The sequence below is a fragment of the Paenibacillus sp. S-12 genome (assembly GCF_030363895.1).
Lineage (GTDB): Bacteria > Bacillota > Bacilli > Paenibacillales > Paenibacillaceae > Paenibacillus_B > Paenibacillus_B alvei.
Map to the genome: position 1 here is coordinate 1 of NZ_JASIUF010000021.1, position 57,671 is coordinate 57,671.

A 57,671-nucleotide genomic window follows, 5' to 3' on the forward strand; every position below is an offset into this window, starting at 1 on the left:
TAAGTTTGAACTGCTCATATCTTTTGACGAGGTATTGCTACCTCATTCACAAACGTTGCTCGTTGTTCAGTTTTCAAGGAACTTGTGTTTCTATTAAAGCAGCTAATGTCTTGTGTCATCAGCGCTTAATTATTATATCTAATCGACATTTTCTTGTCAACAACTTTTTTTTCAAGTTGTTTGTTGTTTCTTTTAACAACTTTCGTGTCGAACCGACAAGAAATAATTTATCATATATTGAACCATTCTTGCAACAAGAAAAATATTACATTTAGTAGAACGATACAGGACGCTAGTAAACCGTTACCTGTATCGCCCCCTACCACAAGGAAACTTTAGCAATGTGATGCTGTTAGTGTCTTCATTACTTGTTGGTTTTCAGCTTCATTTGTAGGCTCGGCATTCTCCGTAAATAATGAGCCGTCTTTAATTGTTACGATTCGATCACACAAGTCGAGTACACGTTCATCATGGGTAACCATTACGGCTGCCTTCTGTCTGGACTTCACTTCAGCTGCCATCATTTCTACCACGGCTCTGCCACGTTTGGAATCGAGACTTGCTGTTGGCTCATCTGCAAGGATTAAATCAGCATCATTCATCAACGCGCGCGCGATTGCAACACGCTGCCGTTCCCCACCAGATAGTTTATCCGGATAATGATGCATACGGTGCACCATTTCAACTTCTTTTAACAACTGTACGGCTCTATCATTCGCTATCTGGTCATTGCAGTGTGCGAGCTTTGCAACAAGACGCAATTGATCAATTACAGTTAAATACGGAACTAAGTTCGAAGATTGAAATACAAAGCCAACATGCTCTAGCCGCACACGATTCAGCTTCCCTGGTGATATAGCAGTAACATCAGTACCTCCAATAACAACACTGCCGCTTGTCGGTGTCAGCAGCGCGCCTGCTATGGATAGGAATGTGCTTTTGCCGGAGCCAGATGGCCCTATAACCGCGACAAACTCCCCTTTTCCTACTCGAAGAGACACTTGATTCAATGCAGTTACTGCCGTTTCACCTTCTCCGTATTTTTTGCTTACTTGGTCTAACACGAGTATGTCTCTCATTTATTCCACCCTCCCAATTGCTTCAATCGCATCTACCTTCGCAATCCGACGCAGGGACAACAATGCACCGATAATCGAAACCCCTATCAATAATACCGAATACGGTGCCAGCACACCCGCTCCTAATTCGAACGGCATCGTTTCTGGGAACAGAGAAGTTAATCCAAAGGTTAATCCAATGCTGAGTACAACAGAAACAACAGCAAGCAGCATCACTTGACCGATTAGGTTTTTAGCTAAATACGCTGTGCTTGCGCCAATCGCCTTAAGAACACCAAACTGGTTCGTTTTTTGCAAGGTAATGACATAAAAGAATACAGCTTGAACAAATGCAGCTATGACCACCAAGAAGGACAGCATCATAGATAGCGAGCTTTGTTCTTCTTTGTACCCAGGAATCCCCTTCAGTGCCTCTTGCTTCGTTGCGAGTTGAATTCCCGCTACTTGGTTGCTAAGCGACTGCTGCAGTGTCTCATCCCCAGTAATCGCCACCGCATTCAGACGGGGCATACGCTGGTCAAGAGATGTCATCAACGACTTTAAGCCTTCCATGTCAATGAAGACTACAGGCATGTGGCTGATCGATTGATGCTCTGCAAAGCCTACCACTTTAAGTGAGGCGGTCGTATCCTTGATATGAAGTGAGTCGCCCAATTTGACTCCCTTCATCTTAAGTGATGCATCCACGACAACCTCATGCTCTCCACTGCCTGACAACGATTTCCCTTCGGTGACCTTCGGCATGAGAATGCTGTTATGCTCAATGGCAAAGAGAGTCACGTCTGCTTTTTTCTCCGATTGTTCAGGAGACACTGTTACAAGGCTTTGAATAAGCGGGGCTGCATCCTTCACTCCCACCTGTGCCTTGATTTCATCAAGCTTCTTCCAATCCAGGGTTGAGCGGTTTAGCTTATTGTCACTATCTGATTGAAATACTAGATAGTCTGCATTCATTTCTTTAATTGCCGATGTTGTTGCAGCCGACAATCCGTTGGCAAGTCCAGATACGATAAAGGTTAAGCAGGCGACGAGCACCATAATGAACCCGATCAACATAAATCTCGATTTGGCATGCTTCAATTCTCGTATCGCCAAAAACATTATTCAATCACTCCTATCTACTTTACACAAAATACAATTTCTAAAAAGGGACGACCACGTCAGCAACGATATTCTGCTTATACTTTGTCACTTTTCCAACTGGACGTTCCTTTAAACACTTTCTATAGTAGATAGACTTCATGAACCGAATATGAACGACTCATTACAGATTAACTTCAAAGGGGAATCTGCTTTGCAACTTCTATTGTTACAGGCGGTTGGGCGGCAAAAAAAAAAGGAGCGAGAAACTATCCGGCTTGCGGATAAATCCTCACTCCTATGACTTTATAATTACAGTGTTACATTTACATCGATACGAGCTGCACTCTCAGGCAGCTTCACGCAAAGCTCCTGGCGTACTGCATCATAGCTCCAGCCAGACGCTTTCTTTTCCAATTGCTCCGCAGAAACAGGCTCGCCGAGATCGCCAACGCTCTTCGGAGCAGTGGCAAGGCCGATCAGGCGGAAGCAGATGCTCTCACGTTCAGACTCATAGCCGCGTGTTGTATATTCCGCTGTCAGTTGAATCGAATGTTCAGACTCTGTAACTTGGATCAGCATTTTGTTCCATTTGCCGTTCTCGTATTCGAACGTCAGGCCGTCATCTTCATACCATTCCAATTGAGAAGTATGGCCTGCGCCTTGCAAGTAAGCGACCGCTGCCACATACTCTTTTGCAGCCTTCTCGCCTGCATGCTGACGTACCGGCCCTTGCAACAGAATTGCGCCTGAGCGAACGAATATCGGAAGCTTCTCAAGCGGTGCGTGCACATGAATATGCTGCTTGCCCGCAAAACGCTCCCCGCTCCAGTAGTCCACCCACTCGCCCTCTGGCAAATAAACGGAACGATACTGCGTATTTGGGCGGTAAATCGGTGCAATAATAACCGAATCACCCACCATGAACTGATCGCACAAGTTGTATACTTCAGGATCTGTCGGGTATTCCAGTACAAGTGGGCGCATGAACGGAAGACCTGTTGTAGATGCTTCATAGAACCAGTGATACAGGTAAGGCATCCATTCATAACGCATCGAAATGTACTGTTGGCAGATCTTCTCGATTTCTTCGCCGAACGACCATGGCTCCTGACGAAGCATGTCGATCGCACTGTGGTTCCGGACATATGGGAAGAACACACCCATTTGCGTCCAGCGTGCAAGCAGTTCACCGCTAGCATGGTGAGCAAATCCACCGATATCCGGGCCTGCAAATGGTACACCGGATACGCCAAGGTTTAACACCATCGGCATTGCCATTGACATGTGCTCCCAGAAGCTGCGATTATCGCCTGTCCATACGGCTGCATAGCGCTGCACGCCGCTGTATCCTGCACGCGTCAATACGAATGGTCGCTTGCCTTCAAGCAACGCCTTCAAGCCTTCGTAGCTTGCTTGAGACATGAACATGCCGTACAGATTGTGAATTTCCCCATGTGTTTTGCGGTCGCCTTCATTTTTATGAATGACGTTCACGTCCATCGTCTTCGTTTCGTTGAAGATCGCTGGCTCGTTCATATCGTTCCAGATGCCATCGATACCTAGATCGGTATAGAAGCGTTGGTTCTCCTTCCACCAGTCACGCACGCGCGATTCAGTGAAGTCAGGGAATGCGCTCTCCCCTGGCCATACTGGTCCTGTATAGATTTCACCTTCCGCAGTTTTACAATAGTAGTCGTTGTCGACACCTTCCATATATACCGCGTACAATGGATCCTTCTTCACACCTGGATCGACGATCGGTACGATGTGGAAACCAAGCTCCTTGAGCTCATCCATCATCTCCTTCGGATTCGGGAAACGATTCTCATCGAATGTGAAGACACGATATCCATTCATATAGTGAATGTCGAGATGAATAACGTCACATGGGATTTCCTTCTCACGGAACGTATGAGCCAGGTTCAATACTTCCTGCTCATCCATGTAGCTGTAACGGGATTGGTGATATCCAAGTGCCCATTTCGGCGGCAGCGGCATGCGGCCAGTCAAGTCGCCGTAACGGACAATGACATCCTTCATCGATGGCCCTTCGATCCAGTACAAATCGAATTCGCCTGTCCACGTTTGCATCATCGCCATATCAGCAAATGTACGCATATCGAATACGGTCTTGCCCGGGTTATCCAAGAACAAGCCGTAGCTGCTGCCTTGATTCAGTACGGTCAAGAAAGGAATAGATTGATACAAAGCTTCCATTTCCGGTACATGCGGTGCATATACGTCAGAGTTCCACATCGTATAGCGCTCGCCTCGCTTGTCGAGGAAGCCTGTTTTCTCGCCAAGTCCGTAAATATGGTCGTCCTTATCCAAGGCAACAAACGCAGTGTAATCGCCAACGGATTCACGGTTGCGCTGCAGGCTGACCAATTCCACATTCGGCTGGTTCTCGTTGCAAATACGAAACGCGCCGGATTGGCGATTCACTTCGAGAATCGTATGACCGATTGTAATAGAAACAAGTTCATCCGTAGTAGACCACTTCATTGCTTGTGGAATACGGCTGTCCTTGTTCACAATTGCCGGGGACGTCTTCCAGTCCGGCTGATGTCCTCTATATGTCTTGATGCGGATTACTCCGGCACCAACTGAAGTGATTGCGAGATTGAAGTATTTACCGACTAGCCATAACGAACCATCTTGCTCAGCAATGCGAGAGATCGCTCCTAGCTGTACACCTGTCTGTATATGTGTCTGTTCACTTGCGTTGTCCGGATGTATAGCTGCACTAGTATCTTGCATGATAATCCCTCCGCTGTTCTACCCTAGAATTGTGTATCGTCCGCTTTTGATCACGAGATCATTCAGGATGCAACCGAACATCGAATCTTTGCAATCACTGTTGGGTTCATGCAACCTTCTCCGTGATGAAAAAGCGGACTTTCTGCCTAATATCATACTTTCATTTGCCTGCACAAACCGTCAGGCTCATCAACCCTTGCTTGCACCTGCTGTCAAACCTTCTACGAGGAAGCGCTGTAGGAACAAGTACAGAAGCGCAATCGGAACTGCGATCAATACCGCACCAGCCGCAAACATCGTAAAGTTGGTTGATGCATTGTTGACCATGTCCCAAAGTCCAATCGCAAGCGTATATTTCTCTTTAGAGCGAAGGACGAGACGGGCAAAGATAAAGTCGCCCCATGCACCGGCAAATGTCATTAGTCCCACGTACGTAATCATCGGCTTCGACAACGGCAGCATGATTTTGCGGAATACGATCCAGTGTGTCGCACCATCGATGCGTGCGGATTCTTCCAAGCTCTTCGGAATCGTATCGAAAAATCCTTTGACCACGAATGCCCCCAGCGGTGCACCCGCAGAATATACGAGAATTAACGCGAAATGCGTATCAAGCAAGTTCAATTGCATCAGCAAAATGTAAATCGCAATCATACTCATGAAGCCTGGGAACATCCCTAGTACGAGCATCCCGGACATAAGGTTTTTACGGCCATAGAACCGGAACCGCGATAATGCGTATGCCGTCATGACGACAAGAATGACACCAAAGATCATATTACAGGTAGCAATCTTCAACGTGTTCAAATACCACTGTCCGTATTGATATTCCTGTGAAGTAAACAAGCTTACATAATGTTCGAAAGTCGGATTTTTTGGAATGAGTGATTCACTGAAAATCGATGTACCCGGACGAATAGATGACATGACAATCCAAATTGTCGGATACAGTACGCATACTGCAATTGCAATAAGCAGCAAATAGCTGAAGGACAGACGAATAAGCGATTTTTTCTTAGCTCCTGTACTCATTGGATCATGTCCTCCTCTTTAAATGATTTCGTCCGGCGATAACTCCAGATCGATAGAGATGCAACAATGATAAAGATGATAATACCAATGGCTGCCGCGATATTGTATTTATTGTTATCGAGTGTCAGCTTATACAACCAAGTAACAAGCAAGTCGGTGCTTCCTGCGTATTGGTATTCACCGTTCGGCGGGTTACCGTTCGTCAGCAAGAAGATAACGTTAAAGTTGTTGATGTTACCTGCGAACTGACCAATCAGAATTGGTGCTGTTGAATAAAGAATCATCGGCATCGTAATAGCCTTGAACTTATGCCATGCAGTTGCGCCATCAACTTCAGCCGCTTCATACATATCTTTAGGAATGGTTGTCAAGATTCCAATTACAAGTACCATCGTAACCGGAATACCTACCCACATGTTGACAATCAATACCGTTACTTTCGCCCAGAAAGGATCAGAGAGCCATGGAAGCTTACCTAAGCCGAAGTAGCTTAAGTATTGGTTGATAGGCCCAAATTCTCCGTTAAACATGTTCTTCATAATCAAGAACGACAACATTTGAGGAATTGCATACGGGATGATGAAGATTGTGCGCCACATTGTCTTCATTTTTACACCCGGTTGTTGAATCAAGAGTGCGACCAAAATACCGCCGAAGTAGCAGGTAACGGTAGCAAGTATTGCCCAAATGATGGTCCATGTCAGTACACCGTAGAACGTACCGCTCCATGTACCAAGCTGCAGAAGATCGACAAAGTTCTGGAATCCAACCCAGCTAACCAGATTTTTCGGTGGAACGTGATCCGGCGCTGAATAGTTCGTAAAGGCAAGCAGAATCATAAAGATGATCGGCATGATCGTAAAGAACAATACTGCTGTTGCTGGCAGTGCCAGGAACAAGTAAGCAAACTTCGTTTCTTTTACATAAGCCAAGCTTTCCAGGAAGTTGTTCGGTTTCTTGCCTTCTTCCCGCAGCTGCCCAACTGCTTTCGCGTCTTTGACGACGAGTACATATATCCAAATGAAAATAAACAAAACGAGAAGTGTGATTAATCCGGTTATAAGCAAGTGAATGGAATGGTCACCATGGACTGGTTTATATACTCTTCCGACCTTAACCATTTGTGATGTTTGTGTACCAAGTGTGTAGATTCCCCATATCGCTCGCGGCAAATAGTTAATCAGGTAAAACAATCCGACTGCTTCAAGCAGCATCAGCAAAATACCTTTCAGGTACTGGCGATTAAAGATCTGTCCCAATCCCCAGAACAGAGCAGACAACACAGCTGCCTTCTTGCCTGTGCCAGGCGAGGCTTTCATTGGCGACGGCTCTTGAGAAGTGCTATTCGTATGGTTTGCGGTTGTCGACACCGATTGTGTAGTGCTCATATCGCCTTTCTCCTTTCCTACTCTCCAGTAGCTATCCAATAAGTATGCATGGTAGGCATGTATCTAGGAGGTCTATCTAACAAACAACCCGGGCAAGCATTATTCACTCCCCGGGCCACTTGTGTTACTCCTTACTTGATCGCATCTTTTATTTGTTTAACGGCGTTATCAAGCGCTGCCTTAGGATCTTTGCCTTTATTCAAAATGTCTGCCAAGCCTGCAGCCATTGGGCTCCATACGTTACCCATTTCTGGGATAACCGGCATTGGGTAGGAGTTCTTGAATTGCTCAAGTACAGCTACTGTGAATGGATCACTTGTTACTTTTGGATCTGCCGCAGCTTCTTTATTAGAAGGAACGAGACCATTCAATTCATAGCTTTTCAATTGAGCTTCCTTCGTGGAAGCGAATTCCGCAAACAGTTTTGCTGCATTTGGATATTTCGTGTAAGAGTTCACATACCAAGCTTTTACACCAGAGAATGTCTTGGACGGTTGGCCATCAATGCTAGGAATTGGAGCTGCGCCCAGATTAATGCCTGTTTTCTTCAAGTCTTGGATTGCCCAAGGGCCGTCGATGTTCAGTGCCAATTGACCGTTAGCAAACAAGCCTTTCTTAACATCGCCTGTTACGTCAGATGTTGTGAGTGGAAGCACTTGCTTCGCAAAGTCTTGCATAAACTGCGCACCCTTAAGTGCGCCATCGTTGTTCAAGCCAACGTCTGTTTTGTCTGTGCCTTCTTTACCGAATACATATCCTCCCGTTGTAGCGAGGAACAGGTAGTCATAATAGAAGTTTCCGATTTCCCACATGTACGTATATTTTTTATTTTTCAAGTCATTCATTTTCTTCGAAAGCTCAATAACTTCTTCCATTGACTTAGGTGGTTCTGGAACGAGATCCTTGTTATAGAACATGATGAGTGTTTCTACGGAACGCGGATAGCCGTACAGCATTCCGTCGTAGCTTGTTGCGTTGACAGCCAATTCAGAGTTTTGTGCACGCGTTTGCTCTTCAAAGTAATCGTTCGGCAAAATCAGACCGGCTGTTACTGCCTTACCCAAGTTGTCGTGCGGGAATACGACTACGTCTGCACCGATGCCAGCTGGTCCGTCGTTCATCAGCTTGTTCACTTGGTCAGGCGCTGCTACTTCTTCGTATTTCACGTCAACATTGTACTTTTCTTTGAATTGCTTAGCGATTTCTTCCATAAACGCGCGTGATTCTTTACTTTCCCATACGAGAAGGGATGCGCCTTCTTCCGGCTTCAGCTCTTCGTCGCCTGCGCCTTGATTCGTTGTATCCTCATTCGTCGTTTGGTTGTTCGCAGAGGAGGAATCTTTGCCGCCTGTGGAACATGCTGTGATTGTAAAGACCATCATGACTGACAACAACATTGCTACCCATTTCTTCATGTTAGAAATAGCCCCTTTCAATTCTGGTTCAGGATCTGCATGGACAATGCGCAAAGGCGAAGGCCTGATGCTATATTTCAAAGCTTTTGCGCTGTTTTATGCAAACCTTTGCACAATGGAGTAAAAAAAATGATTCCTTGCTAAATGTAATGTTGTAAACGGTTACCTACAAATCGAATTATACACACTGCGCCTAGGTATGTAAAGCGTTTGCATAAAACTTTTTTTTGCATTATACTTTGGGACATCAACGGAATATTTTCCATTATTAAGCGAGGTTTCGAATATGGCGGTAACCATTATAGATGTGGCTGAAAAAGCTGGCGTGTCTCCTTCTACGGTATCGCGGGTTATTTCCAATGACTCCCGAATCAGTCAGAAGACAAGCCGTAAAGTTCGCAAAATCATGGATGAGTTAGGCTATCATCCAAACGTGATGGCGAAAAGTTTAGTTACGAAAACTACGAATAATATTGGCATTATCCTCCCCCGGCCTGCGGATGAATTATTTCAGAACCAATTCTTCTCTGAAATCATTCGTGGAATAGTGAGCAAAGCAGCGGCGTGCCATTACGATGTGTTAATGACTTCAGCAACCAATGAAGAGGAGGAAATCAAAGCGGTAGAACGGCTCGTCCATGGCCGCAAGGTAGATGGGATCATCCTGTTGACCGCACATAAGGAGGATCCAAGCATCACCTTTTTGCGTGAAAAGAAGTTCCCATTTGTGCTCGTTGGTCGCAGTGAGCATTATGTCGATGTTACTTCTGTCGATAACGATAACATTGCAGCGTCGCAAGCTATTACCAAGCATTTAATTGAACTCGGGCATAAACGCATTGCCTTTGTCAGCGGACCATTCGAACTTACGGTGTCCAAAGACCGCATGGACGGCTACAGCAAAGCACTGCTTGAAGCTGGCATTCCCTTCAATTGCGATTATGTATATGAAGGCGCATTCACTCCAGAATCAGCTGGCCAGGTTACGGAAAAGCTCCTGCAGCTAGATCAGCGTCCGACTGCAATTATTGCCATCGACGATGTGGTTGCATTCGGTATTATCCGAACACTCTGGAATAATGGATTTAATGTCCCTGAGGACTGCAGTGTGGTTGGCTTCAATAATACGCTATTGGCTGAAATGTGCTTGCCTCAAATATCTAGTGTAGATATCGGTACGCATCAGATGGGACAATCTACGGTTCAAGCGCTTGTACAGCGCATTAAGGGCGACGGCTTCGATCAGGCTCGGATTATTATTCCGCATCAAATTATTTGGAGAGACTCTGTGCAAGCACCCACATCTGAGTAGTTTGTGGAGCAATTGTGAGGGGTTCAGTGATGAGTGAATTGGATCGGCTCTATGATTTGACATACATCAATAAGACTTGCACCAAGGAGAATGATCTCATGGCCATATCTAGCAAGTGGATGAATGGTTTACGAACAGCATTACTCGTATCTGCAATTTCACTCGTAGTTGCCGGCTGTCAGTCTCCCTCAGTTGCTCCTTCTACGGCTAAGACAGTTCAGGAAAATAAATCGACCGAAGCAGTTTCGGGAACGGTCACAAGCAAGTTGAAGCTAGCAGATGCATTAACACCGATGGGGGCAAGCAGTGGAGTCTACTATGAAATTTTTGTCCGCTCTTTCTATGACACGAACGGAGATGGCATCGGCGATCTAAATGGAGTTACGGCGAAGCTGGATTATCTGCAGGAGCTTGGAGTTAAGCACCTCTGGTTAATGCCTATCAATCCCTCCCCTTCTTATCACGGCTATGATGTAACGGACTACTACGGAATCAATCCAGATTACGGAACGTTGGACGACTTTAAGCGTCTGCTTGAAGAGGCCCATAAGCGAGACATCAAGATTGTGATGGATTTCGTAGTCAATCATACGAGCAGCGAGCATCCGTGGTTCAAGGAATCGGTGAAAGGCAAAGACAATCCAAAGCGTGATTGGTATATGTGGGCCGAAGATTTGAAGCTTGATCCAGCAACAAGAGGCGCTTGGGGTCAGCAGGCTTGGCATGAGAAAGACGGAAAGCATTATCTCGGTGTCTTCTGGGATGGCATGCCCGATTTGCATATGGACAATGCTGAGGTACGAGCTGAGATCAAGAAAGCTGCGCAGTTCTGGCTGAAGCACGGTATAGACGGCTTCCGCTTGGACGCAGCCAAGCATGTATATGAGGACTTTTACAATACGAGTCAGAATCCAGAAGTCGTACAGAACAATCAAAAATGGTGGCAGGAATTCCGCCAAGCTGTTCAAGAGGTAAATCCTGAAGCATATCTCGTTGGCGAGGTATGGGATTCACCAGCGGTTATTGGGCCGTTCCTGAAGGACGGACTGCACTCCGCATTCAACTTCGATATGGCAAAGCGGATGATTTCGATGGTGCAGGATGAGAAGGATTCCGATATCGGTTCGATGATGAGCCGTATATACAACTTTTATAGCAAGCAATCAGATGGCAAGTTCATCGATGCTCCATTCCTAACGAATCATGATCAGAATCGGGTCATGAGCGAGCTTCAGGGCAATGTGAATCATGCGAAGATGGCTGCTTCTGTGCTGCTGACGCTGCCAGGCAATCCGTTTATTTACTATGGCGAAGAAATTGGTATGCTTGGCTTGAAACCTGACGAACGACTGCGTGAGCCAATGAAATGGACGGCAGTTGAAAATGGCGCTGGAATGACAAGTTGGGAGCCAGCTTCTTCAAATAAGACGGTGGCTCCTGTAGAGCAGCAGATGAAGGATACGAGCTCACTGTGGAGCCACTATAAAAAGCTGATTGTGTATCGCAATTCAGACAAGGTGCTGCAGCAGGGCGGCATTCAATCGTATAAGACGAACGTCTCTGAAGTAGCCGGCTATTACCGTGCTACGAAGGAAGATGCACGGCTTGTGCTGCATAATTTGTCTGGCAAAGAGCAACAGATACAGTTGTCCGAGGACGTGGCTGCTGAACTAAAGACATTGGCATTTTCTAGTGTGGATGGTGCTGCCCTGAAGGATGGGGCTTGTACACTTCCGCCGTACAGTACGATCGTGCTAGCGCCATAGACTTGTGGAAGTTTACTGGTATTTGGTGAAATTGAGGCAGTTGACTACGAATGTCTTTCTGTTTCAGCTAGGTTAGTCTGCAAAACTATTCATTTATTTTATTCATATTGTTACTTGTTAAAAATGCTCTAATCTCTATGACCAAGTTAAGGGAGGACTTCAGATGTTACTCGAAGCTATTTATCACCGTCCGAAGCAAAACTGGGCTTATGCGTATGACCGTAAGACAATCCATGTGCGTATCCGTACGAAAAAGAATGATGTTGAGCGTGCTGCCGTTTATTTTGTGGACAAGTTCGATTGCGAAGGCGGTATTGGTAGAGCGGATATCGTTCCGATGACATGCTTGTATCAGGATGAGCTGTTCGATTATTGGCAAGCAGAGGTTGTTCCTCCATTCCGCCGCTTGGCCTACGCCATTAAGCTGGAATCCGGTACAGAGCACGTATGGATGACAGAGCGCGGATTCCAAGAGGAGGATCCAGTTCCTGCGCATCGATGGTTCGAGTATCCATTTTTGAATCCGGCAGATATCTTCACTCCCCCAGCATGGGTGAAGGATGCGGTATTCTATCAAATCTTCCCTGAGCGTTTTGCAAACGGAGATACGAGCAATGATCCCGAAGGTGTGCTGCTATGGGGCGGAGAACCAAAGCCGGATAATTACTTCGGCGGGGACTTGCAAGGGGTTATTGATCACTTAGATCATTTGGAGAAGCTGGGAATTACTGCGATTTACTTTACGCCGATCTTTGAGGCGACTACGAATCACAAGTATGATACGAAAAATTACATGCAGGTCGATCCTCATTTTGGCTCAAACGAAAAGCTGAAAGAGTTGGTTGAAGCCTGCCATGGTCGCGGCATTCGCGTGCTGCTTGATGCGGTGTTCAATCATAGCGGTTATGCGTTCGAACCTTATCGGGATGTGCTGGAAAAAGGGGAACAGTCCGCTTACAAAGACTGGTTCCATGTTCGCCAGTTCCCGTTAGAGGTCGTTGACGGCATACCAACATTCGATACGTTTGCCTTTACGCCAATGATGCCGAAGCTGAACACGGAAAATCCGGAAGTGAAGAAGTATTTGCTAGAAGTTGCACGCTACTGGATCGAAGAAGTGGGCATCGATGGCTGGAGATTGGACGTAGCTAATGAAGTAGATCACCAGTTCTGGCGTGAATTCCGCCAAACGGTGAAAGCTGTGAATCCAGACGCCTATATTTTAGGCGAGATGTTCCATGAAGGCATGATGTGGCTGCAGGGCGACCAATTTGACGCCGTCATGAACTATCCGTTCACATATGCGATGCATGATTTCTTTGCTGAAGAAAAGGTAGACGGCTTGCAGTTCTCACAAGCGATTCAGCATCAGTTGGCAAGCTATCCGCAGCAAGCGAACGAAGTGATGTTCAACCTGCTCGACAGCCATGATACGACTCGCCTGCTTACGCTGTGCGGCGGCGACAAGCGCAAAATGAAGCTTGCTGCCTTGTTCCAGCTTACGTTCCTCGGTACACCGTGCATCTATTACGGTGATGAAGTAGGTTTGGACGGCGGTCATGATCCAGGCTGTCGCAAATGCATGGAATGGGATGTATCGAAGCAGGAACAAGATCTGCTGAGCTTCTATCAGGGCGCAATTGCGCTTCGCCATGCCAATGCTGCGCTTCGTACGGGAAGCTTCCGCTTTGTCCATGCAGTAGACAGTGATCGTGTAATCGCGTATGAACGTACTGATGAAAGCGGATGTTGGCTCTTCGTGTTGAATGCATCTGAAGAGAAGCGTACGGTGCATGTAGCAGCATTCGATGGTTGCGAAGGAAATTGGATGGACGTTGCGCTGATCAGTGATGAAGCTAGCCGTGATGGGGTTCAAGGTTCTAGCACAGGGTTGCAGGTTGAGGTTGAAGGCATGAGCTGGAGGATTTTGAAGCTGGAGAATTAATTTATAATTTGAAGTTGCAATTTGCTAGTTTAACCCGCAAGAAATCTAGTTGCTTGGAATAAATTATGATATATTCATAACAACACAATAATGGCTTATGGGCGGTTGGCTAGTCTCCTTCAAAGGAGGTGATGCCAGTGAGCGTATTTGAAGCATTGAGTCTAATGTTCCTTTTCGGGATGTTCATTCTTGCTTTGCTCACCTACTTAAAGAAAAAGTAGACCGCCCTCTCGCAAAGGTATGCGGTCTACTCCAGTAGATTGCTCACTTCGTTAAAGCCAACCACTCATTGAGCGGTTATTGTGGGAAGAAGGTCGCAGTTACCGCTGCGATCTTCTTTTTATTATACGCAAATTGTAGCATACATATTCTTACTGTTCAATAATGCGATGGCGAATCCGGTTCTTGATGAAGCAATGTCCGAATGTAAGACGTATAGTGGCGCATTACTGATGTAGTTTCTGTTATGCTGCTCATCAGTTTCTAATCCAGTTGCTTCTCCAATTATCTCGATTACTCTTCGGAACTTCCTGCACCAAGCGCCTCGTTCAGCAACCGGATCAGCTCATTTTCATCCGTAATGACAGGTATTCCAAGCTGCTCGGCTTTGGCAAGTTTGCTGCCTGCCTTCTCTCCTGCGATAACCAGATCGGTTTTCTTCGACACGCTGCCCGTTACTTTCGCGCCGCATGCTTCCAGCTTGGCAGTTGCCTCGTCGCGTGTCAGTAGCTGCAAGGAGCCTGTTAATACGACCGTTTTCCCGTAGAATATCGAGTCTGTATTTACCTCAGCCGGTTGCTCTACGGTTTGCGGCTTCACACCCAGTTCCAACATGCGGTCGATGCTCGCTCGGTTAATTGGGTCAGCAAAATACGTTACGATACTGTCCGCCACAATCGCACCGACATCCTGAATTGCCACAAGCTCCTCTTCAGAAGCCTGCATGATGTTTTCCAACGTGCCGAAATGCTCGGCCAATGCCTTCGTCGTCGTTTTGCCCGTATTCGGAATTCCGAGCGCGAACAAAAAGGCCGGCAAATCACGTGTTTTGCTCTTCTCGAGCGCTGCCAACAGGTTGCTAGCCTTTTTCTCACCGAAGCGATTCAAGCCCATCAACTGCTCAAGCGTGAGCGCATAAAGGTCGGATGGCTCATGTACATTTAGCTCATCATGCAGCTGTTCGGCAGTCATGACGCTGAATGTTTCGATGTCCATTGCATCTCGCGAAGCAAAGTGCGCCAAACGGGCCACGATTTGCGGTTTACAGTTCAGCTTGTTGTTGCAAAACAGGTGTGCGCCCCGCATCTCAAGTGTGTAGCCACAGGACGGGCATTCCGTCGGATAAACGATTTCTTCGCCGCCTTCCTCATCAGGAACACGACCGAGAATTTCAGGAATAACATCGTTCGATCGACGAATAAATACGCGTGCACCAAGCGCATGCTTCAAGTTTTTCCGTTCGATATCACCGATATTGTTCAGCGTACAGTTTTGTACCGTTACACCAGCCAGCTCAACGGCTTCAACCCTGGCTACTGGCGTAATCTTGCCGGTACGTCCAACCTCCCAGCTTACCGATTCGAGCACGGTTGTCGTTTCTTCCGCCTCAAACTTGAAAGCCACCGCCCAACGCGGGAATTTATCCGTGTATCCAAGCACCTCTCGCGTCCGCATATCAGTCAGCTTGACGACAGCTCCATCGATCAAGTAATCAAGAGATTGGCGCTGTTCCTGAATCTGATGGAGCTCCTCCCGCACCTGCTCAATGGTATCAAAGTACGTGACATATGGATTCACCTTGAAATGATTATCCTTCAAAAACTGCATCATTTCCTGATGGTTGTTGAAAGCAACTCCATCGGCATAGCCCACGTTATAGAAAAAAGCACTCAGCTTCCGCTGTGCTGTTACCTGCGGATTCAAGTTGCGAAGCGCTCCAGCCGCTGCGTTGCGAGCATTTTTGAGCGGCTCTGCTGCCGTTTCATTATAAGCCTCAAGCACAGACAGGTTCATAATGCCTTCGCCTTGAACTTCGATCGTCCCTTCCTGGAAAGGAATAGACAAAGGCACAGAGCGGATCGTCTTCACCTGTGGCAAAATCCCCTCACCAATGACACCATTTCCACGTGTGGAGGCCTGAACCAGCAGTCCATCCGTATAGGTCAAATTAAGCGTCAAGCCATCAAACTTCAGCTCCACGACATAAGATGGATCCGGCAGCGGCTCCTCGTCCGGATGCTTGGCATTATAATCCTGGATCAGCTTCATCACGCGTTGATTCCAAGCGAACAAATCCTCTTCGTCCTGCGCTTTGTCCAAGCTCCATAGACGGGAGAGATGACGATGCGGCTCAAATCCCTTGAGTAGTCCGCCCCCTACCCGCTGGGTTGGAGAATTGGGCAATACGATGCCCGTCTCCTTCTCAAGCGCTACCAGCTCATCATAAAGCTTATCGTATTCTTTATCCGAAACGACAGGATTATCCAGTGTATAGTAATGGTGATTATATCGTTGTAATTCCGCCACGAGTTGTTCCATGCGGGTTTGCGCATTCGCATTTGTCACAGAGGTGGCTCCTTCCTCATATCAAATCATTCTATTGGGTAATATACATTATACTTTGTTAACCGGAGCAAAAGCAGCCAACAGTCGCTTTACACCCACCGGCGCTGGGAAGGCAATTTGCAATTCTGTATCTGTTCCCTCTCCCTTTACCGATACGATCACACCTACGCCCCATTTCGCATGGGACACTTTGTCCCCTGGCTGATAGTCTCCAGCTTGGGCACCCGCTTGCTTCACCTTTTCTGCTGCTGATGTTACAGTCACACTTGAGCCGCTGCTTGCGGTTGTTTTTCCTGCTCCCGCTCCGCCGGCTGCACGCCATCCAGTCTGAGCGGTACTGCCTATGCCTTTCGTGCCAGGCGCTTGTGTGCCACCGCCACCAGAATAACCGAGTCCTCGCCCTCCATATGTTGCAGAAGTAGCATTACGGCCATAACGATCGAAGCGGCCATAACGTGTGCCCTCCGGCGTAGCATCTTCTTTCACTTCATCTGGAATCTCCTCAAGAAAGCGAGAAGGAGGGTTGGCATTTGTTCGTCCAAACAAGGTACGTGTACGTGCACAGGTAAGGAATAATTGCTTCTCTGCACGAGTTATACCTACGTACGCCAATCGGCGTTCTTCCTCCAGCTCCTCATTGTCGCTGAAAGCACGGCTGTGCGGGAACACGCCCTCTTCCATACCTATGATGAAGACGACTGGGAATTCCAATCCCTTCGCACTGTGCATCGTCATCAGGATAACGGCATCTTCCTGCTCGTTACCTTCCTCGTCGTTCATGGAGTCGATATCTGCGATCAGTGCAAGATCGGTCAGGAACGAAATCAAGGACTTGTCCTCATTGCGCTGCTCGAATTCCTGCGTAACCGACAAGAACTCGTCGATATTCTCAAGGCGCGCCTTCGATTCCAGCGTATTCTCGCGCTGCAGCTCCAGCTTGTACTCGGATAGTTCGAGCATTTTCTCCGTTAATTCCGTAACGGATAAATACTCCACCATGTGATTTAAATTATCGATAATCGCACGGAACTCGCGCAGTGCGCCCTTGGTTTTCGGCGAAATATCCAAATCGTCCATATCGGCGATTACTTTCATCATCGATGTGCCGCGAGTTGCCGCTGCTTCAGCCAGCTTATTCATCGTTGTGGCCCCAATGCCCCGCTTCGGCACATTCACAACACGCTCTAAGCTGATATCATCGTCCATGTTCGAAATGAGACGCAAATACGCAAGCAAGTCCTTAATCTCTTTGCGATCATAGAACTTAACGCCGCCTACGATCTGGTACGGAATATCCGACTTAATCAGAATTTCCTCGATGACACGGGATTGCGCATTCGTCCGATACAATATCGCATGGTCGGCGTAATGCTTGTTCGCCATATGGTTCTTTTTAATCTCAGAAGTTACGAAGTAACCCTCATCATGCTCTGTATCCGCCTGATAGAGCTTAATCTTCTCTCCCTCACCAGCTTCTGTCCACAGCTTCTTCGGCTTGCGGCCAGCGTTCAGCTTAATGACGCCATTCGCGGCATTCAGGATATTGGAGGTTGAGCGATAGTTCTGCTCCAGCATAATCGTCGTAGCCTTCGGGTAGTCACTCTCGAAGTTCAAAATGTTCGTAATGTCGGCGCCGCGCCAGCGATAAATCGACTGGTCACTGTCCCCGACGACGCAAATGTTCTGATGCTGATCAGCCAGCATCCGGCACAGCATATATTGCGCACGGTTCGTATCCTGATACTCATCGACGTGAATGTATTTGAATTTTTTCTGATAGAAATCCAATACTTCCGGCACGTCCTTGAACAATTGAATCGTCGACATGATCAGATCGTCGAAATCGAGCGAGTTGTTGCTCTTCAAACGCTTCTGGTACATCGCATATACCTTGGCTACAATTCCATCAAAATGGTCGCCAATCTTCTGCTCGAAGCGACTTGGCGTCAGCAATTCGTTCTTCGCTGTACTAATTGCAGCTTGTACCGCACGTGGATCGAATTTTTTCGTATCCAGATTCAATTCCTTCATGCATCCGCGAATAACGGACAGCTGATCCCCCGAGTCAAGAATCGTAAAGTTCGAGGTGAAGCCGATGCGATCAATATCCTTGCGCAGGATACGCACACACATCGAGTGGAACGTGGATACCCAAATGTCTCTTCCATCCGGGCCAACCAGCTTGGATACACGCTCCTGCATTTCTCGTGCCGCTTTGTTCGTAAACGTAATGGCCAGAATACTCCATGGCGGCGCCTTCCTCGTAGCGATTAGGTACGCGATGCGGTGCGTTAGTACGCGTGTTTTGCCAGAGCCCGCTCCTGCCATAATGAGCAATGGCCCCTCAGTGGTTTCTACAGCTCGCCGCTGTTCAGGATTCAAGCGCTTGATAGCGTCTTGAATGTCGATGGACGCCCCAAAGTTTCCATAAGTGTTCGAATACGAATTCGAGTTTGAGTTGGTGCTACCATTAGGATCCGGTCGTAAAAAATCAAACATAATGTGTGCAGTCTCCTTTCTGCAGTTATCTGAAATAAGTCGTATATGGTCTATTTTTAGATGTCAGCAAACTTTAACTTAATGGTCAACAAACTATAACCTTAAATTTGTTTCTTTTACCGCTTGAACAGTTGCGAGGGCTGCTTCCAAGTCGTCATAAACGACATTGCCCACAACTACTGTGTTAGCTGCGGCAGCAGCCGCTTGAGCTTGTTCTATCGTACGAATGCCGCCGCCATAGAACAGTTGCGCATGGCTTAGTGAGCTTTTTACCTTCTTCACAAGCTCCATATCGCCAAACATGCCGCTGTACTCTGCATAGATGACGGGAAGACGCATCAGCCTGTCCCCTGCTTGTGCGTATGCTGCTGCTGCTTCAGGAGACAACTGCGTATCTGCTTCCGTTATCTTTGCCGCTGTTGCATCAGGATTCAAAATGATATACCCTTCTGGGATTAACAGATCCCACGGGATCATATAACCATATTGCTGTATAGCTTCCCGATGTTGACCAACGAGCCAATTCGCATTATTCGTGTTCAATACCATCGGAATCATATAGGCATCAAAACCAGGCACAACCGCATCCAATTCGGACACTTCGAGGACGGCAGGCAGCTCGTACCGCCGAATACGGGACATAAGGTCTACCGTGTTCTCGAAAGTGACCCCGCTTGATCCCCCGACCATTATCGCATCTGTTCCTGATAAACATACACGATCCAGCGCCTCATCGCCAATTTCTTTGTCCGGGTCAAGCTTGAATACGTGCCGCCAGTCATCTATTGGTTGTAAAGGCGTCTTCACGTTGCGTTTCCTCCAGGTCTGCCGCTCATGCATGTGAGTGGTACGTTGAGCGACCTTAATTTTAAAGTTCTATATTGTAGTGTACCAGAAATATGCCTAGGGGTGGAGGGAAATGGGTGCCATATATGAGGCTGAGAAATAAGAACAAATAGAATGTATGTTCTTATTGTAATGGAAAATACGTTGAAAGTGAACATGTCCTTTTTAGAGAAAAGTACTTTAAATTGTGTTCCTACAAGGAACATACTTCTAGCTGATATGTTATAATCACTACAGTTAGATAACATGTCGAGGAGTGTCAATTTATGAGTTTGCCTGTTCAATTGAACAAGAAGCTCAGCCAAAGTACGAATCTTCTCATTGCAGAGGACATTGCAGCTTATAATCGAAAAACAGAACGAATCAAATTATCCATTAATATAGGATTAATATTTATAGAATACATTCTGTATATAATCGGCTTCCTTACACTGTTCTATTATAAAGTTGTATCTGATTATGGTTCGTTGACTTGGAGTGAGCTTCACACCAGCATTGCTAAAATACCAGTACTTGCTGACTACGCGTTACTGATTGGCATCATTTTTACGATTTATACAGCAATGCTGTATCAGAAAGGCATGTTTAAACGGAATCGCGATATCCGGATGATTGATGATACGATATCAGCAGTCAAAGCTGTTTCAACTTCATTTCTAATTGCATTAGGAATTGCATTCTTTTTAAAAACAAGTATCGTATACTCTCGTGTGCTCATACTAATGCTTGCGATTCTTATGGTGTTCATTTTCCTCTTATCTAGAATTATGAGGCATTATGCTCAAGTTCTTTTGCATCGTTCGAGAAGATACAATAAAAACGTATTAATAATCGGAGCAGGCAAAATCGGAATGCAGATCCGAAATCACGTTATGGCAAACACAAGCTGCCATTTTGTTGGATTTTTAGATGATTATAAAAATAGCGATCAAGTATTAGGCACTATTCAGAACATCGAGCAGCTCATTGCTCATCATAAGGTACAGGAAATTTATATTACCATTCCATCAGAAAAGAACATAATAAATGAACTTATAACCTCCATTCGGAAGTATGACGTTCAAATTAAGATTATTCCCGAGCTATTCGAATTGGTAACCTCGAGTATCTCGTTCGATCAAGCTTATGATTATCCTTGCATTGAAATTGTGAAGACTCCCCTCAGAGGACTGAATTTATTTTTGAAACGAGCGGCTGACATTATATTATCGATACTTGGCATTATTATTATTTCTCCGATCCTATTGATCGTAGCTCTACTTATTAAGCTTGACTCTAAAGGGCCTGTGTTCATACATCAGAAACGAGTCGGAAAAAATGGAGCGCCGTTCCATATGCACAAGTTCCGATCAATGGTGAACAATGCAGAAGAGTTAAAAGAGCAGCTCGAAAAATATAACGAAGCCGATGGGCCTGCATTCAAAATGAAAAATGACCCTCGAATCACTCGGGTTGGGCGGTTTATTCGTAAATTTTCAATTGATGAGCTACCACAGTTATTTAATGTGCTAAAAGGTGAAATGAGTCTTATCGGACCTCGACCACCACTGCCAAATGAAGTAGAGCAATATACTGATTTTCAATGGAGGCGGTTGGATATCCGACCTGGAATAACAGGATTGTGGCAAGTTAGCGGTCGCAGTGACATCACTTTTGATGAGTGGGTTAAGTTAGACTTATACTATATTGAAAAGTGGAGCATCTCATTGGAGTTAAAGATCCTACTCAAAACAATCCCCGTTGTCCTAAAAGGTGAAGGCGCTTATTAATGTACATATGGGACTCACTGTATTTGATAATATACAAAAACAACAAATGCACTCTCTTCTATAAGCAAACCATGAAGAGGGTGCATTTTACTATGAGGACGGGATTAGCTTTTTAATTAGCTTTGATACAGCATTTAACGTAATCGAAATCGTAAACTTAGCACCGATCCCTACATACATAAATCCGGTAACCCATATCGGGTATTTCGACCGATAGTGTTTATTATAAAACATTGCCATAGCCCTATGAAATTCATATGTGATTCGCATAGGCTTATTCCGACTACTGGCGCGTTTATAATGTAATATCGTAGTCTTCGGATAGTAGTAATTCGTCCAGCCTGCTTCCTGTAAACGATAGCACCAGTCCGTATCCTCAAAATACATAAAGAATGTTTCATCCAACAACCCTACATTTTCAATTGCCTCTCGTCGTACCATCATAAAAGCCCCTACCAAACAATCGATTGGATATGATTCATTCGGATCAAGATCTTCACGATGGTAAGCGTTGATTTTCGGGTTTTTTGGGAACAATTTCGATAACTTGGATACGTAAAATAATGTAGCCAAAGGAGTTGGGAAGCCCCGTCGACACGCTTTATCTAGTGAACCATCAGGCAGCAGTACTTTACATCCGGACGCCCCAACTGTCGGATTGTCATCCATGAATCGAATCATGATATCGAGTGTGTCAGATTCAATAACAGTATCCGAATTAAGGAGTAGAACATATCTGCCTTCAGCAATGCGCATGCCTTGATTGTTCGCCTTCGCAAAGCCAAGATTAACGGTATTCGCAATTAATCTTACTTGCAGATACGTATTTCTAACAACATCAACTATATCGTCCCGTGAAGCGTTATCTACGAGAATAACCTCATATTGATAGTCCGTAATTGACTGATAGATAGACTTCAAGCAATTGAGGGTTAATTGCTTCGTATTGTAGTTGACAATAATGATAGATAAGTCAGTCATCGCAAAATATCCCCTCTAATCAGCATAAGTCGCATGACGAGGTTATCCAACTTTGACTGCCGATACAGCCGTGTCGTCAATGCATACTTCGTCCTAGCAATAATCCCCCTACCCGGGATAAGAAATTGATGCAACTCTCTTGCCATCTCAAGAGAGAGATGTTCTCCCCAGCAACGTTCGAACTCCTTAGCTTGATTCCACAATATTTTTTGAGATCGATGCTTTTTGTAGCTACTCCATTTTTTTACCCACTTATCAATAAAACTGTACTGTCCACCTACCACATTATTTTGATGCTGACGATAGTAGATACTCGGCTTCTCCTCATAAATCACTTTTCCTAATGAAGACACTACTAAATAGACCCACCAGTCATGCATTACAATATTTAGATGACTCGGAATATTACCTCTAATCTGTTCAACTGCTGCCCTATTCATCATCAATACAGCACCTACAGCAATATTCTCTACCAGCGCGTTATAAAATGACAACCCCCTCTGGGGAACAGGGGGCCAATTGTGTAGCGGCTGAAGCATTTCATTCACCATTAGAGTAGGCGTCACATACATCATAGGTCGGTCAGTAGCATATTCTCCTAGAGAACGCACCCCCCTCTCTAACTTATCATCCAGCCATACATCATCTTGATCACAGAAACAGACATAATCCGTATCCTCATGAATATAGTTCGAGAGAAGTTTGAAAAAGCTCGAGATAACCCCAACATTTTGCTCATAGAAAGCCTCTACCCGATTAGGGTATTTGCCCACATATTCTTGAATGATGGCTGTTGTTCGATCCGACGAACCATCATCTCTTATTGTAATAAAAAAATGAGAATGAGTCTGCCTCAGTAGACTATCAAGCTGCTCCCGAAGATATTTCTCCCCATTATAGGTTGAAAGAAGAATCTGAACTTTATCTCGTTGTTCCCTCACTCTCATTCACTTCCCATTCTGTTATTCATTCAAATATTCTCGCAGTGCTTCTCGCCAATGGCGAATTGGCAAAAATCCATTCATGCGTATCGCCATCGATTCCATCACAGAATAACGGGGCCTAGGTGCTGGACGTGGAAATTGTTCAGTTGTGCACGGTTCAACTGTTACGGGTATGTTTACTTCTTCAAAAATAGCCTGTGCAAACTCAAACCACGTACAAATGCCAGCATTAGATGCGTGATAAATACCATATTTCTCCGTCACAACAAGCTCCCCTAAAAATAAAGCCAAGTCACTTGTGTACGTTGGGCATCCCCATTGATCATTAACTACTTGTATTGAATCTCGCTCCTGACCTATTTTCAACATCGTTTTAACAAAGTTTCTTCCTGAAGCTCCGTACACCCACGATGTTCTCACAATAAACCAGCGAGAACATAACGACTGTACTAACTGTTCTCCAGCCCGTTTAGACTTACCATACACAGTCTGTGGATTGGTAATATCATACTCATAATAAGGACTAGAGGCCGTACCGTCAAATACATAGTCAGTACTAATATAGCACAACTTGGACTTTATCCGTTCCGCGGCAACAGATAGATTTCCCGTCCCAATCGCATTAACCAAGTACGCTTGATCCTGATTCGTCTCTGCATTATCAACGGCCGTATAGGCAGCACAGTGTATAATAACATCAGGTTTTTCTTCATCAATGACAGTGTTACACATTTCCCCATCAGTGATGTCTAATTGAATTCTTCCGAGTCCTACAACATGATGTCCCTTTTTAGACAAAAGGCGGACTACGTCCGCCCCCAATTGCCCATTAGCACCTGTAACGAGTATGTTCATACATTACTCCCCTAGCCGTGTTCCATATATTGTTATTTATAAAATGCCTGATACGCACCAGACTGTATTCTCTCCCACCAAATCCGGTTTTTCAAATACCAGTTAATCGTCTCATTAATTCCTGTTTCAAAAGTATGTTTAGGCTTCCAACCCAGTTCATTCGTAATCTTAGTTGCATCGATTCCATAACGACGATCATGTCCAAGACGATCTTCTACAAACTTTATTAATGACTCTGGTTTACCGAGCTGTTCTAGTATCTTTTTCACAATATGGATGTTTGTTCTTTCATTATTACCGCCTATATTGTACACTTCACCATTTCTGCCTTTATGAATGACCAAATCAATCGCACTGCAGTGATCTTCGACATATAACCAGTCACGAATGTTAAGTCCATCTCCATAAATCGGGAGCTGTTTGTCATTTAAAGCGTTGGAAATCATTAATGGGATCAACTTCTCAGGAAACTGATACGGTCCATAGTTATTCGAACAGCGTGTAATATTGACAGGAAGCCTAAAAGTCTCATGATATGCTCTTACGAGTAGATCCCCCCCTGCTTTGCTTGCAGAGTATGGACTATTCGGTGTTAGAGGTGTAGTCTCACTAAACAAACCCGTTTCCCCAAGAGATCCATAAACTTCATCTGTTGATACTTGCACGAATTTGGTGACTCCATATTTTTTAGCTGCATCAAGTAAGACTTGCGTTCCGAGCACATTTGTTTTCACAAAGATTTCAGGCTCTAAAATACTTCGATCTACATGTGATTCCGCAGCAAAATTGACTACGACATCTACACCCTCGTTAAATATTCTTTCCATTGATATCGCATCTGCAATATCTGCCTTCACAAACCGATAGTTCAGATTATTTTGTACATCTGTCAAGTTCTCCAGATTTCCAGCATAAGTCAAAGAATCTACGTTAATAATTTTATATTCAGGATATTTGTTCAATATATATATGACAAAGTTGCTGCCAATAAATCCAGCACCGCCTGTTACGAGTAGTTTCATGCAGCTAACTCCTATTCAATCAAAATTTATTTCCGCTTCTTTCAGAGTAGGATGTAATTTATCCTTGTCAGACAATATTGGATTAGTTGTTGGCCAATCAATGCCTAAGGCCGGGTCATTCCATAGAACACCACGTTCATACCCCGGTGCATAATATTCATCTACTTTATATAATACTTGCGTATTAGGTACTAGTGTACAAAAACCATGTGCGAAGCCCTTAGGTACCAAAAGCTGCCGATGATTGTGCTCACTTAGAATGACACCTACCCATTGCCCAAATGTCAGAGAGTTTCTGCGAATATCAACAATTACATCGTATATAGCTCCTGAAATTACTCTAACCAACTTCGTTTGTGCCTTAGGATGAAGTTGATAGTGGAGTCCTCTAATTACACCTACCTCGGCAGACAGAGACTGATTGTCTTGAATAAAGTTGAACGTTATTCCGTATTCCTTTAACTTCTGTTCATTATAGCTCTCCATAAAAAAACCTCGCTGATCACCATGGATTACTGGTTCTATTACATATACGCCTTGAATAGATAGCTGTGTTACCTTCATCATCCAGCACCCCTTAAAACTTAAATTCCCCGAACTCTTCTCCGAACGTAATATCTCTGGCAAGTTCATTCGCTCGAGCAAGTGATGCATGTGTCCCTGCATCTGTCCACCAGCCTTGAAGCATGTCGAACGTAAGTTCATTCCGCATTATATATGCATTATTGACATCCGTAATTTCAAGCTCACCACGACCAGATGGCTTAAGTGTTTTAATAATGTCAAACACAGTGTGGTCAAACATATAGATTCCTGTTACCGCATAATTGCTTTTGGGCTGCCGCGGTTTTTCTTCGATTGAAACAATATGCTCCCCTTGCAACTCTGCTACACCATATCGCTGTGGATCATGAACCTCTTGAAGTAGTATTTTGGCGCCACTCTTCTGTTTCTGAAATTTATCTACGTAGCAAGTAATATTATCTTCAAATACATTATCCCCAAGGATGACTACCATTTGATCATCGCCTACAAATTGTTCAGCTAAATCAAGAGCTTGAGCAATCCCTCCTGCATCGTCTTGAACTTTATAGGTGAAGCTTACTCCCATATCGGAGCCACTCCCTAATAGATTAACAACATCACCCATATGTTCCTTCCCAGTGACAACAAGAATATCAGTAATATTAGATTGTTTTAGTTTGCTAATTGAATGAAAAATCATGGGATATTTCCCAACGGGCAATAAGTGCTTATTCGTTACTTTGGTTAAAGGAAACAGGCGAGAACCAGTCCCGCCTGCAAGAATGATACCTTTCATTATTAATCTCTCCTTCTTCAATAACGTTTAATCTAAAGAATAGACCCAAGAGAAATCACACAATTTCTTCTATTACCTTATAAATCCGCTCCATTCTAGCATCCCATGTTTGTTCTTTCAAGAACTCTATACGTTGTTTATCACCAGGTAAAACAATATTATTAGCTACATTTGTATGTCTTTCTAGCAATCGACATAATTCTACTTTATCGTTATATAACGATACATAAGGCTTAAATTTCTCTATCTCATCATACTTAATAGCAAATATTGGTTTATTAAACAAAATATACTCATAAAGTTTAACAGGGTTTACTGCTTCTATAAGCTCATTTTTTATAAATGGCATTATGAATGCATCTCCTGAATGCAATAAATGCGGTAATTCCACATGTGAAACTGGCCCCAAAAATTCCAATCTAGGATGTACGTGCTCTTTAACTTTTATTTCTATTGGCCCAATAAATTTAAACCTTACTTTCAAATTTTGTTGTAATACGTAATGTAAACTTTCAAAATCAATCCAATCCCCAATTGTACCTACATATACAACTGTGTAAAACTCTTCTTCCACATACCTCGATACATTGTTTATTTTTTTATTATGATCTTTTAGCCAATCCCCATTCAGAGCATTGTTAACAACCTGAACTTTCTCAGCTGCTATATATACTCCATATCGCTCTAAAATACGTTTTTTCAAAAGATTTGAAGTAGTTATTACAGCAGATGACATTGAAACCAATTTTTTTTCGTAGGCTAAATGCAACTCGATTCGCTTGCGATTAACAGAAAAAGCCAAATAATCATCCATGCAGTCATATATAATTTTCCGATTTTGAATTGTTTCTATTGGTATGAAATGCAACATAACTGGAGAGGTAATCCAAACTAAATCATAATCAGTACAAAGTAACTTTTGTATAACCTTTTTGTTAGAAAGTTTCTCTATTCTTTTAGAGAAATCACATCTTCCAGAAAAGGGCATCTTTTTTACAGTGTATGATTCTCTTGAGCCATTTGCAATCGGGTTTACAGCGAGCTTACTAGTGCGGAACATATTCCTTATAGAATATAAATCCACTTTATATTTTTCAGATAATTGCTCATACACAAAATGAGGTCTCTGCTTGGCCCAATTCCAATCAACATGCATGAGGTAAGCTATTTTTATAGTTCTTACCACTTAAACACCACCGATCAAGGCATTCCAATCTTTCACAAATTGTTGACTCGAAAACTTTTTTGTCATAGTTCTTATAATTGATGTATATTCAATATAGTTTTCTAATATTTCTGCTAGCTTTAAAGCTGCTTCCTTAATATTTCCTAACTCATACACGAATTTATCGTTAGCATCTACAAGTTCAAGATGTGCTTCAATGTTAGATAGTAGAACGGGTAAACCATTTATCATCGCTTCAGCAGCAGATAAACCGAATGTTTCCTTTTTCGAAGATGAAAGGAATATGCCACTATGCGTATTCACCATTTCATAAAGTTTATTCACATTTTCGAAATCTATCGGTGGCAAATAAACTACTCTGTCATTAACATTGTACTTTTCTAATAAAGCATGGATATCTATTTCATGATGAATAATTGGCCCAGCAAGAAGAAGAATAAAATCATCACTGATATTATCTTTGTAATAGGCCAGTATTCTTATAGCCTCTTCTACATTCTTTAAATTATCGAGTCTCCCGACATATACCAAAGGAACTTTTGACCAAAAACAATTCTTATCATTTATGGGCTCTTCACTGGAAAACACAAAATTTGTAAGCGTATAAATTTTATCCATTAACCAATTCGGGACTTCATCCCGAATTGTATTTTTAAAAAAATCGGATGGTACAATTATACCCCCTATGTCAGAAGGTAGCCTTTTAATATAAGTACGATTATCTTTATATCCCGTATGGCATTCCATATACACTTTGTTATTATTACGTGTTTTGTCTAGTATCTCAGGTGTGTCTACAGATAGGATAAGATCGTAGTCGTCTTCTTTAAAATCATCAACGACTCGAATATTACTGTCTAGTTCATACTTTTTGATATACTTTTTGAATCTTTCTCTACCACCACTATCGTGCAGGAAATACACATCATAAACAATTGATATACCATATTCTTTAAAAGCGTGCGCTCTATTTAGGAAGACTCTTTCTACTCCCCCCATTGTAGCCCATTTGTATACATTAAGTACCCTTAGCTGTTCATTCATTATTATATATCTCCGAGAAAAATATATTTTGTCTTTCTAGCATTTCTTGAAACCTTTTTTCCCAGGTAGTAGCTTTCAAGAAGACATCAATTTCACTTTCTGTTTCATCCGATACTTCTATCGATGATATCTCTTTAATAAACTCTGATACTGAAACATTCGTATTTTCTTTATCAAACGTGTATACATTAGGGTAATTTTCCAAATGGGGAATACCAGTTGAAATGACTTTTAACCCAAAATAGATATACTCATAAACCTTTATTGGATCCACAGCCGTTGAAAGCTTAGATAGAATGAAAGGGATCATTCCGATGTCCCATGATTTAACGTATTCACTTAATCTACTTGGTTCTACTTTACCAAGATATTTGAAATTAGAATAATGGCTCATCTTTTTTATCGTTTCTTCACTAGCGCCATATCCTATTATTTCAATAAAGATACAAGGATCAAGCAACATTTTCTCGACTAGATCCCAATCGAACCACGATTCAGTCAGATGACCAAAATATCCAACCTTAATATGCGAGCCATTTTGAAGAGTACCACAAGCAATATTCCTGTTTTTTTCACCTAATAACTCACTATAATAACCATTGCCTATGCAAGAAATATCTCCTCTTAAATGGCTGAATTTTTCAACCAGAGGCATTGAGACTGCAGCAACATTTTCAACATTCAGGATCACTGATTCTTCGATAATTTTATCGTACCAAGGTGCTTGCCCAACTAAATTAAACTCTTCCCAATCATCCATAATATCATAAGTCGTCCGGAAGCCGTATTTCTTCAATGGTAATAGCAGTTGACTCCATTCCTTCGAAGGAATATTGAGTATAGCATTCTTATTTGTGATGTTGCCGAACAACTCTAATAACTCCACATTTTCGGTAAAATCAAAAAAAGGAACATGATATATATTGGGGTAAACCTCTTTATGTGAATTTGGAACTATTTCGTCCTTACTCCATTGCCATACAACAAATAACACTACTATTTTTTTCTTCGCCAAATACTTTGCTAAATTTATCGTCCGCTGATTATATAACTCTTTAAATTCGAATGCTGATGGAATAACAGTAACTCCTGTTAATTCGCCACTTTCTATATCACTCATTATCCGCTCATATACGGATTTCGTAATGGAATTATATTGATTAGTTTGTCCTCTATTTGTTAGCTTTAGCTTTAATTGTTGGATAAGTGTCTTAAAGCCATACCTTTTCCATATACCTAGTGCTCTATATAACTTTCGGGTAAAGGGAATCCTGTCTCGAATAAAATAATACTTTGTAGCTACTTTCCAAAACCGTGAAGACTTAATATTTTGCAATTCTATATCTAATTTATATTTCTCATTTAAAAGCCATTCAATTTGATTCTCGTTATCTTTCATTTCTTTATCCAGCAATAATGATGAATCATGCGCCTCTTTAATCTCTTGTACAAGTTTCTCTATATACTCATTTTTTATCTTTATTCCCTCTTGGAGTTCGAGAGTTTCTTTATTTTTTTCATATCGTACTTGTTCAAGCTTTTCTAAACTTCTCTTATTTTCTTCATATATATTTTGTATAGTATCTTGCTGGTTAGCTATTGTTGTTTGCTGCTGCGTTATTTGGGTCGATAACTCGTTAATTGTTAATTTTGAGGTCTCAAGTTCAGCAGTCAATCGAGTATAATGATCTGAAAGTGAGTGTATATAATCCCCCAGATTTAAATCCTCATGTTGTTCGAACACACTACTATGAGCATAAATAATCAATAGTTGCTTGCCCGCCCAATAAATATTAGGCTTCCTAGAACAATCAAATTCCTGAGCAAAAACTACAGAAAATCCATCCTTATTTATTTTGAAGTCTTTATAATCAAATGTATAGAAATGTTCTTCAAATCTATCATACTCTTGAAAAGGAAGTAGAAGAATCGTGTATTGGTTTGATATTTTAAACAAATAAGATAATTTTTCGAAAGGATTCACAAAATGCTCCAGCGTGTTAGAAGAAAAAACAACATCAAATTTCTTCTCTACTGCAGCAATGTCAGCTTGCATAAAATCCTGATCGGGATAGTGCAATTTCGCTTTGTTGATTGCAACTTCTGAAAAGTCAATCCCAGTAAACCTGCTATTCGGAAACTTATCTGCAAAAAAATTAGTTCCATCACCTTCTGCACAGCCTACATCAGCAAAACTAACCCCCTTCGTTAGCTTTGCCTTCAACCACTCAGGAAATAAATCATATGCTATATTACAAAAATACAAAGTCTGTTTTCTCCCTGAGTATGGTTCCCAGTTTTCTTCGAACCTTTTATCCCAGTAATCTTTACTATTTATTGCAGCGGTTTTTATCATAAAATATCACTCTTCCTTCTCATATAAACATGACACGGAGGGTGCACAATTCCAAAAAACTGATCGGTTGTTGTTGATTTGAAATAGGCTGCACCCTCAATAAAATCATAATATTGTGGTTGAATGGAAGATCGATCCTCAAGAGCAGCTACTAGAACATATTCCCCATCAGTCAAAAAGTTTGTAAACTCAAAAACCACTTCTATTTTGTCAGCTTTTACATCACAGAAAAAGCCTTCATTATCGTCTTTAGTTGTGAACACAATTAAGTCTAAACCCATCGTATTTTTTATGGCGATAGCTGTACTAAAATGTCTCAAATCAGCTCCCTCAGGGACAGTAAATTGAACACTTATTCTTACTTTTTCCCCATATTCCAACACACTCGACTGTTTTGATTTGGAATTTAGTACAATCACATTCGAGATAGAGCCAGTACGACTCCCCCAACGATTAATTGGTTCAAATTTCTCGCAATCCTCGTTATTATCTTCTTTATTAATATCTATTTCATTATGTTCCTGTATAGTGGACTGCTCAGAATTCATATATTCCATATATTCAGCAGTAACGCTTAATGTATCACCAAAAGCTATTAACTTGCCTTGATGTAGCCATAGGGCTTTTTCACAAAATTTGCGGATACTTGAAACATCATGTCCCACAAATAATATTGTTGTCCCTTTCTCTTTTAATTCTTCAAATTTACGAAAACACCTTGCCTGGAATTTCATGTCACCTACCGCTAGTGCCTCGTCAACAATCAATATATCTGGATCAACATTAATCGCTACAGCAAACGCTAATCTAGCAAACATTCCGCTTGAATAAGTTTTAACTGGTTGATGAATAAATTCACCTATGTCAGCAAATTCAAGTATGTCATTCAGCCGAGCATCTACTTGCTCTTTTGTTTTCCCTAATATAGTTCCATTCAGGTAAATATTCTCCATTCCACTATATTCCACATTGAACCCTGCACCGAGCTCTAATATTGCTGAGACAGTTCCTTTTATTTCAACATTTCCACTTGTAGGGGAAAGGACACCTGCTAAAATTTTTAATAATGTCGACTTTCCAGATCCGTTTTTCCCTATTATTCCGATTGTTTCTCCTCTATTTACGTCAAAGGTAACATCCTCTAAAGCATGAAAAGTTGAATAATAAACTTTATGAGATATATTCAAAGACTCCTTAAGGCGATCAATTGGTTTATTGTACATTTTATATATCTTAGACAAGTGAGAAACTTTTATCATTGAATTATCCATTTCCTACCGCAACCCCTTTTTAAAGAACATCCGAAAAATGAGGACTCAGTTTCTTGAATAGTTTTGCGCCGACAAATAACAAAAACAATGTCACCACCCAAAACAAAGCTGTCAAATTATAATGATGCCAGAACCATACTTTATTAATTAACGAATCACGATATCCTGCAACCACGTAATACATTGGATTAAACTTAAATACCCACTGCCACTTCTCAGGCAGAAGATCGAACGACCAAAAAATGGGGGTTAACCAGAAGCCAAATTGTAGTACTACTGATACAATTTGACCAATATCCTTTATAAAAACATTGAGTGAAGAAACCACCCATGATAGCCCTGTTAAGAACAAAATAAGAGCACCCGAATAATAGAAAATCTGCAATTGATGTAAGTCAAATGGTTCACCATAGCTATAGAAAACAATAAGCATAAGTAAAATAAATACAAAGTGAACTTTTAAAGCAGAAATTATTTTTACAATCGGTAAAAAATGAACATTAAAAACTACCTTTTTAACTAAAAAGCTATTTTGTTCTATAGATGTTGTTGCCGAAGCAAGACTATCTGAAAAGAAAAACCAAGGAACTATACCGGCCAACAACCATAAAATAAACGGAATGTCTTCAATGGGATTCGATCGGAAACCAACCTGAAAAACGAACCAATAAACCAGTACTAAAAACATCGGTTGAAAGAACGCCCAAAACATGCCTAAATAAGAACCTAAATATCTTGATTTAAAATCCTTCCTTGATAATTCCATTATTATGTTTCTTTGTTTAAATATGTCTCTTAAGTATTGAAATAACGTCATTGTAATCTCCTTTTTGTCATTTCTTCAAACCTATTTCATCCGTAGACAGACTAGCTTGGAATTACAGCCATTGCACTCTCCTAAAAGTTTCAGAATGTTATTCATGTCATATCCTCGTACTGTAATAACATTCATCCCCTTCAAATCCATCGTTTGTAGTAGCATGTCGTAGCCTGTAATGCGTCATGTCGATTTCTAAAGGTCGATTCACCACGCAAGGGATTGCCTAGTCCATCTACAATTTATATCGTCTTCTCATATGAAAAGTTTATCATCTACTTAATAGAATTTATAGTTTTATAGTCTGAAGACAAGATCCAGTTTCGACTATTTTGATCATTTTGAACATTCTGCACTCCCTCTCTTTATAACTTTCACAGTCTAATATCCAGAATCAAGAGCAACTACCTCTACTTCAAAAAACATGTATCTTAAAACTCTTTGTGACAAGTAATTTCTCCTCTCTGTACGCATTCCATTTCGACGAAAAAACCTAATAGTGCCTACAAACCTATATACAGCCAACACTAGATCGTTTTACAGCATATATCGAGCCTTGGAACTTCATATTTCATCCGACCAACAATTTGTTCAGGTGACCAGGAGTCTCAAGTTAGGCTAACTCATGTGCAACACTTCAATCTCCTGGCACAGAGCTATAACCCTTGTAGACTAATCCTGATCGTGTATCTCTCATTCTTTTGCTAAAACTAAGAAATGACATGAACTGTTGTGGGTGTGCACCAAGCTTCACAAATCAAACATGAGTTTAATTTATTGTAAACCGTCGCACTTCATGTTAAATATGTTATAATCCGTCGAAAAATGAGATTAGCTCGTTAATAGTATTTTGTGCTAGAATTAAAATGAATATTTAAAGTAAAGGAGCATAAAAAATTGACGACTTATGGATATACCGGCTCCAAATTAAAAAACAGCAAGGGCTCCAAGGCGCCTTGGCTGCTGCTTGGAGTCATCATCTTATTTTTACTTTGGTCTACCTTTAAAGTTGCATTATTTAACGGACAAATGGCAGATTTCGATCAACCAATATATGTAGCTGCATTATTTTCCTCTATTATAGCTATGATAGCCATCGCTGTTGGTTGGAAGCAATTTAATTGGTCTAGCCGTAAAGACAAATTGTCTCTCTTCGTATTCTTATTGCCTGCCAGCTTCGCGTTATCTATGATAACAGCAGCATCATATTATTTGGCAGTCAACATGATAATTATCATGCTGATGTACGGCATATTTTTTGTCGCTTCTTCCATTATAGCGCAAGATAGTGTCGTAAATCGAACATTAAATCTAGCTATCATGATCATTTCTTATATCGTCGTCTTTTTTGGATTGTTTCATTGGTTAGGAAATGGACCCGGTGTAACGGCAATTATAAAGTGGCTGAGGGTTTCGACAACGTCATCGGGAGCATACTTGAATGCAGTTATGAGTGACTCTAATGGCGAGCGGCTTACATCTGTCTTCCAATATGCAAATACATACGCTGGATTTCTTATGGCATTTCTGTTGGGAGCATTATTCTTCATTAGTAAGTCTCAAAAGTGGTGGGGGAAATCCGTTCATGCATTTATGATCGTACCTATTATGTTATCCATCTTTTTAACTTTATCTCGTGGTGGATTACTTCTCCTCCCCGTTGCGTTTATAGTTGTTCTAGTTTTTTTAAAGCCATATCGTCAATTGATGTGGTTTATACATTTAGTTATCAGCGGAGTAATTACGGTTCTTATTTTGAATCCAGTTACTGAGATTGGTCTACGGGTTCAGAAAGAATTTTCCGTATCTGATTCTTTGAGAGGCTGGGCCTATATCATAGTCGGCTCTTTACTTTCTTCAGCAATCTCTTATGTACTTGAACGATGGGTTTCGCCGTGGTTAGAACAAAAAACAACTGCAGTTTCTAATAAACGATGGGGAAGTTTCCTAATACCTGTCGGCGGAGCAGTTTTGGCAGGTCTTCTGTTGTTTATTCTTATTGGAACGAATGTTAAAAATATGCTTCCTGAGAACATTGCAACACGGTTGGAAACTATGAATTTTCAACAACATAGTGTGCTTGAACGGATTACTTTTTATAAGGACTCACTGAAACTCGTAGCGGATTACCCGTTAATTGGTGCCGGCGGAGGCGCTTGGGCCGCGCTTTATTCGAAATATGAAAACAATCCCTATGATATTCAACAAGCACATAGTTTTTATATGCAATACTTAGTTGAAACCGGGATCATCGGTATGCTTATTCTTCTGGTTTTCCTTATCTACATTTACTGGAACTATATTCGATCATATATAAACGCCAATGATCAAGAACGCGATAGTTATTTTTTGTACTTCATTCTTTCAACGAGTATTCTTATTCACAGTGCAATGGACTTTAACATGAGTTATGTGTACATTGGTATACTTGTTTTCATATCTCTTGGGGGGATGACTGCATCCATTCAGTCAAAACCAATCGAGAAACGTACGCAAAAAACATTCCAAATTGCATTGACAAGTATTCTAGGAATAATTGGTATCGGTCTTTTCATTACTTCCATTCTCTTTGTTCAGGCATCAAGCTCGTTTGCAAGCGCGAAAGAAACTGTCCTTACAACTCAAGACTTTACCAAAACGATGGTTCAGTTAAGAAAGGCTAAGAGCATACGCTCCACTCATCCAGAATACGCAGCTTTCGAGGCGAATCTATACATGTCAGTATATCAACAACAAAAGGATGAGCAGTTCTACGCGGAAGCAGAAAAAGTATTGAAAAATGCACTGGGGGATAACCCTCATAATAAGTCACTGCTATTGCAGCTAATCAAGCTCTATAACATAAAAGGGCTGGACGAACAAGTCTATACCGTATATTCTCAAAACGCATCCAACTTCCCTTGGGACATGAAATGGTACGGTGAATATATGGATAAGGCTTCACTTGAGGGGTATAAAGCTATATCAACAGCACCAGACAAAAAAGATGGGTATTTGAACGAGGTCATCGCCGCGTTTGAGCATGTTAAGGCAAGCGTGGAGCACTTGAAGACATTGCCGAAAGGACAGCTTCAAGGTAATCCATTTTACGTTACTTCTAGTATGGCTATGAATGCTGGGCGCGCATATTTAATGAAGGGTGATCCTGCTAAGGCAGCTGAAGCGATGAAGCCATACTTACAAGAGGACTTAACTAACTCGAACGACCCTGAGAACAGCCCTGAGAACAACCGTGAGCTCGCACGATGGTACGTAGCTGCAACGATCCAACAGGGGCAAGTAGATCAAAATTGGTATGACAAACTTGTTGCATTAGGGTCAGACCAAAAAGAGCAGATTGACCAAATCGCAGGAATGAGATTTAAAGCTGAGTAATTAAATTAATTCTATATAATAAAGAGACCCATTGAAATAGGTTCAACGGGTCTCTTTATTGTTAAGGATGATGAATTATTTTATAAGAAGACACATCCCCCAATCCATTGTTTTCTGCGGAGCAATAGCATCCAGCAATGTCATTGCTATCCCCGTAACACCATCGAGAATCCCAAGGTAATCTAAATATTTTGTAGTCTTCGAATCCCTATACACATCCTGAAATCCGAACGCAGAGCTTGGATCAAACTTTTCAAGGATATCCTCAAGCAAATTTCGATAACATGTAAACAATTCTGTATTTCCTGTATCCAAATACATTTGATGTGTAAGTTTTAATAATCCCGCATACCCGTGACAAATGGAAGGCGAATAAATACTCCAATTTTCAATTGGTTTTTTGAATATTGCAATAAACGCATCCGTTGCCAGTGTTTGTAGAGAAATATCCCCAAGAGCTTTTCCTGCTAACCAAAGGCTCCTAGCCACTCCTGGAGAACCGTAACACCATGCCTCTCGATTCTTTTGATTGTCATCTTCGTGCAAATTTGCTTCTCCATAACTGACAACTAAGGGCCACCGTACTCCGAAATCACTTTCTATCTTCCAGTTCAGTATCCACTTACTGTATCGCTCAATTGCTTCTTTTTGTCCGGAAACTCTAATATTTTGATTGTATGCGATGGCAAGGAGAGCAAGAGGCCCTGGAATGCCATGTGCCAGCCCCAGATTAAAATATCCCTTCGCGTATATTTCTTGCTGATGGGATGGCAAATGCTCTGCAGGTATGTACCACCCTGGTATTGAACATCCTTTTTCCATTTTGTCATTGCTTAGTAGTATAAGGTATTCTAGTACATCATTAAGTAATCCCCTCACATCAGGTATATCAGAAAATAGAAGTAGATATCTTCCAATTCCACTCCAGCCTGAAATCACATCATAATCTTGAAAATATACGCCGGTTCTTATGTTCTCCTTGGCTTTTTGCAAATGGATATGACCATAGCGTACAAGTATTTCATTAATTTGATTGATGAGTTTCCTGTATTTCTTGCCATCATTAGATAATAAATACGCAGCAAATCCTATACCCGATAAACCACTCCACAGAGACAGCGATACTCCTTCCGTATTCCTCATAGCCTCCTGGGTTTTTAGAAAAAAATGATGCGCAACGCGATTAAATTGATTTTCATCGTGGGGAAAAATAGTGCTTAATCGTCCGAATAGGATGCTCGCTGAAGGGTAACCACTCGCAAGGCTTATTTCATCCCAAATAAAATCATTTTGATGTTCTATGCGATTTTTCTCCGAAGTACAAATCGATTTTACTAAATCCGGATCGGCCAGCTTCTCACTGATTAATCGCATCATGTGCAAAATTCTGTCATACTGAGTGGTTGCATTATCAGTTGTTATCATAAGACAATATCCCCTCAAAAGTTTGCTGTGTGTGTTTTCTCTTATTATTTAAGTGATAAAGTGAGTGGCTGATAAGAGACATAATCTTTCGTTCTTGATTCCGGTTCGTGCCCAATAACCGATTGAGATTCATATGAACAAGACTGTCGAGAATGGAGGATTGTGAAGCAGTTAACATCATTCTTTTATTGTTTTGATCCAAAGCATATTTGTATGAAAGTATCTTCTCTTTGCGTAAATGAATATAGTTTTTTACCATGGAGTTTTGTTCTAAATATGGAGTTTCATTTGAGGCATCACATAGAGCCATATAATCTCTCCGTCTTTTTTGGAACTCGATTGAATAATGCATATGCCAGTCTTTTTCTTGACACCATTTCACTTGTTCTTCAAGTGAGGGGAGAAAGTGATTTAGAATATCCATCACACTTATCATGGCTAGTTCCACCAAGTTTTCGGAAATTCTTTTGTCACACCAAATAGATATAAGTTCCGCCACTAATTTGGAATCAGCTGAAAAAATCTCCTCTGCCAAACTAATAACTTCTCCCCCTCCATACCTATTAACTTCCGGTTCATAGGTGTCAAACGTAATTCGATTCAATAATCCCTCAATTTCTAATTGCTCAGCCCAAGTATGGATAGCAGGGATTAATTTCTGAATTAACTCAGATGGATTACTATTAAATCTTATCCTGATATGAGGTTCAGGATCCGTGTACCGAATGAAAAAATAACGTTTTATAAGATGCTGTCTTTCTGCATGTTCGCAAAAAGCCTTAAGATGTTTCCCTATAAACTCCTCTTCTCTTTCAGACATTCCATATAGTTTTACATACAGCCATTCTCTACCTGGAAAATATCGTTTTGTTACTCCTAATGACGATGAGAATGGACAAACTATTTTACGTTGGTTAAACGCTCTTTTGTTCGTTTTTTTACTAACTAAGGGAACTACATATTCTGCAATATAATGTCCATTATCGCCTCTTCCCCATACTTCTTTCATCTCAAAACCGCACTCGGTCAACCATAGCGACTCTGAACCGTTTAAATTTTTGTATTTATCATATAATTCGAATACAAAATAGTTATTATCAAGATCAAACAACAATCGATTATCAGCAACTGTAATATACACATATCTAGGAATATTCCATTGAGCCCTCCACTCGCAAAAACACTTGACCCAGTCGTCACTATTTTTGCACTGTTGAAAAACCTCAACGTTTTTATTTAATGACCACTTAGCTAAGGAAAGAATTATATTCTGATATCTTATTCGTGGAAGCATCGGAAATTCGGATAAGTGACCCCAGTAAAACGGAATTATATTTCTTTGCCTTTCATTCGCCACTTCCCTTAAAAAGCGGTACACATTAGGAGAATGCTGATAATTAAGCATATTAGTCATCATAGGGATTACTTCTCTGTTTAAGTTACGTGATATGAGATAAAAGTACTGATTGGTGCAACCGACATATAAATCAGATAGAGGAATCGTTTTTGTATAGTTTGACTCAGATATATTCGTACCGAGCACAATTTGATAGGCACACATCTGATTTGTAATCGCAACATTAGCATGTCTACTATTTACTGGAAGGTAGACAATCTCCGCCATTATGGGTTCATCGTCACTTATGTTCCGGTTAGCGTACATTTTTGAGAATTCTAAAGCTTCATCCGTATTTAAAAAAGTGCTGAATCTGCCAAATGTTCTGCCTGCGCCTGGACTTCCAGAGTTGGGATTAATAATTATTTTAGATCTTTGTTTATTGTCAGTAGCTATCGTGATAAACATTTCCAAAGATGCGGGAGGTTGTAAATGCGATTCAGGTGTCTCCATTTTCATTAATCTTTCTTCTGTCAACTCAATTTCGTTATGACCCCGCTTTATCGCATCGGCTACCCAGATCCCTAACACTTTATTTCGTTCTATGTTTACAGTAATTTGTTCCGTACGATACTTGCTTTCAGGGTATTTATAGTCAGGCGGAGCTCCCAACCCTGCGTCTTCATCCAATAACTCCAATAACGGAACCTGTTGATGAAATCCATACTTTTCAATAAAATTGTTGCGATAACTAGCGAGATGTGGATTCGAGGGTTCTGGCGATAATCTCCACATGATCTCTGCTGCCTTGGCTATCTGCTTTGCAACATCTTGATTTAGAGACACTTTCTTAATCTCAACTTCCATATCAACCTGTAGAGGATTCTTTGTAGACAGAATTCTATTTAAGTTTTCGTGGAGGCGGTGATATAACACCTCTCCTTCGCCGATTATGGATTTATTATATTGATGGATTTGCTCATTAACAGTATTTAATCTTTGTTTCATATCATCCAAGCCGTTTAGAGGCTCTATTTGTTTCCTTATGTAATCAAAAGGTAGCTCCGCTTTATGAATTGATATGGGTGGTCTTAAATTACTTATTATAAATTCTTGATGTAACAAGGTCGTTATAAATTGAACGATTCGATTATATGATGTTTCAGGATGCTTCTCTTGTATCTCTATTGCCAATTGGGCGAAAGTTATTGGTTTTTGTGCACGTTCTAGTACATATTTCACTAGTGTTGTCGCTTTTATTGAGCTATTTTTAATTTCATTATTTTCCGAGTTCGAATAGTTCAAATAGGGAAGCTTCGCTCGAGAACCCACAATATATAGTAATGGATTTGTTACAACTGTAAGCTGTGCAACAACTACCGGTTCTTTTTCTAAATATTGAACTACACTCATAATCCATTCCATGTCAGGGCGAGCTATTTTTCGATGGCGCTCTATATTCCCTATTATTAATGAACTACTATCTTCAAACTTACCGAGTGAAACACCAGCAAAAATTCCATAAGGAGTAGCTCTCGTGGACAGTCTGATCAGGTAATGAATTAAACTTCTCAATACCTTATTCGACTTTCTGTGATCTGGGCGATTCAAAACATAATCGACAGACCCCATAAATTGAGGATTAGCCACAGTAATAGCTTCTCGAATTATTGGATTTTTTAATAAGTAAGTCACTTTGTCTCTCAGTTGCTCGCAGGAACTGTTCCTGTCTAGCAGATCTTCATAAAAATGAATGGGGAGCAAGGGGATCCTTGCTTGGAAAAAATCCATAGTTTCAAATAGCGGTAGCGCTGATTCAGAATTGCCCATTACTAGCCTCCTGAACTAAAATACTGGTTCTTTCGCTTTTTCAAATTTTTAATTTCCATACAAAAATACCCCAGATACAATGAGTGATATCTGGGGTATTTTGATTAACAACAGTCACAGGATTTATAAGTATTAAGACAAGCAGAAACATTGCAAGTAACATTATTTGTACATCCCATTTGCGATTCAGAGTCTGACAGCACATTAACTTGCAAATCCAAGTCAAATGCATCTTCATAACTAGCAGCAATAAGGTTCGCTGAATCCACTTCGGCACCTCCTTTTTAATTTGTTTAATGCTGGGGTTAATGTAAATTTGACCCTATATCTATTAAACGATTCATTTCAGAAAAAGTTTCTGTTTACTATAACAAATATGTACACATTAAATTGAATGGTGGAATATCGCCATCTCCTGGAAGTTTGAGGGATAGTAAAAAGCTGATCCATTAGTAGTAAAAAACTACGATGAATCAGCTTCAACCGTTAAAACAGTATATTTATTGTAAGATCAAATCTCGTTAACAACGATCTTCCCTTACATTTCATGGGTCTCAAGCATTTTCCTCATATACTTTAGCAAATCTTCACGCAACTCTTGCCGCTGTAACGCATAATGCAATATTGTTTCAATGAATCCGAGCTTCTCTCCGACATCATGCCTTTGCCCATCAAAATGATAAGCTAGAACAGCTTCTTCCTTACTTAATTGCGCAATCGCGTCGGTCAATTGAATTTCCCCGTTAACCCCTGCTTCTTGTTCTTCTAACAGTTCAAAGATACGTGGAGTAAGCACGTATCTCCCCATAATCGCCCAGTTAGAAGGAGCATGCTCTCTGTCTGGCTTCTCGACAAGTTGTTCCGCACGTATGATTCGTTCCTCAAGCGACGTACCAGCTACGAGTCCATAACGGGATACATCTTCCCATGGAATTGGCTGCACGCCGACAATGGAAGCCTCGTAACGCTCATATACGTCGATCATTTGTTTCAAGCAAGGCACCTCGGCTTGTACGATATCGTCACCGAGTAGGACAGCAAACGGTTCATTTCCGATAAACTTGCGAGCACACCATATCGCGTGTCCTAATCCACGGGGCTCTCTTTGCCGAATGTAATGGATATTGGCCATCTCTGAAGATTTCCGTACTTCTTCTAACAGCGCTAATTTGTCCTTTTCCAACAGATTATGTTCGAGTTCATAATAATTATCAAAATGATCTTCGATGGCCCGTTTTCCCTTACCTGTAACAATGATAATATCCTCAATGCCGGAGTCTACAGCCTCTTCCACAATGTACTGAATCGTTGGCTTATCTACAATTGGCAACATCTCTTTGGGCATTGCTTTTGTTGCAGGCAAAAAGCGCGTTCCGAGCCCTGCGGCTGGAATAATTGCCTTTCTAATCTTCATCCCATTCCTCTCCAATCTGAATCTGAATCGTTCATCAATCTTCATCCGTTCATACCTGTTGCTATCTTTAGTATACATGAAAAGCTATCAAGAAATATACTTCCCAAGATATACACGCTTAGATGTTTCTCTAACAAAGAAAAGAACCCGACTCCAGATTTCCATGCAGCCCTTCTACACATGTCATCTGGGTCGAGTCCATTATGGTAATCACTGTTTACGTGTCAAAAAAACAACTTCATTACTTCACCAACTGCCCACGTGTTACGCCGAGTTGGTTCGTTGCCTTCAGCTTGCGCCATACTTCTGTGCCGCTGATTTCGCCACGAAGCGCACGGCCGTACAGGTCGATAACCTCCTGCACTTGCTCTGGCGTTTCCTCCAAGAACTCGACACGGTATGTGCCAACGCCTAGCTCCAGGAAGTTGACCAAATACTCCGCGCCCGACTGCTCAATCGCGTTGTATACGGTATTGCGGCAGCCTTCGTCTACACGGACTGGGTGAGACATGCCGATACGGTCACGCAGCGATACACGATGTTCTTCGCACGGACGACCGCAGTTCGTGTAGTCCGTTCCTTCGCTCAGGAACGTGCAGTACACGCAGTGCTCAGTATGGAACATCGGCAAATGCTGATGAATGACGATTTCCAACATCGACGTATCTGCATGACGCAGCATATCGACCATTTGCTGAATGTTCAAGTCATACGATGGCGTAATGCGATCCAATCCCGCTTCCTTGAACAGTTGTACTGTCTTATGGTTCGCTACGTTCAAGGAGAAATCGCCGATTAGCTGCGGGAATGGTTCTTCCTGCGGTTTACCTGGGCAGATAGCCAGCTTCGGATCATTCTCCGCCTGCTCTATGATCTCCTCGCTTGGATGCGCAGAGGCCGCCATCTTACTTGCCCACTCCGCCTTCTCCAATTGATAGTAATTCAATGCTCCCGTATTGCGGACAAGAACAGCATCCGGCTTCAGGTTCAATATGTTGCGATGGTACCCGTTCTCGTTCGGCATATGGATGCGCGGCGTGACCAGCGCAATCGGTTTGCCTGCAGCGCGGCATGCCTCAATGGCAGCCGGGAATTGCTTAATGAATTCGAAGTCAGCATAGATCAATGCCACATCCGTCTTCACGGCAGCCTGCACCTGCTCCAAGTTGCGGCACAGCGCTGTCAACTGCGCACCGCCGAATGGCACTGGTGCTTGCTCTTTAACGGCATCCCCCATAGCCTCGATATCGTGCTTCACGTATACCGGTGGCTTTGGACGCTCGCCAGCAAGCTCTTCCACAGCACGACGGCGAATCGCATTTAATTCGCGCATCGGAACAATGACGTCGCCTTCCAGCACCGCTTCCAATGCCTCAAGCTGATACACCGTGCCGCCAAGACGACCGAGCTGCTCGCGAAGAAGCGCTTCGTCCATTGGACGTTTTTGTGCAACATCAAGCGGCAATTCCGAATCTACTTGGACAACCGTTCCTTTTTGTACATCCGTCCACCAAGTACGTAATGGTTCGCCAGCACGGCCTTCTACGCGCACATGCACAGGGAAGACACGGTATGGCTTGTCCGTCTCAAACGTAGCACGCATGCGCTTATCGAGCGCCTGGTCGCTCGTCTTCCAGATGCGATCCCCAACATGAACACGGCGCAGATCCACGTCATTGCGTCCTGGCACGATGTCTACGATCCAGCCTTCCTCCGCTTCGCCTTCCAGCTTTACGCCTTGACGGCGCAAATCATAAATGCGTCCGCCCTCTTCCTTCTTCGTCGGATCGCCGGCATCGAAGCCAATGCCGTCGCCTCGCTTCAATGGTGCTTCCAGCTTACATACGACACCGTCGCGCAGCACTTGCTGCACCGTACCTACGTATACACCGCGGCTCTTCGGGAACGTTCCGTCCACAAGCTGCTTGTTGTTCGTTCCCTTCAAGAAGCCGTGCGTGAAGCCGCGAGAAAAGCTTTGCTGAAGCTCACGGACTTCTTCCTTCGACGGGCCAGCCCAATTGCCATCGAAGTAGTTATCAATCGCTTTGCGGTACTTGCTCACCACATTCGCCACATATTCCGGCTGCTTCATGCGGCCTTCGATTTTAAAGGACGTGACACCCGCTTCAATCAACTCTGGCACAATATCAATGGCCGCCAAATCCTTCGGCGACAGCAAATACGTCACATCGCCCATCGGCTGATGCTCGCCGTCAACCATCATGTCATACGGCAAACGACAAGCCTGTGCGCATTCACCGCGGTTCGCCGAGCGGCCGCCCCACATTTCAGACGTCAAGCATTGTCCAGAGTAGGAGACACACAGTGCGCCATGCACGAATACTTCCATCGGTACGTTGGCCTTCTCGCCAATCTTCTGAATTTGCTTCAGGTTGTTTTCACGGCCAAGCACGACCCGCTCCATCCCATACGGCTTCGTAAACTCAGCCGCTTCTGGCGACGTAATCGTCATTTGTGTAGATCCGTGGATCGGGAAGTCCGGCGAAATTTCACGAATCATTTTCACCAAGCCCAAGTCCTGTACGATAACTGCGTCCACACCTGCATCGATACATGTCTCGATGAGCTCCTTCGCATCCTCAAGCTCATTTTCGAACACCAATATATTAAATGTCAAAAATCCTTTAACCCCATAACTATGCAAAAACGCCATAATGTCCGGCAAATCATCCATACGAAAATTGTTCGCACGTGCACGCGCATTGAATTTCTCTACTCCGAAAAAGATCGCGTCCGCGCCATTTGCCACTGCAGCACGCATGCAATCCCAATCGCCAGCCGGCGCCAGCAGCTCGATATCTCCACGCTGTATCCCTTGCTTCATTGTTGACATGCTCATCCTCCAAGCTAATTTATCCATTGCCGCATGATGCGGTCATCTCTATCTACTTATTTAAATATGCTTCAATTAGTATAGCGATCTTTACGCCGAAACTCCAGTATAGGCTAGAACTTCCTTTATCACTCTTTATTACTCTTTATCACTGTACAGATCTCTGCATGAGCTTGCTCGTTGCAGGTTGTGCACGGACATTTCCACATGCAAAAAAAAGAAAAGAACAGCATCCCGCCAGAACGGCTAGGATGCTGCCTGTATCACAATTTCTTATTCGTCACTTGATCCGTAAATTGAAAAGATTTCATCGTACGCTTCAAAGAGTCAAGCAGTTCCGGTGTTGAAGAGGAATTATCAACGGAATACAAGAGCGAGAATACCTTGCCATCACGGGCAATCAACAGCATGTTCTGCGTAAAGCTCGTTTGACTTGGTTCATTCATCCCTTTCATTTCTACCACCAAAGCCTTATGTCCCTGAACGGTTGTCTTCTCTTGCTTTACAATTTCAAACTTTGCAGTTCCCTCTTCTTTGTAATAATCTTCCCATATGGCAAACGCCTCTTCTACCGTCCGCACAGGATCCACATGAATCGAGAAACCGCTGTTCGGCAGCGTGTATAAGGCAATCACACCTGAATCCTGTTCACTGTCATAATACTCGTCTGCCCAACCATAGAATCCGGTTGTCCACCAATCCGGCACTTGCAGCGTAAACCCGTAATTCTCAGCTTTGCGAGGCGAGGAAGCAGCCCAATCCTTGTACCAATCGTCGCCTTTCGGAAAGTCTTCTGGTTCGTTGAGATCTTTCTTCACGCTTCCGTCCACCTTCATTGAAGAAAGAATACGTTTGCCAAGTGCGATACCTTCCTGGTTATCCGGGCAATGATAAATCATCAAATACTGCACACCTTCATCGATAACGAGCTGCTGTATCGTCACCTTCCAGTTCTTCTCGTCAATCCGACTCTTGACCAAGATCGATTTTGCCGCTTTGCCATCCGCCAGCTTCACGTCCTGTGCAGGCTCAATTTGCAAATGCTCAGGCTTGGTTGTCTTTTTGAGCAAGGTGACATGATTGTTGACCATTTGATCGAGTGTAGTGCCTTGTGCGGCGAAAGCGATATTATAATTGATATATTTCTCCCAATCTTTCGCCCCATACGATTGAGTAAACGTATCAGATGCTTCCCATTCTACTGGGATCTCCATGGTCAGTCCCTTGCCCCATAACTTCGTATTGCGGTAGCCATCCTTCACCGAGCTGATATTGGACGTACCTGCAACTGCCGAATAGTCTGGACGGAACGTATTCAATAGCGGCACATATTGCTGCATTTGCTTCGTCTGCTGAGCAGTATCATCCCAAATACGCACCACATAACGCTTACCGTTCGTACTGAGCACGCGGGCAATATACATTTCATCTTCATTAGCCATGACAGCCTGTGCATATGCAATACCATCAACCTTGCCTGTACGTGATTCTGATATTTCAGACTCAGCACCGGACATACCATACGTCTCTTCCGTTTGGAGGTATTCCATTAATTGCTGTTCTGTTGGTTTTCCCTTAAATATATCTGCCCAATGCTCCAGTGCTTTCGAGTTCCAATCCAGTACATCGATCGTCATATAGACTTGCCGCGTCGGATTGGCAAAAATGATGTTGGATTCATCAGGAATCAAACTCTCATATCTCCAACCTTTAGGCAATACCATATTCCATTGATAGTAAGAATCGCCGACACGCTCAGCCTTCGCACTTACATCTATAGCCGCACCTGCGAGAGTACCTGCTTCCTTCCAGCGTAGAACAATCGTGTTATCCTTATCCACCGAATATGAGGCTCCAAAAGCCTGTGCAAGCGGCTTGAGCGGAACCATCGCTGTACCGCCAGTCATTTCAGGAGCCACCGCCAGTGTGACCAGCTTGTCATTGAGCATTGCTTGCTTCTTACCGATTCGCATACGAATAGATGCAGCATCGCTGTCCAAAATCACAACGTCGTTTTTCTCCCATTTCATATCCGCATCGAATACTTTCGTAAAAATGCTGAGCGGAACCATCGTTACTCCTTGGCGAACATATGGCTTAATAATTGTCAGCTTCTCGCCATTCCACATTGCAGTTGTACTGCCCGCTTTCAATCGAAGCAATTCTTCTTGATGAACCGTGGCGCTTGCTGCCGCGATCGAGGTAGGGGATGCACTCCAGCCTATTGTCCCCGCTACTACTGCAGCCATCGTCATAATCGCGATATTCTTCCGCCAAAAATGGCTAGAGAATGGAAATCGAGTCGTCTCTCCCATATGAGGCACTCTCCCTTTGCATCTTCAACTCTATACATTTGAATTAGGAACAATCATTCATTACTCCATGTTCTTATCAACTTCAGATTCCTTTTTAACTGCCGGCTTCGTTGCCTCACTCAAGGCAACAACCTTTGTGACAAGATTGCCTTTTGCTTGCATTGTCAGCTTGACCTGTTGTCCGGGCAAATACACCTTCAAAACCTCATTCACATCAACCAAAGTCTTCACAGGTTTGCCGTTAATGGCATACAGCACATCGCCCTCTGCAATGCCTGCCTTTTTCGCTTGTGGGCTCACGACATTCGTCACCCTGATCGGATCATCGGTGGGCAAGCCTACATACGCAGCCCAGCTCTCTTCCAGCTCAACGCCGATCGATGCCCGCTTCATCTTGCTATATTTGAAAAAGTGCTGCACTACCATCGTTACTGTATCTGCCGGAATTGTGAATCCCATGTTCTCAATCCCTACAGCTGCGAACTTCATCGAATTGATTCCTATTACTTCGCCACGCATATTCACGAGCGGCCCCCCACTATTGCCTGGGTTAATCGCCGCATCCGTCTGAATGAGCTTGTAACTGGAATCGACAGCTCGGTCGATACCGCTAATAATGCCTGAAGTCGCTGAATTGCGCAACATAAAGGACACCGGTGTTCCAAGCGCTACAACCGCTTCCCCCACCTTGAGCGTCGAGTTCGGACGCACAAAAACGGCCGGCTTCATGTTCTGAGCAGCAATTTTGATCAAGGCGATATCGCTCTCCTCATCTGCGAACCACTTGGACACGGCATAGGATTTCCCTTCCGGCGTTACAACTACCGGCTTCTTCAGCGCCAAAATCACATGAGCATTGGTAACGATCCATCCATCCTTGCGAATCACGACACCTGTGCCATGAGACAACCAATTGTCTGAATTATCTTCTGCATCCACTTGCCTGCCAATGATAGAAACGACAGATGGACTTACTTTTTCTACAATTGCAGGTATATCATTCGACTTAAATCGATATGTATTGGACTTGTTATCATAAGTACCTTTGCCGCCCGCAACCTGCTCTAGCGCCTCTGCCTCCACATATACCTTGTCCTTCACCTTTACGGCCCGAAAAGACGCCTCTGCCCCTGCTGAAGCTGGTACAACGGACGCTCCAAACAGCACGAATGCCGCAAAAAGGAGGAGCCTTCTTTTCATTGTGTTTCGAATAAACTCCATAAATGCTGTACTTCGTGTGTGACTTCTCTTTCCTCGCTCAACCATTCGGTTGTTCCTCCTCTTGTCCCCACATCCACCGGGACATCCCAATCTACCTTCTCATTCTCTACCAACCACAGAACTTATGCAAGAAAAAAAGACTCCTTGATGATATCCACCAAGGAGTCCGCTTGTACAAGACATGTATGTATCGCCTTATGTGTTATGTGAAGATCAATTGTAAGAAAGCTGGATGGCGATTACCAACCCTGCACCATTATCCAATCCGCATATAAAAATACAAGCAAACTCACAACGGCGAAGCCGAGCGCAAATAGGTTGCGAGGACGCTGCTTGATTTGGCGAAGAACTGCCCAGATCAAGATTAAAGTAAACGCAATCATAAATAGATCAAAATGCTGATAGGTACTTTCGCTCTGTTGTGCTGCTTCGGCCAAAAACATGGTGTGACCTCCCTCTACACGTGCATTATACTCATATGCATCTATGTTATATTTACCCAACAAAAGATGCAAGGCAAATTTTTCATATTTAACAAGATTGTCACCAATATTTCATGTTTTATCCCTCGTCTCCGAAATTGAGCATGATAGATGTCATTGAGTAAGAGAATGATGGACATGCCCTCATCCAATTTTGATTTGCGATCATAACCTACAATCATGATCGATATTCAACTTCATATTCGTTGGAATATCTCACCATGTTCACCGGGTGTCATTCATAAGAGATTTTGAATGCATTTATTAGAAATTGTAATAGCTCTTTGTCTTATACACGCATTGTCGCCTTACTGGAAATATGTTACGATATCCTCACCAATAATTCTTACTATTTATATCGGAATAAACAAGTTAAGGAAGTGAGGAAACTGCCATGGCTTATGATCCGATTTGGATGAAAGAAACCGCCAAGCTGAATAAGTTTGAATTTGTGAAAATGGAGAAGGACGGTCTTGATGTCATCCGCGATATTATCGAAACATACGCGCACCAAGGCTATGAGTCTATCCCAGAGGATGACAAGGGCCGATTTAAATGGGCTGGCGTCTACGAGCAAAAGCCAAAGGACGGACATTTTATGATGCGCATCCGCATCAATTCCGGGATTATGTCCGCCGTTCAAGCTCGTGCGCTCGCAGAGATTGCAGAGCTGTACGGTCGGGGATTAATGGACGTAACAACACGCCAAGCAATTCAATACCACTGGCTGCGAGTTGAGAACCTCCCTGATATATTTAATCGTCTGGAACAAGTTGGACTCTATTCTTATGAGGCTTGCGGCGACTGCCCGCGCACAATTGTCGGTAATCCGCTTGCCGGTATCGACCCTGATGAATTAATCGACACGACCGAGCTTGTTAATGAAGTAAATGATTTCTTCCTCTTAAACCGTGACTTTTCTAACTTGCCGCGCAAATACAAAATGTCGATATCCGCTAACATCTATAACAACGCGCATGCTGAAATTAATGACTTAGCCTTCACCCCTGCCGTCAAAATCATAGATGGCGAAGAAGTACTTGGCTTCCATGCCTATGTTGGAGGCGGCCTATCTGCCAAACCGCATTTAGCTCAGAAGCTGAATATGTTCATCCGCCCTGAAGAGGTACTCAAGGTAGCCATCGGTGTTACTACCTTGTTCCGAGATCATGGTTTCCGTGAAAAGCGCCATCATGCACGGTTGAAATTCCTGATAGCTGCATGGGGAGTTGATGCCTTTCAAACTCGATTGGAAGAGCTCATCGGCAAATTTCCTGCTCGTGGAGAAGACAAGACCGTTGGCTGGCAAGCGGCATATTTTGACGGTGTACATCCGCAGAAGCAGGATGGTCTATTCTATATTGGTTTAAATGTGCCGATCGGTCGGCTAAATGCCCAAGAGTTCCGCCAGCTTGCGGACGCAGCCGAAACATATGGAGACGGATTGTTGCGGACAACGATGTCCCAGAACATCATTCTGACAGGAATACCTGAGCATCTAGTCGATGAGGTTCTCGCTCTTCCCGTGCTGCAGCGCATCACTCCACATCCAAAGCCATTCATGAGCCGGACGGTATCATGTACAGGCAACGAATTTTGCAATCTGGCTATTGTAGAAACGAAAGAACGTGCTCGTCGGGTAGCTGATTACTTGGATGAGCATGTTACCGATCTGGATGAACGTATCCGTATTCATTTCATTGGATGCCCAAATGCATGCGGACAAAAGCATGTGGCTGATATTGGACTGCAAGGAGCTCTTGTGAAAACTGAGCAGGGCATGGTTGACGCCTTCGATATCGCGGTTGGCGGCATACTTGGACCGAATGCCCGTTTCAACACCACATTGAAAGGACGTGTAAAGGGAGACGATGTCCCTTACGTTCTTGAGCAGCTTCTTCGTTTTTACAAGCAGGAACGCAAGTCTAAAGAGACGTTCCACAGCTTCTTCCTTCGCGTAGGAGCGGATGCGTTCCAGCAGCGCCTAACTGAAATATTGGCCGCTCCTATCTGCTAGTCTCGATAGTGAATGAATACGTCCTCGTAAGCTTTCCCTCCACCTGCGCAATGAACGAGAGACCAGCCTCAGCATCATGCTTTGGTTGGTCTCTTCGCTTCGTCACTATGCTGATTCTCATGAATTGCTGCATCAGCCAAGCTATATCATCTCAATTTCCTCATACGATCGAATCATTACATCTGCGGACTCAGGTGCAGTGTCGAACTGGTTCGCCTCATCGATGAATACCTGTAGACTTGACCCGGCTGCACGCCCCATCTCCATATCGCCGACCGAATCCCCGATAACGATGATTTCATGCGGTTCCAAACCGATCTCATGGCATGCCAATTCCACCATGTCCGGATAAGGCTTCCCTTGGGATACGCAATCATCACCTACTACAGCATCAAAGTAGTGGCGTATCCCCATCTTCTGCAGATGCTGCTCTGATGGTCCTTTATCATCAGCCGTAACTACCGCCATGCGAAGTCCATGCTGACGGCAGCGCTCTAGGAACGGAACGACACCGGTAACAGGAACAATATTCGCGTGCTCCAACAATTGCTCGTTTGCCTCTTCAAATAAGGCTGTCATCCGTTGCACTGCCTGATTCCATGGAACCCCTTCCTTATAGAGCAGGTATGTCGCAATCGAAATCATTTGCGTCGGGGACCCCATCGCAAGCGGCCCTTGCCGATCATGCGATCGAATTGATCCATCAGCATCAATATGGACACCTAATATATATCCTGGATCTTCCGGTAAAGAGCCTCCTTCTTTTTTCAGCTCCATTTCCAAGTCCTTCATTACCTTCTCTGCCCACCAGCCCCATAAGCTAATGAACTGCAGTAATGTTCCATCCTTATCGAATAAGATCCCTCGTACCTTCGTGCTGCATGAACCAACTTGAAGCTGTACCATCTGCACCATCCTCTGCTTGAACAATATCGTTGCCCTACCAATTCGGCAGACAAAGCATGGTCTCCTGCCTGCCCCCTTTCCAACTTTATAAATTCTAAAATAGAAACTTGATAATGGATAAAAGGGCATCATGGCATTTCCTGGTTCTCTATTGTTGATCCTCCACGGCTTGAATCAGCATGCAAAAAAGAACACAGTTGACCATATAAGCCGAACCGTGCTCTTTTCTCTAGCAAATTGCTGCCTTTATTTATACGTTCTGAGCTTCTCGTTCCTTCTTCATTAACTGCTTCGTACGTTCCGCATCCCGCTCCAAAATCGGCTTCAAATACTTGCCTGTATAAGAAGCTGGTACAGTTACCACCTGTTCCGGGGTACCGTGAGCAACGATTGAGCCACCGCCGCTGCCGCCTTCCGGTCCCAAATCGATAATATAGTCAGCTGTCTTGATGACATCCAAATTATGTTCGATGACAAGCACCGTCTCACCGGAGTCTACAAGGCGATGGAGCACCTGCAGCAAACGATCAATATCCGCAACATGGAGACCTGTAGTCGGCTCATCCAAAATATAAATCGTCTTGCCTGTACTGCGGCGATAAAGCTCAGCCGCCAGCTTGACTCGCTGTGCCTCACCGCCAGACAGCGTTGTCGCCGGCTGTCCAAGCTTCATATAGCCAAGGCCGACATCAAGTATCGTTTGAATCTTGCGATGAATGCGCGGAACGTTCTGGAAGAACTCTACGGCATCTTCCACCGTCATTTCCAGCACGTCTGCAATGTTTTTCCCTTTATATTTCACTTCCAGTGTTTCACGGTTATAGCGTTTGCCCTTACATACCTCGCAAGGCACATATACGTCAGGCAGGAAGTGCATCTCAATCTTAATAATCCCGTCGCCGCGACATGCTTCACAGCGGCCGCCCTTCACGTTGAAGCTGAAGCGTCCCTTCTTATAGCCGCGAATTTTCGCTTCATTTGTAGACGCGAACAGGTCGCGGATATCGTCGAACACGCCTGTATACGTTGCCGGATTCGAGCGCGGAGTCCGTCCAATCGGTGATTGGTCAATATCAATGACCTTATCGATATGCTCTAGTCCGCGAATTTCCTTATGCTCGCCCGGGCGAACCTTCGCTTTATTCAGGTCGCGTGCCAGTGTCTTATATAGTATCTCGTTAACGAGTGTCGATTTACCAGAACCGGATACACCCGTAACGGCTGTAAAGACGCCAAGCGGAATCTTGACATGAACACCCCGCAAATTGTTCTCCTTCGCCCCGCGAACTTCCAGCCAGCGTCCATCATTCTGACGGCGTTCCTCAGGTACCGGAATGAACTTGCGGCCGCTCAAATATTGACCCGTCAGCGAGTTCTTGTCCTTCATGATCTGGTTCGGCGTTCCCTCAGCCACAACCATACCGCCATGGATTCCAGCGCCTGGGCCGATGTCGATAATATAATCGGCTGCCAGCATCGTATCCTCATCGTGCTCAACGACAATCAGTGTATTCCCCAAATCACGCATATGCTCCAGCGTCTGAATCAAACGGTCATTATCCCGTTGATGCAAGCCAATACTAGGCTCGTCCAAAATGTATAGAACACCCATTAAGCTAGAGCCAATCTGGGTCGCCAGGCGAATGCGCTGTGCCTCACCGCCAGACAGTGTTCCCGCTGCGCGGTTTAAAGTTAAATATTCAAGCCCAACATTCACTAAAAAGCCTAGGCGAGAATTAATCTCCTTCAAAATAAGATGCGCAATCAATTGTTCCTTCTCCGTCAGCTCCAAGCCGCTGAAGAAGCGCTGTGCTTCCCCAATTGAGAGGGAGGTTACATAGGCCATGTTTTCCTTGCCAACCGTAACCGCCAAGCTTTCCTTGCGCAGGCGATGACCTTTACAAGATCCGCACGGCTTTGCACTCATAAAGCCTTCAATATACTCACGAATGCCTTCTGATGCCGTTTCGCGATAACGACGCTCCAAGTTATGAACGATTCCTTCGAACGGCACGTACGCTTCCTTCTTATGACCGAAATCATTCTCATAGCGGAAACGAACCTTCTCCCCGCCCGTACCATTCATCAGCTTAGACATCTGCTCCTTATCCAACTGCGACACCGGCACATCCGTAGCAATTCCGTAATGTTCACATACCGCAGCAAGAAACTGCGGGTAGTAGTTCGACGTGCTGCCTGCCCAGGCCTCAAAAGCACCATCTTCAATCGTACGTTCACGATCCGGCACAAGCAGCTCCGGATCCACAATCATCTTCATCCCGAGCCCATCACATTCCGGACAAGCACCAAATGGACTATTGAAGGAGAACATACGCGGAGCAAGCTCATCTATACTGAATCCGCACTCGGGACAAGCCAAATTCGAACTGAATACAAGCTCCTCCTCGCCGATAATATCCACAATCAGCTTGCCTCCCGACAGCTTCAATGCGGTCTCAATGGAATCGGCAAGACGCGATTGTACATCTTCCTTCACGACGATTCGGTCTACAACCACTTCTATCGTGTGCTTCCGATTTTTCTCCAATTCAATCGTCTCAGACACATCGCGTATTTCCCCATCTACACGTACCCGCACGAAGCCTTGCTTTTGGATATCAGCAAATACAGTCTTATGCTCCCCTTTACGACCAGAGATGACAGGGGCAAGCAGTTGAAGCTTAGTACGCTCAGGGTACGTCATGATACGGTCTACCATTTGTTCTACCGTTTGCGACGTAATCTCAATCCCGTGTTCCGGACAATGCGGATGACCAATGCGCGCGAACAACAGGCGAAGGTAGTCATAAATTTCAGTAACTGTACCAACCGTTGAGCGCGGATTCCGGCTTGTCGTCTTCTGGTCAATCGAGATAGCTGGAGAAAGCCCATCGATCGAGTCGACATCCGGCTTCTCCATCTGCCCTAAAAATTGACGCGCGTAAGCGGATAGGGATTCCACATAGCGGCGCTGTCCCTCGGCATAAATCGTGTCGAAGGCTAATGACGATTTGCCCGAACCGCTTAGGCCCGTAAGTACAACAAACTTGTCACGCGGAATCGTTACATCGATATTTTTCAAATTGTGGGCGCGTGCCCCTTTGATTACAATATGTTCACTAGCCAATGGAATACCCCTCCTGCTCGTTCAGGTTCACTCGAACCAAGCACGGCATCTAAAATCACTGCTCTATGTTAGTCCATCGCCTTCAATTCCAGCAAAGCATCACGCAGCTCGGCCGCGCGCTCGAATTGAAGGTTTTTCGCTGCATCTTTCATTTCCGCTTCCAAGCGCTGAATGACCGACTGGCGATCCTTCTTCGACATCTTCTCGACAGACTTGCTTATGTTGTAGTCTTCCTTCGTCTCCGCCGTCTTCGTTGCCTCGATCACATCGCGCACTTTCTTGCGAATCGTCTGCGGCGTAATGCCATGCTCTTCATTGAACGCCATCTGAATGCGGCGACGACGCTCTGTTTCGGTAATAGCCTTATGCATCGAATCCGTTATTTTATCCCCGTACATGATAACAAGTCCCGATGCATTCCGCGCCGCACGCCCTATCGTTTGAATGAGGGAGCGTTCCGCACGCAAGAAGCCTTCCTTATCTGCGTCCAGTATCGCTACCAGCGATACTTCCGGCAAGTCTAGACCTTCACGCAGCAAGTTAATGCCGACTAGCACATCATATACACCAAGCCGCAAATCACGCAGCAGCATCATACGCTCCAATGTCTTAATATCAGAGTGCAAATAGCGAACCTTGATGCCGATCTCCTTCAAATAGTCCGTTAAATCCTCGGACATCTTCTTCGTCAATGTCGTGACAAGGACGCGCTCTTCCCTATCCAAGCGTATGCGGATTTCTTCAATCAGATCGTCAATCTGTCCTTTCGTTGGGCGTACCTCGATAATCGGATCCAGCAGTCCTGTCGGCCGGATAATTTGCTCGACCATCTTCGGACAATGCTCCAGCTCGTATGGTCCTGGTGTGGCCGATACGAACACCGCTTGACCTACCTTTTGTTCGAACTCCTCAAACTTGAGCGGTCGATTGTCCAATGCCGACGGCAGGCGGAAACCATGCTCAACAAGTACTTCCTTACGCGCTTTGTCTCCATTGTACATCGCCCGAACCTGCGGGAGCGTAACATGAGACTCGTCGACCACGACAAGGAAGTCGTCAGGGAAATAATCGAGCAGCGTATAAGGCGTAGCGCCGCGCTCGCGGAATGTAAGCGGGCCAGAGTAGTTCTCGATACCCGAACAAAAGCCCATCTCCTGCATCATCTCGATATCATAACGAGTACGCTGCTCCAATCGTTGTGCTTCTAACAGCTTGCCCATACTTCGCAGTTCTTCTAACCGCTCTTCCAATTCCCGCTCAATATTGACAAGAGCCAGCTTCATCGTTTCTTCTCTCGTTACGAAGTGAGAAGCCGGGAAGATCGCAACATGCTCACGCTCGCCGATAATCTCTCCTGTCAAAACGTCGATTTCGGTTATACGCTCGATCTCATCGCCGAACAGTTCGACGCGAACTGCATTTTCGCCATTCGAGGCAGGAAAGATTTCAACTACATCGCCTCGTACGCGGAACGTACCGCGTGTGAAGTTCATATCATTGCGCTGATATTGGATGTCTACCAGCTTGCTAAGGATTGTGTTGCGCGGCTTTTCCATACCTACTCGCAGCGACAACACTAGATTGCCGTATTCCATCGGGGAACCCAAGCCATATATGCACGACACGCTCGCTACGATAATCACGTCACGGCGTTCGAACAAGGAACTTGTCGCCGAGTGGCGCAGCTTATCAATCTCCTCATTAATACTCGAATCCTTCTCGATGTACGTATCGGAAGAAGGAATATAGGCTTCCGGCTGATAGTAATCGTAGTAACTGACAAAATAAGACACGGCATTGTTCGGGAAAAATTCCTTGAACTCACTGCACAACTGTGCTGCCAGTGTCTTATTATGGGCAATAATAAGCGTCGGACGGTTCAAACGCGCTATTGTTTGGGCAATCGTAAAGGTTTTCCCTGTTCCGGTCGCTCCAAGCAGCGTCTGATACCGTTTCCCTTGATTAATGCCCTCAACCAATTGTTCAATCGCCTTAGGCTGATCCCCCTGAGGAGAAAAATCAGATACTAGCTCAAAAGGCCTCTCTTCCCTTTCAAAGTCCGTCACAACTTCACCGCTTTCTATTTAATATCATGTATATTTCATATGATGAA

At 43.7% G+C, this 57,671-nt stretch carries 37 protein-coding genes and 1 pseudogene; 7 read left to right on the forward strand and 31 right to left on the reverse strand.

Annotation, left to right across the window (positions count from 1 at the left end):
• Positions 1-335: 335 nt before the first annotated feature.
• The 6 genes from NO352_RS19525 to NO352_RS19550 form a co-directional block, all read right to left on the reverse strand.
• A complete protein-coding gene (locus NO352_RS19525; RefSeq protein WP_289356549.1) occupies positions 336-1,079 on the reverse strand; it encodes an ABC transporter ATP-binding protein in 744 nt (247 codons plus the stop codon).
• A complete protein-coding gene (locus NO352_RS19530; RefSeq protein WP_289356551.1) occupies positions 1,080-2,180 on the reverse strand; it encodes an ABC transporter permease in 1,101 nt (366 codons plus the stop codon). It abuts the gene before it with no gap.
• A gap of 291 nt (positions 2,181-2,471) precedes the next feature.
• Positions 2,472-4,922 carry a glycoside hydrolase family 31 protein gene (locus NO352_RS19535; RefSeq protein WP_289356553.1) on the reverse strand — a complete coding sequence of 817 codons (2,451 nt, stop codon included), beginning with the start codon at positions 4,920-4,922 and terminating at the stop codon, positions 2,472-2,474.
• Positions 4,923-5,111: 189 nt separating this feature from the next.
• Complete coding sequence (locus tag NO352_RS19540; RefSeq protein WP_005544607.1) at positions 5,112-5,954, reverse strand: sugar ABC transporter permease; 843 nt, start codon at positions 5,952-5,954, stop codon at positions 5,112-5,114.
• Positions 5,951-7,273 carry a carbohydrate ABC transporter permease gene (locus NO352_RS19545; protein ID WP_268599125.1) on the reverse strand — a complete coding sequence of 441 codons (1,323 nt, stop codon included), beginning with the start codon at positions 7,271-7,273 and terminating at the stop codon, positions 5,951-5,953. Before NO352_RS19545 ends, NO352_RS19540 begins: the two co-directional genes overlap by 4 nt.
• 200 nt (positions 7,274-7,473) lie before the next feature.
• Positions 7,474-8,757 carry a sugar ABC transporter substrate-binding protein gene (locus NO352_RS19550; RefSeq protein WP_289356554.1) on the reverse strand — a complete coding sequence of 428 codons (1,284 nt, stop codon included), beginning with the start codon at positions 8,755-8,757 and terminating at the stop codon, positions 7,474-7,476.
• Between the two features lie 286 nt (positions 8,758-9,043).
• Between NO352_RS19550 and NO352_RS19555 the strand changes: the two genes are divergently transcribed.
• The 4 genes from NO352_RS19555 to NO352_RS25340 all read left to right on the forward strand — a co-directional run bounded on the left by NO352_RS19555 (position 9,044) and on the right by NO352_RS25340 (position 14,001).
• On the forward strand, positions 9,044-10,069 hold the full coding sequence (locus NO352_RS19555; RefSeq protein WP_005544610.1) for a LacI family DNA-binding transcriptional regulator: 1,026 nt from the start codon (positions 9,044-9,046) through the stop codon (positions 10,067-10,069).
• 29 nt (positions 10,070-10,098) lie between these two features.
• Entirely contained in the window at positions 10,099-11,835 is a 1,737-nt protein-coding gene (locus NO352_RS19560) for an alpha-amylase family glycosyl hydrolase (protein WP_289356558.1), read from the forward strand.
• A gap of 163 nt (positions 11,836-11,998) precedes the next feature.
• Entirely contained in the window at positions 11,999-13,780 is a 1,782-nt protein-coding gene (locus tag NO352_RS19565) for an alpha-glycosidase (RefSeq protein ID WP_289356559.1), read from the forward strand.
• A 131-nt stretch (positions 13,781-13,911) separates the two neighbouring features.
• Positions 13,912-14,001 (forward strand): putative holin-like toxin, encoded by a 90-nt coding sequence (locus NO352_RS25340; RefSeq protein WP_254912210.1) that lies wholly within the window; start codon positions 13,912-13,914, stop codon positions 13,999-14,001.
• A gap of 292 nt (positions 14,002-14,293) precedes the next feature.
• Here NO352_RS25340 and ligA read toward each other — a convergent pair whose 3' ends face one another.
• The 3 genes from ligA to pcrB form a co-directional block, all read right to left on the reverse strand.
• Positions 14,294-16,318 carry an NAD-dependent DNA ligase LigA gene (ligA, locus tag NO352_RS19575; RefSeq protein WP_483311854.1) on the reverse strand — a complete coding sequence of 675 codons (2,025 nt, stop codon included), beginning with the start codon at positions 16,316-16,318 and terminating at the stop codon, positions 14,294-14,296.
• 75 nt (positions 16,319-16,393) lie between these two features.
• Positions 16,394-18,844 (reverse strand): DNA helicase PcrA, encoded by a 2,451-nt coding sequence (gene pcrA / locus NO352_RS19580; RefSeq protein ID WP_289356562.1) that lies wholly within the window; start codon positions 18,842-18,844, stop codon positions 16,394-16,396.
• Positions 18,845-18,937: 93 nt separating this feature from the next.
• Positions 18,938-19,651: a heptaprenylglyceryl phosphate synthase gene (gene pcrB / locus NO352_RS19585; RefSeq protein WP_289356563.1), complete on the reverse strand. Its 714-nt coding sequence runs from the start codon at positions 19,649-19,651 to the stop codon at positions 18,938-18,940.
• Between the two features lie 311 nt (positions 19,652-19,962).
• Between pcrB and NO352_RS19590 the strand changes: the two genes are divergently transcribed.
• On the forward strand, positions 19,963-21,459 hold the full coding sequence (locus tag NO352_RS19590) for a sugar transferase (protein ID WP_289356564.1): 1,497 nt from the start codon (positions 19,963-19,965) through the stop codon (positions 21,457-21,459).
• A 90-nt stretch (positions 21,460-21,549) separates the two neighbouring features.
• Here NO352_RS19590 and NO352_RS19595 read toward each other — a convergent pair whose 3' ends face one another.
• The 11 genes and pseudogenes from NO352_RS19595 to NO352_RS19645 form a co-directional block, all read right to left on the reverse strand.
• Positions 21,550-22,440, reverse strand: coding sequence for a glycosyltransferase family 2 protein (locus NO352_RS19595; RefSeq protein WP_289356565.1), 891 nt, complete (start codon positions 22,438-22,440; stop codon positions 21,550-21,552).
• The gene (locus tag NO352_RS19600) at positions 22,437-23,381 is read right to left on the reverse strand and encodes a glycosyltransferase family 2 protein (protein ID WP_289356567.1); all 945 of its coding nucleotides are present in this window, start codon (positions 23,379-23,381) and stop codon (positions 22,437-22,439) included. Before NO352_RS19600 ends, NO352_RS19595 begins: the two co-directional genes overlap by 4 nt.
• 21 nt (positions 23,382-23,402) lie before the next feature.
• On the reverse strand, positions 23,403-24,239 hold the full coding sequence (gene rfbD / locus NO352_RS19605) for a dTDP-4-dehydrorhamnose reductase (RefSeq protein WP_289356568.1): 837 nt from the start codon (positions 24,237-24,239) through the stop codon (positions 23,403-23,405).
• Positions 24,240-24,242: 3 nt separating this feature from the next.
• Positions 24,243-25,261: pseudogene (gene rfbB / locus NO352_RS19610) on the reverse strand (dTDP-glucose 4,6-dehydratase).
• Between the two features lie 15 nt (positions 25,262-25,276).
• Complete coding sequence (gene rfbC / locus NO352_RS19615; RefSeq protein ID WP_289356622.1) at positions 25,277-25,825, reverse strand: dTDP-4-dehydrorhamnose 3,5-epimerase; 549 nt, start codon at positions 25,823-25,825, stop codon at positions 25,277-25,279.
• A 13-nt stretch (positions 25,826-25,838) separates the two neighbouring features.
• Positions 25,839-26,582, reverse strand: a complete 744-nt coding sequence (locus NO352_RS19620; RefSeq protein ID WP_289356571.1) for a sugar phosphate nucleotidyltransferase — start codon at positions 26,580-26,582, stop codon at positions 25,839-25,841.
• Positions 26,583-26,637: 55 nt separating this feature from the next.
• Positions 26,638-27,768, reverse strand: a complete 1,131-nt coding sequence (locus NO352_RS19625) for a glycosyltransferase family protein (RefSeq protein ID WP_289356572.1) — start codon at positions 27,766-27,768, stop codon at positions 26,638-26,640.
• Complete coding sequence (locus tag NO352_RS19630; protein ID WP_289356573.1) at positions 27,769-28,812, reverse strand: glycosyltransferase family 4 protein; 1,044 nt, start codon at positions 28,810-28,812, stop codon at positions 27,769-27,771.
• On the reverse strand, positions 28,805-31,168 hold the full coding sequence (locus NO352_RS19635) for a methyltransferase domain-containing protein (protein WP_289356575.1): 2,364 nt from the start codon (positions 31,166-31,168) through the stop codon (positions 28,805-28,807). The genes NO352_RS19630 and NO352_RS19635 overlap by 8 nt, the downstream gene beginning before the upstream one ends.
• On the reverse strand, positions 31,165-32,439 hold the full coding sequence (locus tag NO352_RS19640) for an ABC transporter ATP-binding protein (RefSeq protein WP_289356576.1): 1,275 nt from the start codon (positions 32,437-32,439) through the stop codon (positions 31,165-31,167). The genes NO352_RS19635 and NO352_RS19640 overlap by 4 nt, the downstream gene beginning before the upstream one ends.
• A gap of 19 nt (positions 32,440-32,458) precedes the next feature.
• Positions 32,459-33,256 carry an ABC transporter permease gene (locus tag NO352_RS19645; protein ID WP_289356578.1) on the reverse strand — a complete coding sequence of 266 codons (798 nt, stop codon included), beginning with the start codon at positions 33,254-33,256 and terminating at the stop codon, positions 32,459-32,461.
• Between the two features lie 897 nt (positions 33,257-34,153).
• On the opposite strand from NO352_RS19645, the gene NO352_RS19650 reads away from it, so the two are divergent.
• Positions 34,154-36,631 carry an O-antigen ligase family protein gene (locus NO352_RS19650; protein WP_289356580.1) on the forward strand — a complete coding sequence of 826 codons (2,478 nt, stop codon included), beginning with the start codon at positions 34,154-34,156 and terminating at the stop codon, positions 36,629-36,631.
• Positions 36,632-36,706: 75 nt separating this feature from the next.
• Here NO352_RS19650 and NO352_RS19655 read toward each other — a convergent pair whose 3' ends face one another.
• The 8 genes from NO352_RS19655 to NO352_RS19685 form a co-directional block, all read right to left on the reverse strand.
• On the reverse strand, positions 36,707-38,056 hold the full coding sequence (locus NO352_RS19655; RefSeq protein WP_005544644.1) for a lanthionine synthetase C family protein: 1,350 nt from the start codon (positions 38,054-38,056) through the stop codon (positions 36,707-36,709).
• Complete coding sequence (locus tag NO352_RS19660; RefSeq protein WP_262866476.1) at positions 38,043-41,222, reverse strand: lantibiotic dehydratase; 3,180 nt, start codon at positions 41,220-41,222, stop codon at positions 38,043-38,045. Before NO352_RS19660 ends, NO352_RS19655 begins: the two co-directional genes overlap by 14 nt.
• Before the next feature lie 104 nt (positions 41,223-41,326).
• The gene (locus tag NO352_RS25210; RefSeq protein ID WP_005544649.1) at positions 41,327-41,491 is read right to left on the reverse strand and encodes an FDLD family class I lanthipeptide; all 165 of its coding nucleotides are present in this window, start codon (positions 41,489-41,491) and stop codon (positions 41,327-41,329) included.
• 269 nt (positions 41,492-41,760) lie between these two features.
• Positions 41,761-42,636 (reverse strand): UTP--glucose-1-phosphate uridylyltransferase GalU, encoded by an 876-nt coding sequence (galU, locus tag NO352_RS19665; protein ID WP_005544650.1) that lies wholly within the window; start codon positions 42,634-42,636, stop codon positions 41,761-41,763.
• A 241-nt stretch (positions 42,637-42,877) separates the two neighbouring features.
• Positions 42,878-45,490: a U32 family peptidase gene (locus NO352_RS19670; RefSeq protein ID WP_483311852.1), complete on the reverse strand. Its 2,613-nt coding sequence runs from the start codon at positions 45,488-45,490 to the stop codon at positions 42,878-42,880.
• Positions 45,491-45,753: 263 nt separating this feature from the next.
• A complete protein-coding gene (locus NO352_RS19675; protein ID WP_289356583.1) occupies positions 45,754-47,805 on the reverse strand; it encodes a copper amine oxidase N-terminal domain-containing protein in 2,052 nt (683 codons plus the stop codon).
• 60 nt (positions 47,806-47,865) lie between these two features.
• Positions 47,866-49,071: a S1C family serine protease gene (locus tag NO352_RS19680; protein ID WP_289356584.1), complete on the reverse strand. Its 1,206-nt coding sequence runs from the start codon at positions 49,069-49,071 to the stop codon at positions 47,866-47,868.
• A gap of 194 nt (positions 49,072-49,265) precedes the next feature.
• Positions 49,266-49,469, reverse strand: coding sequence for a DUF2759 family protein (locus NO352_RS19685; RefSeq protein ID WP_005544655.1), 204 nt, complete (start codon positions 49,467-49,469; stop codon positions 49,266-49,268).
• A 433-nt stretch (positions 49,470-49,902) separates the two neighbouring features.
• Here NO352_RS19685 and NO352_RS19690 point away from each other — a divergent pair, with 433 nt between their 5' ends.
• Positions 49,903-51,525 carry a nitrite/sulfite reductase gene (locus NO352_RS19690; RefSeq protein WP_289356587.1) on the forward strand — a complete coding sequence of 541 codons (1,623 nt, stop codon included), beginning with the start codon at positions 49,903-49,905 and terminating at the stop codon, positions 51,523-51,525.
• A gap of 141 nt (positions 51,526-51,666) precedes the next feature.
• On the opposite strand, the gene NO352_RS19695 is transcribed toward NO352_RS19690, so the two are convergent.
• The 3 genes from NO352_RS19695 to uvrB all read right to left on the reverse strand — a co-directional run bounded on the left by NO352_RS19695 (position 51,667) and on the right by uvrB (position 57,624).
• Positions 51,667-52,431: an HAD family hydrolase gene (locus NO352_RS19695; protein WP_171416796.1), complete on the reverse strand. Its 765-nt coding sequence runs from the start codon at positions 52,429-52,431 to the stop codon at positions 51,667-51,669.
• A 250-nt stretch (positions 52,432-52,681) separates the two neighbouring features.
• Entirely contained in the window at positions 52,682-55,558 is a 2,877-nt protein-coding gene (gene uvrA, locus NO352_RS19700; protein WP_005544658.1) for an excinuclease ABC subunit UvrA, read from the reverse strand.
• 68 nt (positions 55,559-55,626) lie between these two features.
• Positions 55,627-57,624: an excinuclease ABC subunit UvrB gene (gene uvrB / locus NO352_RS19705; protein WP_005544660.1), complete on the reverse strand. Its 1,998-nt coding sequence runs from the start codon at positions 57,622-57,624 to the stop codon at positions 55,627-55,629.
• Positions 57,625-57,671 lie beyond the last annotated feature (47 nt).

What these genes read in the sequence shown, in the direction of transcription:
- NO352_RS19525 (WP_289356549.1), bottom strand. Translation starts at nt 1,079, where the DNA reads ATGAGAGACATACTCGTGTTAGACCAAGTAAGCAAAAAATACGGAGAA.
- NO352_RS19530 (WP_289356551.1), bottom strand. Translation starts at nt 2,180, where the DNA reads ATGTTTTTGGCGATACGAGAATTGAAGCATGCCAAATCGAGATTTATG.
- NO352_RS19535 (WP_289356553.1), bottom strand. Translation starts at nt 4,922, where the DNA reads ATGCAAGATACTAGTGCAGCTATACATCCGGACAACGCAAGTGAACAG.
- NO352_RS19540 (WP_005544607.1), bottom strand. Translation starts at nt 5,954, where the DNA reads ATGAGTACAGGAGCTAAGAAAAAATCGCTTATTCGTCTGTCCTTCAGC.
- NO352_RS19545 (WP_268599125.1), bottom strand. Translation starts at nt 7,273, where the DNA reads ATGAAAGCCTCGCCTGGCACAGGCAAGAAGGCAGCTGTGTTGTCTGCT.
- NO352_RS19550 (WP_289356554.1), bottom strand. Translation starts at nt 8,757, where the DNA reads ATGAAGAAATGGGTAGCAATGTTGTTGTCAGTCATGATGGTCTTTACA.
- NO352_RS19555 (WP_005544610.1), top strand. Translation starts at nt 9,044, where the DNA reads ATGGCGGTAACCATTATAGATGTGGCTGAAAAAGCTGGCGTGTCTCCT.
- NO352_RS19560 (WP_289356558.1), top strand. Translation starts at nt 10,099, where the DNA reads ATGAGTGAATTGGATCGGCTCTATGATTTGACATACATCAATAAGACT.
- NO352_RS19565 (WP_289356559.1), top strand. Translation starts at nt 11,999, where the DNA reads ATGTTACTCGAAGCTATTTATCACCGTCCGAAGCAAAACTGGGCTTAT.
- NO352_RS25340 (WP_254912210.1), top strand. Translation starts at nt 13,912, where the DNA reads ATGCCAGTGAGCGTATTTGAAGCATTGAGTCTAATGTTCCTTTTCGGG.
- ligA (WP_483311854.1), bottom strand. Translation starts at nt 16,318, where the DNA reads ATGGAACAACTCGTGGCGGAATTACAACGATATAATCACCATTACTAT.
- pcrA (WP_289356562.1), bottom strand. Translation starts at nt 18,844, where the DNA reads ATGTTTGATTTTTTACGACCGGATCCTAATGGTAGCACCAACTCAAAC.
- NO352_RS19595 (WP_289356565.1), bottom strand. Translation starts at nt 22,440, where the DNA reads ATGACTGACTTATCTATCATTATTGTCAACTACAATACGAAGCAATTA.
- rfbD (WP_289356568.1), bottom strand. Translation starts at nt 24,239, where the DNA reads ATGAACATACTCGTTACAGGTGCTAATGGGCAATTGGGGGCGGACGTA.
- rfbC (WP_289356622.1), bottom strand. Translation starts at nt 25,825, where the DNA reads ATGAAGGTAACACAGCTATCTATTCAAGGCGTATATGTAATAGAACCA.
- NO352_RS19620 (WP_289356571.1), bottom strand. Translation starts at nt 26,582, where the DNA reads ATGAAAGGTATCATTCTTGCAGGCGGGACTGGTTCTCGCCTGTTTCCT.
- NO352_RS19630 (WP_289356573.1), bottom strand. Translation starts at nt 28,812, where the DNA reads ATGAATGAACAGCTAAGGGTACTTAATGTATACAAATGGGCTACAATG.
- NO352_RS19635 (WP_289356575.1), bottom strand. Translation starts at nt 31,168, where the DNA reads ATGATAAAAACCGCTGCAATAAATAGTAAAGATTACTGGGATAAAAGG.
- NO352_RS19640 (WP_289356576.1), bottom strand. Translation starts at nt 32,439, where the DNA reads ATGGATAATTCAATGATAAAAGTTTCTCACTTGTCTAAGATATATAAA.
- NO352_RS19645 (WP_289356578.1), bottom strand. Translation starts at nt 33,256, where the DNA reads ATGACGTTATTTCAATACTTAAGAGACATATTTAAACAAAGAAACATA.
- NO352_RS19655 (WP_005544644.1), bottom strand. Translation starts at nt 38,056, where the DNA reads ATGATAACAACTGATAATGCAACCACTCAGTATGACAGAATTTTGCAC.
- NO352_RS19660 (WP_262866476.1), bottom strand. Translation starts at nt 41,222, where the DNA reads ATGGGCAATTCTGAATCAGCGCTACCGCTATTTGAAACTATGGATTTT.
- galU (WP_005544650.1), bottom strand. Translation starts at nt 42,636, where the DNA reads ATGAAGATTAGAAAGGCAATTATTCCAGCCGCAGGGCTCGGAACGCGC.
- NO352_RS19670 (WP_483311852.1), bottom strand. Translation starts at nt 45,490, where the DNA reads ATGTCAACAATGAAGCAAGGGATACAGCGTGGAGATATCGAGCTGCTG.
- NO352_RS19675 (WP_289356583.1), bottom strand. Translation starts at nt 47,805, where the DNA reads ATGGGAGAGACGACTCGATTTCCATTCTCTAGCCATTTTTGGCGGAAG.
- NO352_RS19680 (WP_289356584.1), bottom strand. Translation starts at nt 49,071, where the DNA reads ATGGTTGAGCGAGGAAAGAGAAGTCACACACGAAGTACAGCATTTATG.
- NO352_RS19685 (WP_005544655.1), bottom strand. Translation starts at nt 49,469, where the DNA reads ATGTTTTTGGCCGAAGCAGCACAACAGAGCGAAAGTACCTATCAGCAT.
- NO352_RS19690 (WP_289356587.1), top strand. Translation starts at nt 49,903, where the DNA reads ATGGCTTATGATCCGATTTGGATGAAAGAAACCGCCAAGCTGAATAAG.
- NO352_RS19695 (WP_171416796.1), bottom strand. Translation starts at nt 52,431, where the DNA reads ATGGTACAGCTTCAAGTTGGTTCATGCAGCACGAAGGTACGAGGGATC.